This window comes from Pseudonocardia kongjuensis (assembly GCF_039526905.1).
GTDB classification, from domain to species: Bacteria; Actinomycetota; Actinomycetes; order Mycobacteriales; family Pseudonocardiaceae; genus Pseudonocardia; species Pseudonocardia kongjuensis.
Map to the genome: position 1 here is coordinate 113,926 of NZ_BAAAJK010000001.1, position 57,013 is coordinate 170,938.

The window sequence follows — 57,013 nt, forward strand, 5'->3', positions numbered from 1 at the left end:
CCCGGTGCCGGGCCTGGGGCCGCTCCCGGCGATCGGGACCGGGCTGGCCGCCGTCGCGGACCGGGTGGACGTCGCGTTCGTCGCCTCCACCGATCTGCCGCTGCTGCATCCGGCGTTCGCCGCGCGGGTGCTGGACCGGCTGGCCGGGCACGACGTCGCGCTGCCGGTCGCACACGGCCACCACCAGCCGCTCGCGGCCGGCTACCGGGCCGCGCTGGCCCCGGTGATCGCGGAGCTGACCGACGCCGGCGAGGGGCGGCCGCCGTCACTGTTCGCCCGGGTCGGCGTGTGCCGGATCGACGAGGCGTCGCTGCGGTCCGATCCGGTGCTGGCCCGGCTCGATCCGGGGCTGGACTCGCTGGTCAACGTCAACACCCCGGAGGAGTACGCCGCCGCGCTGCGCCGGCCGGCGCCTGCGGTGAAGCTGCACGGGGCCGGCGGCACGACGACGGCGCGGGCGGCGACGGCGGGTGGTCTCGGCGGGCCGGTGGTCGCGGTGGGGGAGACGGTGGCCCCGGCCGGGCCGCTGCCGGCCTGGTTCCCGCTCGTCACCGGCGACGAGCTGCGGATCGGATGACGGTGCGCCCGGGCCGGCGGCGCCGGGTGCCCCGTGATCCGGCGGCTCAGGTCGGGTCCGCGGCGCCGCCGGGGGTCCGGAGCACGGCCCGCAGGAACCCGGCCAGCGCGTGCCCGACGTGGTCGGCGACCGGTTCCCGGGGATCGAAGCCCCACCACAGCAGCGTGCCCTGCCAGTAGGTCGCGAGCATCCCGCCGATCCCCGGCGGGGCGCCGGACGTGCCGGCCAGGCAGCCGTCGAGCACCCGGGTGAGCGTGCCGCGCCAGACCGCGCCCCGGGCCCTCACCTCGGGATCGAGCAGGTCCTCGCGCAGGACCAGCAGGGCGTCGGCGTAGCTGTCGATCCCGCCGTACTGCTCCGACAGCCCGGACAGGAAGGCGATCGCGCCGTCCGGGGTCGGCTCGGCCGCGTCGCCGAGCTCGGCGGTGCGGTGCTCCAGCCGGTCCCAGGCGTGCAGCAGCGCCCGGCGCAGCAGGCCGGCCTTGGTCCCGAACCGTTGCACCAGGGTGGCCGGCGCCAGCCCGGCCGCCCCGGCCAGCGCGGCGAAGGTGAGCGCCTGCGGGCCGCGCGCGTGCAGGAGGTCCAGCGCGTGGTCGAGGACCTCGGTATCGGACATCAGCTTGTGGCGGGGCATGGCGCCATCGTATATATAAACGAGTATTCGGTTATGAAGGAGGGCACATGACACTCGCCGGGCGGGTCGCGCTGGTCGCCGGGGCGACCCGCGGAGCGGGGCGCGGGATCGCGGTCGAGCTGGGGGCGGCGGGGGCCACGGTGTACTGCACCGGCCGGACCACCCGCGCGCAGCCGTCCGAGTACGGCAGGCCGGAGACGATCGAGGACACCGCCGACCTGGTCACCGCGGCCGGGGGCACCGGGATCGCCGTCCCCACCGACCATCTCGACCCGGCTGCGGTGGCCGCGCTGGTGGATCGCGTCGAACGCGACCACGGGCGGCTCGACGTGCTGGTCAACGACATCTGGGGCGGTGAGCTGATGGTGGAGTGGGACGTCCCGGTCTGGCGGCACGACCTCGCGAACGGCCTGCGGACGCTGCGCCTGGCGATCGAGACCCACCTGGTGACCGCGCACCACGCCCTGCGGCTGCTGTCGCGCACCCCGGGCGGGCTGGTCGTCGAGGTCACCGACGGCACGGCCGACTACAACGCGCAGAACTACCGGCTCAACGTCTACTACGACCTGGCCAAGGTCGCCCCGATCCGGCTGGCCCGCTCCTGGGCGCACGAGCTGCGCGGGTACGGCGGCACGGCCGTCGCCGTCACCCCGGGGTGGCTGCGGTCGGAGCTCATGCTGGAGCACTTCGGCGTCACCGAGGACACCTGGCGGGACGCCCTGGAGCGGGAGCCGCACTTCGCGATCTCGGAGACGCCGCGGTTCGTCGGCCGGGGGATCGCGGCCCTGGCCGCGGATCCGGACCGGCACCGGTGGAACGGGCGGTCCACGTCGTCCGGTGAGCTCGGGCGCGAGTACGGCGTGGACGACCTGGACGGGTCCCGGCCGGACGCGTGGCGGTACGTGGTCCAGGTGCAGGACGCGGGCCTGCCCGCGGACACCACCGGGTACCGGTGAGCGCGGTCAGCCCCGGTCGCGGCGCCTCAGCAGCTGCAGGGCGGCGAGCGCCGCGGCCGCGAGCACCGCCACCCCCGCGCAGAACCCGATGCCCGCGGTCCGCAGGTCCCACACCTGGCTCGCCGCGCCCAGCCCGATGATCGGCGCCGAGATCGCGACGTAGAGCACCACGAAGTAGGCCGACGTCACCCCGGCCCGCTGCCGGGGGTCCACCCGGGCGTTCACCGCGGCCAGCCCGGTGGCGAACGTCATGCCCTGCCCGGCGCCGGCGACCAGCGCCCCGGCGACCAGCTCGGCCATCGAGCCCTGCGCGACCGACAGCGCGACCAGGCCGGCGCCGAGGACGAGCAGGACGCACCCGGCGTCGAGCGTCCGCTCCGTGGCGCGGGCGCGGACGACGACCTGCGCGACGACCGACGAGCCCAGCATCAACAGCGGCATCAGGCCGGCGACCGCGTGGTCCCGGTTCCCGATGATCTCGGCGACGATCCGCGGGGAGAGCGCCGTGAACAGGCCGATCGTCGCGAACCCGGCGATCCCGGCCGTCGCCGAGATCGCGAACACCGCCCGGACCGGGGCCGGGACCGTGAGTGCCCGGGGGCGCAGCACCGGGTGCGCCGGACGGTCGCGGACCGTCTCCGGTGCGGCGAGCACCAGCAGCCCGCAGAGCGCGACGGCGACGGCGTGCACCGCGAAGGCCAGGTGCAGCGGTGCCGGGAGGTACTGGACGGCGAGCCCGGCCAGTGCCGCGCCGAGCCCGAGGCCGCCGATGTTCGCGACGGTCGCGACCGCCGGGCCGCGGTCCCGCCACCCGGGCGGGGCGGCCTCGATCACGGCCGCGGTCGCGGCACCGGCGAAGACGCCGGCCGAGAACCCGGACAGCACCCGCCCGGCGAGCAGGACCGGGACCGGTCCGGCGAGCAGGAAGACCAGGCTGCTGAGCAGCGCGAGGCCGATCCCGCCGAGCAGCACGGGCCGCCGGCCGAGCTGGTCGGACCAGCTCCCGGTGACCACCAGCGCGACCAGCACCCCGAGGGCGTACACCCCGAAGATCACCGTCTGCACGACCGGTGAGAAGCCGAGCTCGCGCTGGTAGAGCGCGTACATCGGGGTCGGCATGGTGGTCCCGATCATGACCACGGCGAAGGTGGTCGCGAGCCCCGCGAACGCGGCGGACGGTCTCGGGCGGACGATGATCGGGACCTTCCGGGGGCGTGGGTTGCAGGATGCAGCGGTCATGATCCTCGTCCGGTTCCGCCGTCGCCGCCCGGCGGCCCTGCCCGGCCGCCGGTGCGCTCCGGCCGCCGTTCGCCCGTCCGGCCGAAGGGAGTGGCCGACGTCGCCCCTGTCCGCCGAGCGACACGGTCACGGCTAGACTGCCCAGCCGACGACTGCCCGTAGCATGGAGAGAATGAACGCTGTGTCACCAGCAGGCGAGCGCGCGTCCCGTGGCTCGGACAGCAAGTCCACGCTCCGCGAGATGCAGAAGGAGCTCACCCGCAAGCTGGTGATCGACTCCGCGTTGCGGGTGTTCAGCGAGCGTGGCTACTCGGCGACCACGATGGACGACATCGCGGAGGCGGCGCAGCTCAACCGCGGCACCATCTACCTGCACTTCGGCAACAAGGCCGAGATCCTGCTGACCGCGATCAAGCAGATGACCGGCCTCCGCCCGCTGCACGAGGCGCTCGACCAGGCCGCCGACCGGGCCGAGCTGGAACGCGCGTTCGGGCGGATGTACGACTTCTGGGTCGAGCAGTCCGCGCCGTTCTGGGTGCACGTCCGCGAGGCGGCGGCGATGGACGCGAGCGTCAACGAGTGGCTGCTGCACCTCGTGCAGACCTACTCGCAGCGGACCCAGGAGTTCCTGGAGCACCGCGGGGTCGAGACCGAGCTGGCCCGGGCGCGGGCCTTCCTCCTCCAGAACATGTGGGTGGAGTTCATCTACCGGATCCGCGACGGCGGCGCATCGCTCGACCGCACCGCGACGATCGTCGCCCTGGTCGACTTCTACGAGGCCGCGCTCCGGCCGGCCGGTCACTGAACCGGCCCTGCGCGGGCTACTTCAGCAGGAAACCGGCGTCGACCGGGATCGTCGCGCCCGTCACCCACCGGGCCCGGTCCGACACCAGCCAGGACACCGCGTCGGACACGTCCTCCGGCCGGATCGCCCCGGTCGGGAGGACGTTCTCGGTCATGAACCGGGTGAGCTGTTCGCGCGGCGCCAGCCAGCTGCCGAAGAAGTCGTTGAACGCCATCGGGCTCGCGACGCCGGTCGGGTGGATCGTGTTCACCCGGATCCGGTGCGGACCCAGCTCGTGGGCCAGGTTGCGCATCAGCCCGACGACGCCGTGCTTCGAGGCGGTGTAGTCGGTCAGCGCCGGGTACGACCGGAGCCCCGCGATCGACGACGTGATCACGATGGCGCCGCCGCGACCACCGGCGATCATCGGCGGGACGGCCGCGCGGCAGGTCTTGAACACCCCGGTCAGGTTGACACCGATGGTCTCGGCCCACTGCTCGTCGCTGATGTCCCAGGTGTTGTCGCAGACCGTCATCACGCCGGCGTTGGCGAGCACGATGTCGAGCCGGCCGAACTCGTCCGTCGTCCGGTCGACGACGCGCTGCATCGCGTCCGTGTCCCGGACGTCGGCGACGAGTCCGAGGCAGCGCCGGCCGGTCTTCTCCACGAGCGCGACGGTCTCGTCCAGGTCGGCCGGGCCGGCCATCGGGTAGGGGACGGTGCCGAGCTGGGCGGCGATGTCGCAGACGACGACATCGGCCCCCTCCGACGCCAGCCGCAGCGCGTGGCTGCGACCCTGCCCGCGGGCCCCTCCGGTGACCAGCGCGACCCGGCCCGCCAGCTCGGCGGTCATCGCCGCCCGCCGAGACGGTCGCGGAGCACGAACTTCTGGATCTTCCCGCTGGCGGTCCTGGGGAGCTCGTCGACGAGCTCGAGGCGTTCGGGGAGCTTCTGCCGGGCCAGCCCGTAGCCGCTCAGGTGTGCGGTCACATCGGTCAGCGAGAGCGGCGCGCCGGGCACCGGAACCACCCAGGCGCAGATCTTCTCGCCCAGCACGGGGTCCGGCATCGGGGTCACCGCCACCTCGTGCACCGACGGGTGCTCGTAGAGCAGGTCCTCGATCTCCCGGGCGCTGATCTTCTCGCCGCCCCGGTTGATGATGTCCTTGATCCGCCCCCGGACGGTCAGGAACCCCTCCGCGTCGAGGACGCCCAGGTCGCCGGTCCGGAAGTAGCCGTCGTCGGTGAAGGCCGCCGCGTTGAGACCGGCGTCCAGGTAGCCCTGGCACATCTGCGGCGCCTGCCACTGGATCTCGCCGACGGTGCCGTTCGGCACCGGGTCGTCCGTCCCCACCGCCACCACCCGCCCGACGGTCGGATGGATCCAGGTGCCCTCGGTGCCCCGCTTCTTGTCCGCCGGGTCCCAGGGGGAGCCGCAGGTCGTCGCGTTCGCCTCGGTCGCACCGTAGATCCGGACGATCTCGCCGAGCCGGCTGCGGGCCCGCCCCGCCAGCGACTCGGGCACGTCGGCACCGCCGCAGGCGATGGCCCGGACGTGGTCGAGGGTGACGTCCCGGGCCTCGGCGATGTCGGTCAGCGCGGCGAGGAACGGCGTCGCGAAGATCATGAAGGTGGACCGGTCGCGGGTGATCGCGTCGAACGCGCCCTCCGGCTCCCACACGTCCTGCAGGACCACCGAGCAGCCGGTCAGCACCGGCAGGGTCAGCGCGACGGTCAGTCCGGTCGTGTGGGTGATCGGGGAGGGATTGAACAGCCGGTCGTTCTCGTTCAGCCCGAACAGCTCGCCGATGTGCCGGACGCCGCAGGCGAAGCCGTCGTGGGTGTGCACGGCGCCCTTGGGATCGGCCGTGGTCCCCGAGGTGTAGAGCACGATCGCGGCCTCGTCGCCGCGCCCGGCCAGCGGGAGCAGGTCCGCCGCGGGCGGTGCCGGCGCACGGAGCCAGCGGTCGAGCGAGCGCGGGTCGTCCGGGTCCGCGGTCCGGGCCAGCGCGACGTGCTCCAGTGCGGGAGCCTCGTCCGCTAGCCGCCGGTACATGTCCGAGAAGTCGAAGCGCCGGAACGACTCCGGGCCCACCAGGAACCGGGCGCCGGTCTGGCGGAGGATGAACCCGACCTCGCGCTCGCGCAGGATCGGCGGGATCGGGTTCGCGACCCCGCCGGCGAGCAGCGTCCCGAAGTGGACGGGCAGTGCCTCGATCCAGTTGGGCAGCTGGAAGCCGACCACCTCGCCACGGCGGAGCCCGAGGTCGCGCAGGGCTCCGGCGACGCTGCGGGCCTCCTCCCAGAGCTGCCCGAAGGTCCGGACGCGGTCGCCGTCGACGACCGCGCGGCGGTCCGGGAACCGCTCGGCGCAGCGCGCCAGGTATCCGGGCAGCGAGGCGTCGCGCCAGTAGCCGGCCGCCCGGTAGCGCGCGACCTGGTCGGCGGGGAGCCGGAAGGTCGGGACGATCCCTCGTACCGCCTCGGAGGTGGCCATGCCCTGTCCAGTCGTCACTCGTCGTCCTCCCGTGCCGGCACCTCGGTGCACCCTCGTCATCAGAGACTCAACGTCATCAGAGACCCAACGCCAATCAGAGACTCAACAGAGTGTCGTGATAAAAGTACTATAGTTGATAGAGCGACCAGAGCGTCAGTCCACGTGCAGGGCTGGTGCCACGCTCGGCGAACGGCAGGTGACGATGAAGGGCCTGGTCTACCGCGGACCCGCCGACGTCGAGGTCCGCGAGGTGCCCGATCCGGGCCCGCCGGACGACGACGGCGCCGTCGTCCGGGTCAGCGCCGCCGGGATCTGCGGCAGCGACCTGCACATCTACCGGGGAGACGCGTTCTCGGCGGACACCGGGTTCTGTCTCGGACACGAGGCCGTCGGCCGGGTGACCGCGGTCGGGTGCCGGGTCCGGGAGGTGGCGGTGGGGGACCGGGTGCTGGTCCCGGCCTCGGTCGGCTGCACGAGCTGCCCGCCCTGCCGGACCGGCTGGGTCACCCGGTGCGAACGGCGGACCGGCACGCTGGACACCTTCTACGGGCTGCACGCGGGGCTCCCCGGCAGCCAGGCCGAGCTGCTCGCGGTCCCGTACGCCGACGCGAACCTGGTGCTGCTGCCGGACGGGATCAGCGACGCCGCCGCCGTCGTCCTGACCGACAACGCCCCCACCGCCTGGTACGGGGCCCGTCGGGCGGGCATCCGCCCGGGTGAGACCGTGGCGGTGATCGGGCTGGGCGCCGTCGGGCTGATGGCCGTCCAGTCCGCGCTGGTGATGGGGGCCGCGCGGGTGCTGGCACTCGATCCCCTCCCTGAGCGTCGCCGCCGGGCAGCCGATCTGGGTGCGGTGCCCCTCACCGGCTCGCCGGATCCGAAGTCGGAGCTGCGTGCGGCCACCGGCGGTCACGGGCCGGACGTGGTGATCGAGGCGGTGGGAGCGGACGCGACGATCGATCTGGCGATCAGGGCCGTCCGGCACGCCGGCCGGGTCAGCATCGTCGGCGTCACGCACAACCGGGCGTTCCCGATGCACCTGCAGCTGGTCCAGGTCAAGGAGCTCGATCTCGCGATCGGGCTGGCCTCGATGCAGCGCGAGATCCCGGCCCTGCTGGCGTTGTGTGCCCAGGGGCGGCTCAGCCCCGAGCAGGTCGTGACGCACCATCTCCCGCTCGCCGACGGGAGCGTGGCCTATCGCCGCTACGCCGCCCGGGCGGACGGGATCGGAAAGATCATCCTGCATCCGGGCCGGTGACCGACCGGCCCGGCCCCGACCCGAGGAGCGCCGTGCGACACCCGTCATCGCCCACGTCACCTACCCGGAGCGCCCGGTGAGGGGCGTGGTGTACCGCGGCCCGGGCGACCTGGCCGTCCTCGACGTCCCCGAGCCCGGCCCGCCGGACGGGTCCGGTGCGGTGGTCGCGGTGAGCACCGCGAGCATCTGCGGCACCGACCTGCAGCTCTACGACGGGCCGGGGTTCGGCCAGGGCACCGGCTTCTGCGTCGGGCACGAGGCGGTCGGGCACGTCCTGCGGGTCGGAGCGGAGGTCACCGGGTTCGGTCCCGGCGACCGGGTGCTCGTTCCCGGCGCGGTCGGCTGCTCCCGGTGCCGGCCCTGCCGGACCGGGCGGGTGGCGCAGTGTGCGAACAACACGAACTGGCTGAACGCCTGCTACGGCCTGCATCCGGGCCTGCCGGGCAGCCAGGCCGAGCAGGTCGCGGTACCGCACGCCGAGACCAATCTCGTGCTCCTGCCCGATGCGGTCCCCGACGACCTGGCGATCCTGCTCACCGACGCCGCGCCGACCGCGTGGTACGGCGCCCGCCGGGCGCGGATCGGTCACGGCGACACGGTCGCCGTCATCGGGCTCGGCCCGGTCGGGCTGATGGCGGTCCAGGCCGCGCTGCTCATGGGTGCCGCGCGGGTGGTGGCCGTGGACCCGATCGCGGACCGGCGGGAGCGGGCCGCGGCGCTGGGCGCGGTGCCGGTCCGGGCCGACGACCCGGCCCGCCTGCGGGCCGCGATCCGGGACGCCACCGGCCCGGGCGGACCCGACGCGGTGATCGAGGCGGTCGGCTCCGACACCACGATCGACCTGGCGATCAGATCGGCCCGGCTGGGCGGCCGGGTGAGCGTGGTCGGTGTCAGCCGCAGCAGGAGCTTCCCGCTCGACCTGGAGCGTGCGCAGGTGAAGGAGCTCGAGTTCGCGATCGGCCTGTGCTCGGTGCAGTTCGAGCTGCCGGCCCTGCTCCCGCTCGCGGCCGCCGGGCGGCTGCGGGCCGGTCCGGTGATCTCGCACCGGATGCCGCTGTCCGAGGCGGCCGAGGCGTACCGGATGTTCGCCACGCGGGTCCCTCGGGGCGGTGCCGCCTCAGAGCTTGCGGAGCTCCGGGAGCACCTCCTTGCTCATCAGCTTGAAGCTCTCCTCGGCCAGGTCGTACGGGATTCCGCCGTGGTACGGGACGAACTGGGCGCCGAACTCACCGATCAGCTCCTTGCGGGCCGCGTACTTCTCGACCATCTGCTCGGGGGTGCCGGAGATCTGGGCCGACACGAACCCGTCGCACACCGCTTCGAGACCGGCGTCCCGGATCAGCTGGGCGGCCTGACCGTAGGCCTCGTAACCCGAGGTCGAGGAGAAGTGGTCCCCGCCGAACTCGTAGTGGGTCACGCAGGTCCGGTAGTAGTTGGCGGTGTACTCGCGGGTGACCTTGTGAACCTGCTCCGGGTCGGGGTGGCAGTAGCCGAGGTCGGACAGCAGCGGCGGCGGGGCCTCCTCGCCGTGCACCTCCCGGTAGGTGTCCCGGTACACGTTGATGATCGGCAGGTGGACCGTCTCGATGTCGCCCTGGACGAAGCTCATCATCCCGACCTTCAGCCGCGCCGCCGCGGCAGCCGAGTCGGGGCTCATCGCGACCGCGTAGGTCCGGCCCTCGAACGTCGCGAGCGGGCGGGGACGGATCTCCACCGGCGGCTGTGTGTAGTACGGGCCGTCGTTCTCCGCGATGCCGGTCTCGAGGGCGCGCAGGATCATCGCGGCGGCCTCGTCGAACCGCTCGCGGGACTCGCTCATCTCCTGCCGCATCCCGGCGTACTCCACCCGGGCCAGGCCGCGGCCCATCCCGAAGATGAACCGCCCCTTGGTGAGGACGTCGATGAGCGCGACCTTCTCGGCGACCCGCAGCGGATCGTTCCACGGCAGGATCACCGCGCCGGTCGCGAGCTTGATGTTGCTCGTGCGGCCGGCGAGGTACGACAGGAGCTGCAGGTTGTCCGGGCACATCGAGTAGTCGGCGTCGAAGTGGTGTTCGACCGACCACAGGCTGTCGTAGCCGAGGCTGTCCGCCAACTCCCCGAGCTGGATGTTGTTCCAGTAGATCTCGTCGTCCGGGGCCTTGTTCTCGTAGTTCTGGAACAGCAGAAGCACGCCTGCGTGCATCGAGTCCTCCGAGGTCCATGTGATGTGCGGCACCCGACCATGCCGCTAGGTCGATGGACTGTCAATAGAGCGAACACAACGCGTTTCTTGTGCGCGTTACGATGGCTTGCTGAACAGAGCGTTGAGTGTATGGTCAGCTCGACATCCGGCGCCGGGCTGCCGGCCCCGACCGACACCGACGAGGAGTGACATGGCGAGCAACCAGTCACGGGCACTGACCGAGATGTACGTCCACTGGCTGTCGCGCATGGCGGCGGCGCCGGACATGGATCTCGACACGATGCGCGACCTGTTCGACGGGTGGGGCCGGGTGACCGGCGAGCCTGACGCGGTGCGGTACGCCGACGCCGACGCCGGTGGCATCCCGGCGCTCTGGGCGATCCCGGACGGCGCGCCGGACGACCGGGTGCTGCTCTACTCGCACGGCGGCGGGTACGTCGGCGGCTCGTCGCACAGCCACCGCAAGCTGGCCGGGCACCTGGCGCAGGCCGCCGGTGTCCGGGCGCTCGTCCACGACTACCGCCGCGCGCCGGAGAACCCGCATCCCGGCCCCGTCCAGGACGCCCGGGCGGTCTACGACTGGCTGCGGGCCGAGGGATTCGCCCCGGAGCACATCGCGACCGTCGGCGACTCGGCGGGTGGAGCGCTGTCCATCGCGCTCCCGCTGCAGCTGCGCGACTCGGGAGCGCCGCTGCCGGGCGCGATCGTGGCGCTCTCCCCGTTCCTCGACCTCCAGGCCACCGGCGCCACCGTCGAGACCAACGCCGCGCACGACGCCCTGGCGAGCAAGGGGATGATCGAGCAGATGGCGGCGATCTTCCTGGGGGCGGACGGGTCGCCGACCGACCCGCTGGCCGCACCGCTGCACGCCGACCCGTCCGGCCTGCCGCCGATCTACATCTCGACCGGGGGCGCCGAGGTGCTGCTGGACGACTCCCGCCGCTTCGCCGCCAAGGTCGAGGCCGCCGGCGGTGACGTCACCCTCGAGGTCGTCCCCGAGATGCAGCACGTGTTCCACTTCCTGGCCGGTCGCGCGCCCGAGGCCGACGCGTCGGTGCGCGGCATCGGGACCTGGCTCCGCAAGCAGCTCGACGTGAGCTGAGCGGCCGGGGGCGGCGGGCGGACCCCGTCCCCGGCGCCGGCGGGCCGGACGCCGGGTCCAGTCAACCGAGCACGGCGACGTGCGGTTCCGCGTGCAGTGCGACGGGTGGTGGTGCCCGATCGCACGGGGCGCGCGATCGAGGAGGTTTCATGCGTGGCAATGCAGTGGCGGGCGGCACGGGCGGATCCGCGGCCGACATCGCCGACGGGCCGGACCCGGGCGACGACCTGGAGCGCGCGCTGCGCGGCGCCCACCTCCCGACGCTGCTCATGGTGCTCGTCCACCTCACCGGTGACCGGCGCTGGCTGTCCGAGCGGTACCGCCCGGCCCGCCCACGGGGCGGGCGGGACCCCGACGACGGTGGCCTGCCCGAGGACGTGCAGCAGGAGATCCGGGACGGTGCGTTGGCCGCGGTGCACCGCTGGCGGAGCGGTCTCACCGAGCTGTTCGTCCCCTCGCGATCCGACCTGGCCGAGATGATGGGCTTCACCATCGGCGAGGAGATGTCGACCGAGTACGTCGACATGGTGGCCGAGGAGATCGGGCTGGCCGACCGCGACGCGACGTGGGACCGGCTCGTCGTGCCGCAGGGCCGCAGCGGCTTCCGGGTGCTCGTCATCGGTGCCGGGTTCTCCGGGCTCTGCCTCGCGATGAAGCTGGAACGGGCGCGCATCCCGTACTCGATCATCGAGAAGAACGAGGACCTCGGCGGGACGTGGCTGGAGAACCGGTACCCGGGGTGCGGGGTCGACAGCCCGAGCCACCTCTACCAGTTCAGCTTCGAGCCGAACGCGCACTGGCCCCGGTACTACTCGACCCGCGACGACATCCACGGCTACCTGCTCGACTGTGCCGACAGGTACGGGGTGCGCGACCACATCCGGTTCGGCACCGAGGTACGCGGTGCGAGCTGGGACGCCGGGACGCACACCTGGCAGGTCGAGGTCTCCGGCCCGGGCGGGACGGGCGAGCAGCTCACCGCCGACGTGGTGATCAGTGCCGTCGGCCAGCTCAACCGGCCGAGCCGGCCGTCGTTCGAGGGAGCCGACTCGTTCGCCGGTCCGGCCCTGCACACGGCCGAGTGGACCCCGTCGCTCGACGTCCGCGGGAAGCGGGTCGCGGTCATCGGGACCGGCGCGAGCGCGATGCAGCTGGTGCCGACCATCGCCGGCGTCGCCGAGCAGGTGACGGTGTTCCAGCGGTCGCCCCAGTGGGCCGTCCCGAACCCCGATTACATCCGGGCGGTCAGTGAGCAGACCCGCCTGCTGCTGGACCGGCTGCCCTTCTACTCCGGGTGGTACCGGTACCGGCAGTTCTGGCTGTGGAACGACCACATCCACCCCACGCTGCAGATCGACCCGGACTGGCCACACCCGGAACGCTCCATCAACGCGGCGAACGAGGCCCATCGCGTCTTCCTGACCCGCTACATCACCGAGCTCGTCGGGCACCGTCCCGAGCTGCTGGCGAAGTGCCTGCCGACCTACCCGCCGTACGGCAAGCGGATGCTCATGGACAACGGCTGGTTCACCACCGTGTGCCGGGACGACGTGGAGCTGGTGACCTCGCCGGTCGAGTCGATCCGCCCCGGCGGGGTGGTCACCGCCGACGGCACCGAGCACTCGGCCGACGTGCTGGTCTACGCGACCGGATTCGATGCCCACCGCATGCTGTGGCCGATGCGGATCACCGGCCGCGACAGCGACCTGCACGAGGTGTGGGGCGAGGACGACGCCCGGGCCTACCTGGGCATGGCCGTACCCGGCTTCCCGAACTTCTTCACCCTGTACGGACCGAACACCAACCTGGGCCACGGAGGCAGCGTCGTCTACCACACCGAACTGCAGGTCCGCTACGTGATGGGGATGCTGCGCGCGATGCTCGACCGCGACCTCGCGGCGGTCGAGGTCCGGCGCGACGTCCACGACGACTACAACCGCCGGGTCGACGAGGCGCACGCCCGCATGATCTGGTCGCACCGGGGGATGGACACCTGGTACCGGAACCGGGCGGGCCGGGTCGTCAACAACTCGCCGTGGCGGCTGGCCGACTACTGGCGCATGACCCGCAGCCCGGATCTGCGCGACTACGATCTCGAGCACCGGTGACGCCCACCGGCCGGGCCGGTCAGGGCCTGCGGCGCAGCACGTGCAGGTCCACCCCGTCCGGGAGCGGCCGGGTCCGCACGATCCACCGGTCCTTGTTCTCCGCCAGCCAGCGGGGCGTCTCCGGCCGCCCGGGATCGGTCAGCCACACCGCGGCCCGCCTGCTGGTCACCCGGGGCAGCAGCGCGGTGAGCGCCGCCGCGGCGGCCGCGCCGTAGAGCACGTCGGAGGCGAGCACCAGGTCCCAGCGGGTGGCGTCGAGTACCGGGTCCCGGCCGTCGAACGAGGCGGCCGCGGTCTCCACCCGCAGCCCGGACCGGCGCGCGTTCGCGGCGGTCCAGGCGACCGCCGCGGGTGACCGGTCGGTCGCGACCACCGGCACCGCGCCGGCCCGGGCGGCGACCAGCGACGGCAGCCCGAGGCCGCAGCCCAGCTCCAGCACCCGGCGCCCGGCCAGCCGGGACGGGCCGGCCCGGTCGACGGTCGTCGCGAGTGCCACGGCGGAGGGCCACAGCCGGGCCCAGTGCGGCGGGTGCAGCTCCTCGACGCCCTCGGCGACGGTGACGGCGTCGAACCCGACCGCGTCCGGGTCGGCCGGGCGGAGCAGGGTCAGCGGCCCGCGGGGGAGCGCGATCCGCTCCAGCACGCCCGGCCCGGTCGGTCCCTGCGGCCCGGGCGACGGTGGTGTCGTGCCCTCAGAGCCCGGCACGGTGCGTCCAGCGACCCCCGACCAGCGTCCCGGCGACCGGCATCGCCCGCAGCGTCGCCGGGTCGCACGAGGTCGGGTCCGCGTCGGTGAGCACGAGATCGGCGCGGGCGCCCTCGGTCACGGCCGCGACCGAACCGGGCACCACCCCGAAGGACGCGCCGAGCGCGGTGGCCCGGCCGATCTCCTGCTCGGGATGCCAGCGGTCCCGCCCGTCGGTCGACCGGTGCACCGCCGCGGCCAGCGCGACCCACGGGTCGAGCGGGGCGACCGGGGCGTCCGACCCGAGTGCCAGCCGGGCGCCCGCCCGGTGCAGCGAGGCGAACGCGAACGCCCGCCCGGTGCGGCCGGCCCACAGCCGGTCGGCGACGTCCCGGTCGTCCAGCGCGTGCTCCGGCTGCACGCTGGCGACCAGGCCGAGCGCGGCGAACCGGGGCACGTCGTCGTCGGTGAGCAGCTGGGCGTGCTCGATCCGGCCGTGCGCACCGGTGCCCGCGAACGCGTCCAGCACCAGGGTGTTCGCGTGGTCCCCGATCGCGTGCAGGGCGGCGGTGAGACCCGCCGCGTGCGCCCGGGACAGCAGCGGGAGCAGCTCCTCGGGCGGCACGACCAGCAGGCCGCACGGATGGTCGAGGACCACCCCGGGCGGCGCCGGATAGGGGTCGTAGCAGTAGGCGGTGCGGGTGTTCAGCGACCCGTCGGTGATCACCTTCAGCGGTCCGGCGGTCAGCAGCCCGCCGGTGCCGTCGACGACGTCGCCGGAGCGCAGGCCGGTCGCGATCATCGCGTCCAGCCGGTCCGGCCAGACCGACGCCTCGACCCGCAGCCCGGTCACGCCGGCGTCGATCCGCCGCTGCCAGTCCGGCAGCGACCAGGGGGCCTCGAAGTCCACGACGCCGACCACCCCGCGGGCCGACGCCGCCTGCGCGGCCTCGGCGACGAAGCCGTCGAGCACGTCGGCCGGCACGTCCTGCAGCGCGACGGTGACCTCGAAGAACTCGGACTCGCGGATCCGGCCGGTCGGATGGCCGGGATGCCCGAACCGGGCCGCCGAGGCGCCGTTGAGCCAGCCCTGGTGCAGGTCGCCGGAGACCAGCACGACCGGGACGTCACCGGCCGCGGTCCGGGACACGGCGTCGAGCAGCGAGCGGTGCGCCTCGTCGGGCCACAGCGCGTCCCGGAAGCCGAAGCCGACCAGGACCTCGCCGGGCGCCGGCGGGTCCGTGGCGATCCGGTCGGCGACCAGCGCGGCGCACCGGGCGGCCGACCGGGCCCCGGACAGGTCGAGCCGGCGCCGGGCCAGCGACCACTGCGCCATGTGCACGTGGTGGTCCCACAGCCCGGGCAGCAGCGCGCGGCCGTCGCACTCGACGGTCTCGGTCCCGGCCGGTTCCAGCCCGCGCCCGACCGCGGCCACCCGGTGCCCGGACAGCAGCACGTCCACCGGCTCGCCGAGGCCGTCGCAACCGGGCAGCAGCGGGCGGACCGACCGCAGCAGCAACGGCGTCATCCCTGGTAGGGGCGGTCGCGGCCGGTCCAGCGGTCCTCGTCGCGCCGGTAGACCGGGATGGGCCGCTCGGCGACCCGGAACGTGTAGCGGCCGGCCTCCTCGACCACCTCGCCGTCGGTCGCCAGCATGCTCGGCTCGAGCAGCTCCACGTCCAGGCGCGGCACCTCGCGCTGGTGGTAGACCCGGCTGTGGCCGAGCGCGCCCAGGATCAGCGCCAGCACCACCCGCAGCCGGGAGAACCGCACGTCGGCGCGCAGCCAGCGGATGTCCAGCAGGCCCGAGTCCAGCGTCGGCCGCCAGGCCGGCACGGCACCGCGCGGGTGGTAGGGGCCGTTGCCGACGAACAGGAACCACACCTTGTACCAGCGGTCGTCGATCTTGACGCTGATCTTCTCCGAGCGCCGCAGCACCGTGATCAGCGCCGCCGCGAAGGCAGGCCACTTGCCGTAGCGCGGCTGCCACTGCTCGCGCAGCCGCACCAGCTCCGGGTAGGAGCCGATCGAGGCGGTGTTGATGAAGTAGCGGGTCCGGGTGACCGAGGCGTCCTCCGGATCGTCCAGCCGACCCGGGTGCGCCTCGACGAGTGCCAGGTCGACGGCGACCGCCTCACCGGCCTGGGTCGCGTCCACCGCCTCCTGGGTGTCGTAGACGCCGACGTCACGGGCGAAGTGGTTCAGCGTGCCGCCCGGGACGACGACCAGTGGCAGCCCGTACCGGTCGGCGACCGCCGCGGCGGTCGCCACCGTGCCGTCCCCGCCGGCCACGCCGACCGCGCGCACCCACTGCCCGCGCTGCGCGATCGCGTCCTCCAGCATGTCCTCGACCTTCACCCCGTCACCGACGACGAGATGGTGCGCGGCGGGCAGCCGCTGCCGGACCTCGTCGGAGACGTCGTGGTCGGGCGGCCCGGAGAACGGGTTGGACACGATGACCAGGCCGTCGCCGTGCGGCAGCACCGGCACCGTGTCGATCGGCCGGGCCCGCGCCTCGTCGCTCGGCCGGACCGGCCACCAGCGGCGGGTCAGCTGCGCGACGCCGGTCCCGACGGCGGCACCGGCCAGCACGTCGGAGGTCCAGTGCACCCCGACGTGCACCCGCGACCAGCCGACCAGCGCGGCCAGCGGCACCACCACCGGCGCAGCCCGCCGGTGCTCCAGCACCACGGCGGTGGCGAACGCGGCGGCCGACGCCGCGTGCCCGGACGGGAACGACGACGACGACGGCGGGTCGCTCACCGTCCGGTACACCGGGAGCCCGGCCGCGGCCGGCCGGCGCCGGGGCAGCAGCGGCTTGAGGACCGCGTTCGCGGTGAGGCTGGTCAGCGCGATCGACGCGACGCCGCGCAGCGCCGCCTTGCGGCTCGCCCCGCGCCGCGCCGCCAGGATCCCGGCGACCGCGAACCACAGCAGGCTGTGATCGGCCGACCGGGTGAGACGGCGCAGCGTGGTGTCCACCCGGCTCGGCGGACGGCTCGCGATGAAATCGGTGATGCCCTGGTCGACCTGCGAGACCGTCGCGATACCCCCGTCCACCCGGCGGGACCGACGTGCGACGCGCTCGAACCATCCGCTCACAACACTGACAGTAGAGGGGGTCGGGCGCCTACCCTGAAGGGCATGCAGCGTCGGATCTTCGGGATCGAGACGGAGTTCGGTGTCACGTGCACCTTCCACGGGCAGCGCCGTCTGTCCCCGGACGAGGTGGCTCGCTACCTGTTCCGGCGGGTCGTGTCGTGGGGCCGTTCCTCCAACGTCTTCCTCCGCAACGGTGCCCGTCTCTACCTCGACGTCGGTTCCCATCCCGAGTACGCCACCGCCGAGTGCGACTCGCTGACCCAGCTCGTCGCGCACGACAAGGCGGGCGAACGCATCCTCGAGGACCTCCTGGTCGACGCCGAGCGCCGGCTGGTCGACGAGGGCATCGGCGGTGACATCTACCTGTTCAAGAACAACACCGACTCGGCCGGCAACTCCTACGGCTGCCACGAGAACTACCTGGTCGCCCGGCAGGGCGAGTTCTCCCGGATCGCCGACGTGCTGCTGCCGTTCCTGGTCACCCGGCAGCTGATCTGCGGCGCCGGGAAGGTGCTGCAGACCCCGCGCGGCGCGGTGTACTGCCTGTCCCAGCGGGCCGAGCACATCTGGGAGGGCGTCTCCTCGGCGACCACCCGGTCCCGCCCGATCATCAACACCCGCGACGAGCCGCACGCCGACGCCGAGCGCTACCGCAGGCTGCACGTCATCGTCGGCGACTCGAACATGTCCGAGGTCACGACCCTGCTCAAGGTGGGATCGGCGACCCTGGTGCTGGAGATGATCGAGGCGGGCGTCCAGTTCCGGGACTTCACCCTGGACAACCCGATCCGGGCGATCCGGGAGATCAGCCACGACCTGACCGGCCGCCGCCCGGTCCGGATGGCCGGCGGCCGGGAGGCCAGCGCGCTGGACATCCAGCGCGAGTACCACGCCCGCGCCGTCGAGTACCTGCAGAGCCGCGGGCACGAGGACAAGGTGATGGAGCGGGTCGTCGAGCTCTGGGGCCGCACGCTGGACGCGGTCGAGCAGCAGGACCTCTCACTGATCGACCGCGAGATCGACTGGGCGATCAAGCACCGGCTGGTCGAGCGGTACCGCAACAAGCACGACATGGAGCTGTCCAGCGCCCGGATCGCCCAGCTCGACCTGGCCTACCACGACGTGCGGCGCGGCCGCGGGCTGTTCGACATGCTCCAGCGCAAGGACCTGGTGGACCGGGTGACCGACGACGGCGAGATCGAGGCCGCCAAGGACACCCCGCCGCAGTCCACCCGGGCCAAGCTGCGCGGCGACTTCATCGCCGCCGCCCAGGCCGCCGGCCGCGACTTCACCGTCGACTGGGTGCACCTGAAGCTCAACGACCAGGCCCAGCGGACCGTGCTGTGCAAGGACCCGTTCCGGGCCGTCGACGAGCGGGTGGACCGGCTGATCGCCTCGCTGTAGCCGCGCTGCGGGTGGCCGCCGCGGCGGCCACCCGCAGCAGGGTTCAGGACTGGATGCTGTCCGGCTGGGCGACCCGCCCGAAGCGGGACTCCGACGGATCGGCGAACACGTGCAGGCCGAACCGGCGGGACAGCTCACGGCAGACGGCCACGCCGCGCACCGAGTTGCCGTGCCGGTCCAGCCCGGGGGAGTAGACGCCCAGGCCGAAGTACCGCGGCAGGGTCCCCATGATCCCGCCGGACACCCCGCTCTTCGCCGGGATGCCGACGTCGTGCGCCCACTCGCCGGCGGCGTCGTACATGCCGCACATGCTCATCACGCTGATCACCGTGCGCAGGTGCTCGCGGTGCAGCGCCGTCTCGCCGGTCAGCGGATTGACGCCGCCGTTGGCCAGGGTCGCCGCCATCACCGACAGCTCCGGCGTGGTGACCGTGATCGAGCAGGCCGACAGGTAGACGAACAGGTTGTCGTCGATGTCGCCGTGCAGCATGCCGAGGCTGCGCATCAGGTAGGACAGGCCGAGGTTGCGGTCGTTGGAGACCAGCTGCTCGTCCAGGATCTGCTGGTCGACGACGAGTTCCGGGTTGCCCGTGTAGGCCCGGTAGCGCTCCAGCAGCCGCTCGACCCGCTCCTCCTTCGACGACCCCTTGACCAGGTTCGCCGCGACCAGCGCGCCCGCGTTGATCATGGGGTTGAACGGGCGGTTGTGCACGTCGTCGAAGGTGATGGAGTTGAACGGGTCCCCGGAGGGCTCGACGCCGACCGCGTCGAGGGTGGCGTCCAGGCCGTTGTCCTCCAGGGCCAGCCCGTAGGTGAACACCTTGGAGATCGAGTGCAGCGGGAACCGGATGTCGCAGTCGCCGACCCGCCACTGGGTACCGTCGACGTTGGTCCCGGCGAGCCCGAACTCGTCGGCGCGGGCCTCCATCTCGGCCGGGTAGTAGCTGACGACCTCCTCACCGGGCAGCAGGCTCCCCCGGCCCGCGGTGCAGGTGTTGCGCAGGTCCTCGAGCTGCTCCTGGACCAGCTCGCGTTCCTTCTGGGCGACCATGTCGTCCCTCCCCGTCGACGATGTGGACCACCGCAACGTAGAGGTCCGGCGGCCGGTCCGCGCTACAGCCCCTCCGGCAGCCAGCCGTCCCCGGACGGGTACATCTCGGTGGCGTCGTCCCGCCGGCCGGGCCGCACGATCCGGCCCAGCCGGGACTCCGACGGATCGGCGAACACGTGCAGCCCGAACCGGTCCGACAGTGCCCGGCACACCGCGACCCCGCGGGCCGAGTTGCCGTGCCGGTCCAGGCCGGGGGAGTGCACGCCGACCCCGATGGCGTCCGGGATGACGGCCAGGATCGCGCCGGACACGCTGGACTTGGCCGGGATGCCGACGTCGTAGTGCCACTGCCCGGCGGCGTCGTACATGCCGCACATGCTCATCACGCTGAGCACGTCGCGGGTGTAGGTGCGGGGCAGCGCCGGGACGCCGGTGAACGGGTTCGCGCCGCCGCGGGCGATGGTGGCGGCCATCGTCGAGAGCTCGACGCTGCTGACGCACACCGAGCAGGCCGCCAGGTACACGTAGAGGTTGTCCTCGATGTTGCCGTGCAGCATGCCGAGGCTGCGCATGAGGTAGGACAGCGAGACGTTGCGGTCGTTGGAGACGAGCTGCTCGGCGAGGATGTCCTCGTCCACGGTGAGATCGGGGTTCCCGGCGTAGATCCGCAGCCGGGTGAGCAGCCGCTCGACCTTCTCCTCCTTGGTCGAGCCGTGCACGAGGTTCACCGCGACCAGCGCCCCGGCGTTGATCATGGGGTTGAACGGGCGGTTGTTGACCTCGTCGAAGCTGATCGAGTTGAACGGGTCGCCGGAGGGCTCCACGCCGACCCGGAGCATGACCTCCTCGCGGCCGTTGTCCTCCAGGGCGAGTCCGTAGGTGAAGACCTTCGAGATGGAGTGCAGCGGGAACCGGACGTCGGCGTCGCCGACCTGCCACTGGGTGCCGTCGACGTCGGTGGCGGCCAGGCCGAACACGTCGGCGCGGGCCGCCATCGACGGCGGGTAGTAGGAGACCACCCGGCCGTCCGGGATGCCGCCGGGGCGGCCGACGACCTGGTGCAGCTCCTCGAGCTGCTGCTGGACGATCTCGCGCTCGGTCTGCTCCATCCCGCCCCCTCCGCCGTCGCTCGGCGCGGGGGCCCGTCCCGCCGCGACCGGTGCGCAGCGGAACCTAGATCACGCGGACGGCTCACTCGATGCCGGGCATGATCCTCCGCCGGAGCTCGGCCAGCTCGTCCTGCACCTCCGGGTCCGCGGGGCCGGCCTTCTCCGGGGCCGGTGCGATCCCCATCGCGCGCAGCAGCCCGGTCGCCGCGGCCGCCGGGTCACCGGTCTCGCCGAGGACCGGGTGCAGCCCCTGTTCGGCGAGATGGTGGAACACCAGGTTCACCACGGTCCACGGGTTGTACGTCTCCTGGTCGGGCGTCACGGGGCCACCTCCACGTCCGGCGTCGTCGCCGCCGACGAGCCTTTCCCCAACGCGCAGGGCCGTCAACAGCCCTGTCGCAGGATGAGACACCCGGTCGCGCCCGGTCCGGTGTGTCCGGGGCGCCCGGTGCGGGCCGGTGCACGCGGATACGATGCCGGGGTGTCCTCCGCCCGCGCCGAGCGACTGGTGAACCTGGTGCTCTGCCTGATGTCGACGCGCCAGTTCCTGTCCGCGGAACGGATCCGGGCGACCGTGCCGGGCTACGCCGAGGCGGCGAGCGACGAGGCGTTCTTCCGGATGTTCGAGCGGGACAAGGCGGAGCTGCGCGAGCTGGGCGTGCCGCTGGAGACCGGGCAGAACTCGGTCTTCGACACCGTCGAGGGCTACCGGATCGCGCGCGCCGACTACGAGCTGGGCGAGATCGAGCTGACGCCGGACGAGGCGACCGTGGTGGCGCTGGCCGGGAACCTGTGGGACTCCCCGGAGCTGGCCGGTGCCGCGCACGGGGCGCTGGTGAAGCTGCGGGCGGCCGGGGTGGAGGTCGCGGAGAACCCGGCGGCGACCGTCCGGACCGGCCTGCACGCCGGCGAACCGGCGCTCGCGCCGCTGCTGGCGGCGACCCGGACCGGGCGCGCGGTGCGGTTCGCGCACCGCCGCGGCGGGCCGGCCGGCGAGCCGGTCCTGCGCGAGGTGGAGCCCTGGGGGGTGGTCTCCTTCCGCGGCCGCTGGTACCTGGTGGGGCACGACCGCGGCCGGGACGACGTGCGCTGCTTCCGGCTGTCCCGGATCCACGGCGAGATCCGGACGACCGGGCCGGAGGGCGCGGTGCGGGTGCCGGACGGGATCGACCTGCGGGAGATCGTGCGCCGCTCCGCGGGGCCGCCGCCGGTCTCGGGCACGGCGCGGGTCTGGGTGGCCGGTGGCCGGGCCGCCGGGCTGCGCCGGCTGGGCCGCGAGATCGGCCCGGCCGAGCACGTCGGGCGCGCCGGGATCGAGATCGAGCTGGACGTGCGGGACCGGGAGACGGTCGCCCGCTGGCTGGCCGGGCACGGGCCGGACGTCGCCGTGCTGGACCCGCCGGAGCTGGCCGGTGCGGTCCGCGCGCTGTGGGCGGGCGCCGCGGACCTCGCGACCGGGGCCGCCCGGTGACCCGGCACGGCGTCGCGCAGCGGCTGCCCCGGCTGCTGTCGCTGGTGCCCTACCTGCGGGCCCGGCCCGGCGTGCCGGTCGCCGAGGCGGCCGCCGACTTCGGCGTCGACGAGAAGCAGTTGCGCCGCGACCTGGAGCTGCTCTGGATGTGCGGGCTCCCCGGCTACGGCCCCGGGGACCTGGTCGACCTGTCGTTCGCCGGGGACACCGTGGACGTCGTGTTCGACGCGGGCCTGACCCGGCCGCTGCGGCTCACCACCAGCGAGGCGACGGCGCTGCTGGTCGCGCTGCGGGAGCTGCACCAGGCGCCGGGCGTGGTCGACTCGGACGCCGTCGCGCGGGCGATCGGCAAGATCGAGGCCGCGGTCGGGACGGCGGGGGAGCGGGCCGGCGTGGTGAGCGTCGAGTCCGGGACCGCGGACCGGGAGACCACCGCGGTCGTCCGGGGCGCGCTGGACCGCGGGCGCGCCCTGCGCATCGTCTACTTCACCGCGGGCCGGGACGCGGTGTCGCGGCGCGACGTGGACCCGATGCGGCTGGTCGTCGCCGAGGGCCGCGGCTACCTGGAGGCGTGGTGCCGGCGGGCGGCGGGCGTCCGGATGTTCCGGCTGGACCGGGTCGAGCAGGCCGAGGAGCTCCCGGAGCCGGCCCGCCCGCACCCGGAGGCCGAACCGACCGACGTCACGCACGGCCTGTTCAGCCCGCGCTCGGAGCACCGGCACGCGGTGCTGGAGCTGGACCCGCAGGCGCACTGGGTGGCCGAGTACTACCCGGTGGACGACGTGCGGGCCCCGGAGCCGGGCGCCGACGGCCCGGCGCCCGGGCCCGGCGGTGTGCTGCGCGTGCTGATCCGGTTCGCCGACCCGGACTGGCTGGTCCGGCTGGTGCTGGGGCTGGGCGGGCGGGCCCGGATCGTCGAGCCCGCCGAGCTGGCCACGGCGGTGCGCGAGCGCGCCCGGGAGGCCCTCGCGATGACTGACGGAGCGTGACAGTACGATCACGTTCGGCTTCGTCGCGGGAACGTGAACTCGCGATGACGATCGCTTGGTTCATGCCGGGCACACAGGGACGGCACAGGTGCCGTGCGTAGACTCGGCCAGGTCGAGATCGACGGAGGTTGACACCATGCCCGGTGGCTACGAGTGGCTCATCATCATCGCGGTGCTGCTGCTGCTGTTCGGCGCGAAGAAGCTCCCCGAGATGGCGCGTTCGGTCGGCCAGTCCGCCCGCGTGTTCAAGGGTGAGATGAAGGGTCTGAAGGACGACGACGCCCGTTCGCAGGCGGCGGGATCGGACAAGGCCGCCGAGGCGCCTGCCCCGCAGGAGCTGCCGGCCGCCTCGGCCCCGCAGCGCCAGGCCGAGCCGGCCCCGCAGCAGCCGCAGGACCGCGGCGCGGGTTCCACGAACTGAGGTATCCAGCGCCGTGAAGTCGCCGTTCCGTCGGAAGCGCACCGTCAATCCCGACGGGACCATGACGCTGATCGAGCATCTCTACGAGCTGCGCAACCGGCTCGGGATCTCGCTCGCCGCGATCGCGGTGACTACGGTGTTCGGCTACATCTGGTTCGAGGTGTCGTTCTTCGGCTGGTCCAGCCTGGGCGAGCTGCTCAAGGAGCCGTACTGCTCGCTCCCGGCGACCTCGCGGGCGTCGTTCAACGCCGACCCGAACTCGTGCACGCTGCTCGGCACGACACCGTTCGACCAGTTCATGCTGCGGCTGAAGGTCGGCGCGACGGCCGGGGTGATCCTGGCCTGCCCGATCTGGCTCTACCAGTTCTGGGGCTTCATCACGCCGGGGCTGCTGAAGAAGGAGCGCCGCTACGCGCTGAGCTTCGTCTCGGTGGCGGCGTTGCTGTTCGTCACCGGCGCCGTGCTCGCCTACCTGATCATCCCGCAGGCGCTCGGCTTCCTGCTGACCATCGGTAGCGAGATCCAGACGACGGCGCTGACCGGCTCGTCGTACTTCTCGCTGGTCGTCAACCTGATCGTCATCTTCGGCGTCAGCTTCCTGATCCCGCTGGTCGTGGTGGCGCTCAACGCCGCCGGGGTGGTCACCTACGCGGCGCTGGCGAAGGCCCGCCGCGGCCTGGTCTTCGGCCTGTTCGTGTTCGCCGCGATCGCGACGCCCGGGCAGGACCCGATCTCGATGCTCGCGCTGGCGTTCGCGCTGACGCTGCTGTTCGAGGGCGCGATCCAGATCTGCCGGTTCAACGACCGCCGCAAGGCCCGCAGGCGGGTCGAGGAGGGCTGGGACGGGCTCGACCCGGACACCCCGTCGCAGATCGACACCACGCCGTCCCGGCTCGACGGGCCGTCCCGGATCGACGAGCCGTCCGACGCCGCGGGCAGCACCCGGACCGCCGCGCCGCCGGTGGCGACCCGCCCGCCGGACCCGACGCCGCCGCAGCAGCGCCGTGACGATCCGGCCCCCGGCTACGACGACATCACCTGAGCCCTCCGCACCGTGTCCCCCCGCACCGCGGGTGGTCGCGGACACGTCCGTAGGCTCGTCCCGGACCGGGATCGGCGGGCAGGACAGGCGAGGAGTGGGTCGGGGCGCATGAAGTACAACCGGGTGGTCATCAAGCTCAGCGGGCAGGCGATGGCCGGTGACGACGGCTTCGGCTTCTCGGCCCCCGCGCTGACCCACCTGGCGTCCCAGATCCAGCAGGTCCGCGCGCTGGGCGTGCAGATCGCCGTGGTCGTCGGCGGCGGCAACGTGTTCCGCGGGAACCGCTCCGACTCCTGGGGCATCGACCGCGTCGAGGCCGACAACATCGGCATGCTCGGCACCGTCATCAACAGCCTGCTGCTGCGCGGCAAGCTCTCCGCCGGCGGCGAGGACAACGTCCGGGTGATGACCGCGATCCCGATCAACGCGGTCGCCGAGCCGTTCCTGCGGCTGCGCGCCAAGCGGCACCTGGACAAGGACGCCATCCTGATCTTCTCCGGCGGGAACGGGCAGCCCTTCATCACCACCGACTACCCGAGCGTGCAGCGGGCGCTGGAGATCGGCGCGGACGCCCTGCTCGTCGCCAAGCACGGCGTCGACGGCGTCTACGACACCGATCCGCGCAAGGACTCCGACGCCCGCCGCTACGAGCGGCTGCCCTACGACGAGGTGCTCTCCCGCCGGCTCGCGGTGATGGACCAGACCGCGTTCATCCTGGCCCGCGACCACGGCCTGCCGCTGCACGTGTTCGACATCGAGAAGGACGGCCTGATGGCCGCGATCTGCCGTGGTGAGCACCACGGGACCGAGATCAACTCCGACATCGTGGAGCCGGAGTTCGCGCAGGACGCGTGACCGCCGTCTCCGCACCGGCGGTGTCCCGGCACACCGTCGGGGGTGTGTGACAGCCTGGGGCCGTGAGTACCCGTGCAGGGAGCAGCGACCCGGCCGCCGCCTACGCGGCGGCAAAGGCGAGGGCCGCGCATCCGCGGCTCGCCGAGTTCACCGGTCTGCTGCCGTTCGAGCTGGACGGCTTCCAGCGGGAGGCGTGCGAGGCCCTGGAGGACGGGCACGGCGTGCTGCTGTGCGCGCCCACCGGCGCCGGGAAGACGGTCGCCGGCGAGTTTGCCGTGCACCTGGCGCTCACCGAGGGCCGCAAGTGCTTCTACACCACCCCGATCAAGGCGCTGTCCAACCAGAAGTACGCCGATCTCGTCGACCGCTACGGCGCCGACGCGGTCGGTCTGCTGACCGGTGACACCGCCGTCAACGGGGACGCGCAGGTGGTCGTCATGACCACCGAGGTGCTCCGGAACATGATCTACGCCGACTCCGACGCCGCGGCGAACCGCAGGCTCGACCATCTCGGCTACGTCGTCATGGACGAGGTGCACTACCTCGCCGACCGCTTCCGCGGCGCGGTCTGGGAGGAGGTCATCCTCCAGCTGCCCGAGCACGTCGCCGTGGTCGGGCTGTCCGCGACGGTGAGCAACGCCGAGGAGTTCGGCGACTGGCTGGTCGAGGTCCGCGGGGACACCACCGTCGTCGTCGACGAGCACCGGCCGGTCCCGCTGTGGCAGCACATGATGGTCGGCAACCGGCTGTTCGACCTGTTCGGCGAGCGGCGGCGGCCCGGCGACGGCGCGGCCGAGCTGGTCGTCGATCCGGATCTCGTGCGCTACACCCGCGAGATGCAGCGCCGGGACTTCGCCGGATCGCGGGCCGCCGACCGCGCCGCCGACCGCGGCCCGCGCCGCGGCGGCCGGCGCGGCCGCGGCGGCCCGCGGGACCGCAACCGCACCCGCGGCGGGCGCGACGCGCGCACCGACGCGACCGCCGTCGTCGGCCGCGGGCCGCGGCCGGGCGGCCCCGGCCGGCCCGGCGGGTTCCGGCCGCCGTCCCGGGTCCAGGTGATCGACCGGCTGGACCGGGAGGGGCTGCTCCCGGCGATCACGTTCGTGTTCTCCCGGGCCGGGTGCGACGCCGCCGTCGGGCAGTGCGTGCGGGCCGGGATCCGGCTCACCGAGCCGGACGAGGTCGACGAGATCCGCCGGATCGTCGAGAAGCACACCGGCGACCTCCCGCAGGCCGACCTGGGCGTGCTGGGGTACTGGGAGTGGCGGGAGGCGCTCGAACGCGGCGTCGCCGCGCACCACGCCGGCATGCTGCCCGCGTTCAAGGAGACCGTCGAGGAGCTGTTCGTCGCCGGCCTGGTGCGGTGCGTGTTCGCCACCGAGACGCTGGCGCTGGGCATCAACATGCCGGCCCGCACGGTGGTGCTGGAGCGGCTGGTCAAGTTCAACGGCGAGGCGCACGTCGACCTGACGCCGGGGGAGTACACCCAGCTCACCGGCCGGGCCGGGCGGCGCGGGATCGACGTCGAGGGGCACGCGGTCGTGCTGTGGACGCCCGGGATGGACCCGGAGCAGGTCGCCGGGCTCGCGTCCACCCGGACCTACCCGCTGCACAGCTCGTTCCGCCCGGTCTACAACATGTCGGTCAACCTGGTCGGCCGGCTGGGCACCGACGCCGCCCGCGAGCTGCTGGAACGCTCGTTCGGCCAGTTCCAGGCGGACCGCTCGGTGGTCGGCCTGGCCCGCCGGATCGACCGCAACACCGAGGCGCTGGCCGGCTACCGGGAGTCGATGACCTGCCATCTCGGTGACTTCGCCGAGTACGCGGAGCTGCGCAGGCGGATCTCCGAGCGGGAGAAGTCGCTGCGCAGGCAGAACACCGCGGTCGCCCGGGAGGAGACCGCCGAGTCGCTGCGCGAGCTGCGCCCCGGCGACGTGATCGCCGTCCCGTCCGGCAGGCGGGCCGGGATCGCGGTCGTGCTCGACCCGGGCGTGGGCGCGGTGTCGGCGAACGGCCGCGACGATCCCGAGCCGCGGCCGCTGGTCTGCACCGAGGACCGCTGGGCGGGTCGGCTGTCCGCGGCCGACTTCCCGGCGGCGGTCGAGGTGCTGGGCCGGATCAAGCTGCCGAAGCGGGTCGAGCACCGGTCCCCGCAGGTCCGCCGGGACCTCGCGTCGTCGCTGCGGAACTCGCGCATCCGCCCGCCGGACGGCGGCGGCCGCCGCGGCAGGCACGGCGCGCAGGACGATCCGGAGCTGGTCACGCTGCGCCGGGCGCTGCGCGTGCACCCCTGCCACGGCTGCGACGACCGGGAGGCGCACGCCCGGTGGGCCGAGCGGCACCAGCGGCTGGAGCGGGAGACGGAGTCGCTGCGGCAGAAGGTCCGGGCGACCACGAACTCGCTGGCGCGGGCGTTCGACCGGATCCGGGCGCTGCTGTCCGAGCGCGGCTACCTGGTCCCGGCCGACGAGGCCGGGCCCGGCGAGGACGAGGTGACCGCGCACGGCCGGGTGCTCGCCCGGCTGTGGGGCGAGTCGGACCTGCTCGCCGCGGAGTGCCTGCGGCACGGCGTGTGGGACGGTCTCGAACCCGACGAGCTGGCCGCGGTGGTCTCGGCGCTGGTGTACGAGTCCCGCCGGGACGACGCGCCGATGCCGCGGCTGCCCGCCGGGCCGGTGGCCGACGCGCTGGAGCGGACCGTCGCGCTGTGGGACGAGCTGGACGCCGACCAGCGCCGGCACAAGGCGGAACGCACCCGTGCCCCCGACCTGGCGTTCGCCTGGCCGATGCACCGCTGGGCGCGCGGGGAGTCCCTCGCACAGGTTCTGGAGGCCGCCGAACGGAACGGGCACGAGCTGTCCGCGGGCGACTTCGTACGCTGGGCCCGACAGGTGCTCGACCTGCTCGACCAGATCGCCGGCGTCGCCGGCCGGTCGAGCGGCGTCGGGCGGGCCGCGCACCGGGCGTCCGGTGCGGTGCGCCGCGGCGTCGTCGCGGCGGGCATGGAATGAGGCGCCCGGTGCGACATCTCCGGGCGGACGACGGACGGGCGAGAGGTCGGCGATGAGCAACCCGCAGGGACCGGAGCGGCGTGGCGCGGACGACGCGGACGCCACCGAGCAGACGGGGGAGATCCCGGCGTGGGGCACCCCGCCGCCGGGCGGGTGGGGTGCCGACCCGGAGTCGACCGGGGCCTGGGCACCCGGGTGGGACGGCGACGAGGACCGGGCCCGGCAGGCGGACACCGGCGGATGGGCGCAGCAGGACGCCGGTGGCTGGGCGGGTACCCGGCAGGACGGCGCCGGCGGCTGGGCCGGCACCCAGCAGGACGACGCCGCCGGTGGCTGGGCGGGCACACCGCAGGACGCCGGTGGCGGCTGGGGCGCCGCGCCGCAGCGGGATCCCGGCGCCGGGGACCCGGCGGGCGCGCAGCAGGACGGCGCGCCCTGGGGCGACGAGGCACCGCAGGCCCAGGACGACACCTGGGCCGTCCCGACCGGGCGCCGCCGCAGGCGCCGGGCGGCCGAGGAGCCGACCGACGCGGTGCCGGCGTCGTCCCCGTCGTCGGCCTGGGCCGGGGACACCACGACCGCGCAACCCGCCGACGGTGGCTGGGGCGCCGACCAGCCGTGGGCGCCGCCGGAGAAGGTGCAGCGTCCGTCCGGCACCCGCACCTGGATCCTGGCCGGCGGCGCCGTGCTGCTGGTCGCCGTGCTGGCGCTGTCCGCGTTCGTCTGGCCGGCCTGGGCGATCACCCGCCAGCTCGACCAGACCGCGCTGCAGGCGGGCGTCAACCAGGTCCTCACCGAGGACTACGGGCTCGAGGTCGGCGCCGTGCAGTGCCCGGACGACGTCGTCGTGTCGGCCGGGACGGCGTTCTCCTGCCAGGCGGTGGTGGACGGCGAGCAGGTCGAGGTCCCGGGCCTGGTCACCTCCGACGAGGGCGACTACCAGGTCAACCGGGTCTGACCGGAATCGGGTGGCGGCCCGCCGCGGCACCCGGAAGGCTCGGCGGACGTGAGCGCAGAGCACGACGTGGCAGTCCTGACCGATCCCGCCGACCGGCGCGCCGCCTACGAGGTGTTCCGCCGGACCCTGCACCGCGGCCCGGTCCCGGAGGCCGACTGGGAGTCGCACGGCCAGTCGCCGGACGAGCACTGGCTGGGGGTGCGCGGCGCCGACGGCGAGCTGGTCGGCAGCGCGTTCTCCTTCCCGTCCCGGCTGACCCTGCCCGGCGGCGGCCGGATCGACGCGGCCGCGGTCAGCGCGGTCGGTGTCCGCGCCGACCACACCCGGGCCGGCCGGCTCACCGCGCTGATGCGCACCCAGCTGGGCGCCGCCCGGGACCGCGGCGACGCCGCCGCCGTGCTGCGGGCCAGCGAGGCCGCGATCTACGGCCGGTTCGGCTACGGCATCGCCTCCCGCGGCAACCACGTGCAGGTCGCCGCCCGCCCGCAGTGGCGGCCGGACGCCCCGGCGCCGGGCCGGGTCCGGATGCTCGGCGCGACCGAGGCCGGCAAGCTCCTGCCCGAGCTGCAGGACCGGCTCGCCGGGTCGCGGCCCGGCGCGATCACCCGCAACGCCCGGTGGTGGCGGCGCGGGATCGACCCCGGCGGCGAGTCGGCCGCCGAGTACCGGGGCATCGCCGTGCACACCGGCCCGGACGGCGACGACGGGTTCGTCGTGTGGGGCGTGCGGGACGGGAAGCGGTTCGGCGAGGACGAGATCGTCGTGCACGACCTGTGGGCCGGCTCGCCGTCGGCGACGTCGGGGCTGTGGCGGTTCCTCACCGGGATCGACCTGTCCACCGGGGTGCTCGCCTGGGCCCGGCCGCGCGACGAGGACCTCGACCTGATGCTGGCCGATCCGCGGCTGCACCGGATCGTCGGCCGCGGCGACGATCTGTGGCTCCGGATCGTCGACGTGCCGGCCGCGCTCGGCGCCCGCAGCTGGGGCGACGGCGACCCGGTGGTGCTCCGGCTGCACGATCCGCTGTTCGACGACGCGGGCACCTGGCGGCTCGGCCCGGACGGTGCCGTCGCCGCCGGCGGTGCCCTGCCGGACCTGGAGTGCGGCCTGGAGTCGCTCGCGCAGGCGTTCCTGGGCGACCGGCCGCCGTCCGCGCTGGTCGCGGCCGGCCGCTGGACCGAGCACACGGCGGGAGCCGGGGCCACCGCGGACGCGCTGTTCGCGGTGCCCGGCCCGGCGCCCTGGTCCGGCACCTTCTTCTGACGCCGCGCCGGTCAGGCCCGCGCGGCCGGGCCCTCGGCGTAGGTGAGCGCGACCGTCAGCGCCGCGAGATCGGCCGGATCGGCCGGGTCCCGCCCGGTCACCGCCCGGATCCGGCCGATCCGCTTGCGCACCGAGTTCGGGTGCAGGTACATCCGCCTGCCGCACTCGCGGACCGAGCCCGCGCAGGCGACCAGGGTGCGGACCGTCGCCAGCAGCTCGGTGCCGTGCACCCGGTCGTGCCGGGCCAGCGGCTCCCACAGGTGCTCGTGGAACGGCTGCAGGTAGGCCGCCGGCAGGCAGCGGGCCAGCGAGTCGAGCGAGGCGAGATCCGCCGCGGTGGCCGGGCGGCCCCGGGACCGGGCGAGATCGAACGCGGCGACCGCCTGCGCGAGCAGCCGCGGCAGGTCCGACGGCCGGCCCGGCCCGCTGGTCCCCTCGGCCGGGCCCGCCGCGGCCGGCGGCGGCTCCCCGGCCCGGTGCAGCACGACGATGCGGTCGCCGAGATCGGCCACCAGCGTCCGGCCGGACGCCGACACCGCCGGGCCGGGCGCCGATCCCCGGGCGTGCACGCTGACCTGCAGCGCCCGGTGGTCGCCGTCCAGCCCCGGGGCCCGCTGCAGCAGCACCTCGGGACCGGCCCGGCCGAGCCGCACCAGCTCCACCAGGTGCCCGTTCTGGCTGCGCTCCTGGTGGGCCATCCGCTCCCGGGACAGCTGCTCGGTGAAGTGGATGAACGGCACGTCGGTCGGGATCTCGAAGACCGGGATGCCGCGCCGGTTCGCCTCGCGCACGAGCACCGGCGGCGCGCTCGCGTGCACGACGCCGATCGCGTACCCGATCGCCGCCGGCCGGGTCGGCGCCAGCGCGGCGACGAACGCCCGGCAGGCGGCGGCGTCGACCATCGACAGCCCGGTCACCAGCACCAGCTCCGAGCCGCGCAGGTAGGGGGACGGATCGGGCAGGTCGGTGGCCTGCGCCCAGCGCACCGGGCGGTCCAGACCGGTCTCCGCACCGACCAGCCGCAGCCCGGGCGCCCAGCCCAGCACGTCCCGCACCACGATGAGCGGTTCGTCCGGTCCGGCGAGCACGCCGTGACGCTAGGCGCGTGCGGTCACGCGGGTGTGAACCCGGTTGTCCGTCGTGTTGCCGGGCGGTGTGCGATCGGACACCGCCCGGCGGTGATCGGGTGCGATCGGGACAGGACCGGGCCCCGCCCCTGGTGGCCGGCCGGTCCGGGACCGTCCCATCAGGAGGCCCCCGTCGTCCCCGAACCCGTCCGAGGTGTCCCGTGGCCACTCCACCGACCTCCGCTGCGCCGGCCCGCACGGCCGTGATCGACCGGGACCGGCCGCTGGAGCGGATACCGGTCGCCGAACGCAAGGGCGTGGCGTCGGTCGCCGTCGTCATCGCCGGGTTCGGCTTCTTCACCCCCACGATGATCACCGGTGGCGCGGTGGCGTCGGAGTTCTCGTTCGCCACGTTCGCGGTGCTCGCCCTGACCGCCGCGGCCGTGCTGGCGCTCTACATCGCCGCGCTCGGGATCGCCGCCGGGCGCACCGGGCTCACCACGGTGCTGCTGTCCCGGCTGGTGCTGGGCCGGCTCGGCGGGAAGTGGGCGTCGATCCTGCTCGGCGGCACCCAGGTCGGCTGGTACGGGTTCACCATCGCGGTGCTCGGCGACCTGCTCGGCACCGCGCTGGGCGTCCCCACCTGGCCGGTCGTGCTGCTCGGCGGGATCGCGATGGCGGTCACCGCCTACTACGGCTTCCGCGGCATCGAGTTCCTGTCCTGGATCTCGGTCCCGCTGATGACGCTGCTCTGCGTGTGGATCGCGGTCGGCGCGGTCGGCAACGCCGGCGGCTGGTCCGGGCTGCTGGCCCAGGACGGCGCCGGCACGCTCAGCGTCGGCGCCGCGCTGACCCTGCTGATCGGCACCTTCGTCAGCGGCGGCACCCAGATCGGCAACTGGACCCGGTTCGCCGCGGGCGGCCGGCTCGCGTTCGGCGTGACCGCGGTGACGATCATGGTCGTGCAGTCGGCGATGCTGCTCTTCGGCGGCATCGGCGCCATCGGCTTCGGCGAGCCGGACTTCTCCGGCATCCTGATCATGACCGGCTCGATCGGGCTGGCCGTCTTCCTGATCATCTCGAACCTCTGGACGACGAACGACAACGCCGCGTACGCCTTCGGGGTGGCCGGTGCCGAGCTGACCGGCCGGCCGGACAAGCGGCCGTTCATCGTCGGCGGCGTGGCGGTCGCGATCGTGCTCGCGCTGACCGGCGTCACCGACGGCCTGACCACCTTCCTGGTCGTGCTCGGCGTGCTCATCCCGCCGCTCGGCGGGGCGATCATCGGCACCTTCCTCGGTCCGTGGCGGCGGCGGGACCCGGGCACCGCGCTGGACGCGGTCGGCGCGGTGCGCCTGCCCGGCCTGCTCGCCTACCTGGGCGGCACCGCGGCCGCCGTCGTCGGGGCCTGGTTCGACGTGGGCATCCCCGCGGTGCAGGGGATCCTCGTCGCGGCTCTGCTGGCGGCTCTGCTGCCTGCTCTGCTGCCTGTGCCGGGCACCGGCCGCCGGGCGGTGCGGCGCTGATGGCACTGGTCGTCCGCGACGCCGAGGTCCTCACGATGGACGCCGACACCGGGGCCACCCCGGTCCGGCGCAGCATCCGGATCGACGGCGACACCATCACCGAGGTCGGCGCGCGGGTGCGCACCGACGACACCGACACCGTGCTCGACGGCCGGGACCGGCTGGTCTGCCCCGGCTTCGTCAACGCCCACACGCACTCCTGGGAGTACCTGGCGAAGGGCCGCTACGACAACCTGCCGCTCGAGCTGTGGATGCTGTACAGCTACCCGATCCTCGGCGCCCGCCCGCTGCCGCCGGACCTGGTCCGGCTGCGCAGCCTGCTGTTCGCCGCCGAGTCGCTCAAGTCCGGGGTGACGACGCTGGTCGACGACGTGCTGGAGACCCCCGGCCAGGACCTCGACCAGCTCGACGCCGTCGTCGACGCCTACGACCGGATCGGGATCCGCGCCGACGTCTCCGGGCACGTGATCAACCGGCCGTTCGTCGACACCGTCCCGTACGCCGCCGACCGGCTGCCGGCCGACGTCGTCGCCGAGGTGCGGGCCCGGCCGGTGCCGACCGCGGGGGAGTACCTGGCGTTCAGCGAGGAGGCCCTGAAGCGGTACCGGGACCGGGCCGGGGGCCGGGTCCGGTACATGCTGGCGCCGTCCGGCCCGCAGCGCTGCACCGACGACCTGATCAGCGGCGCGGCCGAGCTCGCCGTCGCACACGACGTGCCGTGCCACATCCACGTGCTGGAGACCAAGGTGCAGGCCGTCACCGGCCGCGAGTTCCACGGCCGCACGCTGGTCGAGCACCTGCACCGGATCGGCGGGCTGACCCCCAACACCACCCTCGCGCACGGCATCTGGGTCACCGACGCCGACATCGACCTGCTCGCCGGGCACGACACCTGCGTCGCCCACAATCCGGTGTCGAACCTCAAGCTCGGCTCGGGCATCGCGCCCTGGCGGAGCTACCACCGGGCCGGGGTCACGCTCGGGCTGGGCACCGACGGCTGCTCCAGCAGCGACACCCCCCGGATGCACGACGTGCTCAAGGCCGCCGCCCTGCTGCACAAGGTCACCGGGCCCGACCACCACGACTGGCCGCGGGCCGACGAGGTGCTGCGGGCCGCGACGGCCGGCGGCGCACGCACCGCGCGCCGGCACCGCGAGATCGGCACCATCGCCCCCGGCATGCAGGCCGATCTGCTCGTCTACGACCTGTCCACCCTCGCCTTCACCCCCCGCAACCGGGCCGAGCTGCAGCTCGTCCACTCGGAGAACGGCTCGTCGCTGCGCCGGGTGCTGGTCGCCGGCCGCACCGTCGTGGAGGACGGCAGGCTCACCACCGTCGACGAGGACGCGCTGCGCGCCGAGCTCACCGCCCTGCTGCCGGACATCCGGGCCGGGCAGGACCGCGTCGAACGGCAGAACGACGTCTTCGCCGCGGCGTTCGAGTGGATGCACCGGACCTGCGCCGCGCAGGACGTGGGGGTGCACCGCTGGTCCGGCCCGGACCCGTCACGGAGCCGGGACGGCTGAGGGACCGGTCCGGCCGGGATCAGCGCCGCCGGCGGGCCCGGACGACGGCGTCGTGGGCGATCACCTCGTACCCGTCCGGGTGTGTCACCGGATGCGGCCGGGCGTCGGCGGCCTGCACCTCCCACTCCGCCTCGTCGAGATCGGCGGCGAGCTCGATCTCGTCGGCGAACAGGTCCCGGTCGTGCGGGCGGCGCAGCGGCCCGTCCAGGTCCTTCGGGTGGTGGGCGACCAGCAGCAGCGTCCCGCCCGGTGCGACGGCGGCGGCGAGCCGGGCGTACGCGGGCCGGCGCAGCGCCGACGGCAGGTGCAGGTACTGCGCCGTGACCAGGTCGAACGCCCGCTCCGGCGGTTGCTGGGTGCGCAGGTCGGCGACGTCGAGGGTGATCCGGTCGGCGACCCCGGCCGCCGTCGCCGCCGCCCGGGTCCGGTCCACCGCCACCGTCGAGACGTCGGTCGCGGTCACCTGCCAGCCGCGCCCGGCCAGCCAGACCGCGTCGCCGCCCTCACCGCAGCCGGCATCGAGCGCGCGGCCGGGTTCGAGCTCGGCCGCGTCGGTGACCAGCCAGCGGTTCGGGTTCCCGCTCCACAGGTGCTCCTGGGTCGAGTAGTGCGCGTCCCAGAAGGCGGCCGACCACTGGTCGGCCGCCGGATCGGGATGCCGGTGCCGGGCCGCGACGGCCGCCGCGACGTCGGCGGTCAGCAGGTCCCGGGTGATCGCCGCGGCGGCGGTCGCCCCGGCCGCCACCGCCACCGGGACGGTCGCCATCGGGTCGGTGACGTTCCCGGCCGCGTACAGCCCGGGCACACCGGTCGCCCCCATCGCGTCGACCGGCAGGTGATCGCCGAGCCCGGACGGGTGCGCGACCGGGACCAGCCCCAGCCCGTCGAGGAACCCGGCGCGGGCCCGGACCGGCGGGGACACGGCGAGCGCGTCGCAGGGCACGACGGTGCCGTCGGCGAGCCGTACCCCGGTGAGCCGTTCGCCGCCGGACTCAAGGCCGGACCCGCCGCCGGACCCGCCGTCGGACCCGCCGCCGGACTCGAGGCCGGCCACCCGCCCGTCGACGACGGTGATGCCGCGGGCGGCGAACCCGGCCCACTGCTCGTCGTCGGGCTCCGGGCCGGTGTGCAGGAACAGCGTGACGGCGTCGGTCCAGCGGGTCACCAGCTGGGCCTTCACCAGGTCGTGCGGACCGGTGCAGAGCACCCCGATCCGGCTGTCGCGGTGCTCCCAGGCGTGGCAGAACGGGCAGCCGAACACCGCGCCGCCCCAGTGCCCGGCGAGCCCGTCGAGATCGGGCAGCTCGTCGGTCAGCCCGGTGCTGACGAGCAGCGCGCGCCCGGTCCGGCGCTGCCCGTCGGCGGTGGTCACGGTGAACCCGCCGGTGGCGTCGGCGGTGGCGGACACGACGCGCGCGTCCTGCACGACGCCGCCGTAGCCGCTCACCTCGGCCCGGCCGATCCGGGCGATCTCGGCGGGCGGCAGGCCGTCCCGGGTGAGCCAGTTGTGCACGCCGGCGGCCGGTGCGTTGCGGGGCGTCCCGTCGTCGAGCACCAGCACCCGCCAGCGGGCCCGGGACAGGGTGAGCGCGGCGGACAGGCCGGCCGCGCCGCCGCCGATGACGATCACGTCGTACGAGGTCATGGCGTCCAGGCTGCCCCGCTCCGGCGCGCAATGGCAAAGGTCGTTGCCGGAGTGGCAAAGTGACGGCATGGACGACGCCATCGCGGACACCCTGGCCGGGGTCGGCCCGCGGCTCGCCGGGCTGCGCACCGAGCGCGGGATGACCCTCGCCGACCTGTCGGAGGCCACCGGCATCTCGGTGAGCACGCTGTCCCGGCTCGAGTCCGGCGGCCGGCGGCCCACCCTGGAGCTGCTGCTGCCGATCGCGTCGGCGCACCAGGTCCCGCTCGACGAGCTGGTCGCCGCCCCGCCGGTCGGGGATCCCCGGGTCCGGCTGCGGCCGCGCCGCGCGCAGGGCGCGACCGTCGTGCCGCTGACCGAGCGTCCGGGCGGTCTGCAGGCGTACAAGATGCTCATCCCGTGGCGCGGCGACCGGCCCGATCCGCGGGTGCACGAGGGCTACGAGTGGCTCTACGTGCTCGACGGGCGGCTGCGCCTGGTGCTGGGCTCGCACGACGTCGTGCTCGGGGCCGGCGAGGCCGCCGAGTTCGACACGCACGTCCCGCACTGGTTCGGCTCCGCCGCGCCGGACCGGGCGGTCGAGGTGCTGAGCCTGTTCGGTCCGCAGGGGGAGCGGATCCACACCCGCGCCGCTCCCCGCGGCCGCTGACCGGCTCTACGCTCGTCGGCGTGACCGCCGTCCCGATCCCGGCAACGACCCGGCCGCGGTGGTTCCCGGCCGGGATCGCGGTGGCCGGGACCGCCGGGATCGCGGTCGCCGTCGCGGTCCGGTGGACGACCGGGACCGACGCGTTCCCGGCCGACCCGGTCGGCGTCCTCGCGCTCGCGGCCGGCGCGCTCGCCGCGGCGCTGGTCCGGGAGCGGCTCGCCGGGGCCGGTGCGGCGACCGCGGCCGCCCACGCCGGGATGCTCGCCGGCGCGCTGCTGCTCTACCTGTTCAGCGGGCTCTGCGCCGTCGTCGCCTGGCCGGGCGGCGGTCTCGCGGGCACCGTCGCCGTCGCCGTCTGGAACGTCGCCTGGGTGCCGCCGCTGGTGCTGGTCCAGCTCTGCGTGTCGGCCGCGATCCGGACCGGTCCCGGGCGGCCGTGGACGCACCCGGCCCTCACCGCGCTGACCGGCCTCGCGGTACTGGCGGCGCTGCTGCTCAGCGAACCGGCGGCACCGTTCGCCGGGCTGCCCGCGGTCGCCCCCGAGGCGTGGCGCACCACGCTCGCCCCGGCCGGTGACGCCGCGACGCTGCTCGGGATCGGCGCCCTGCTGATCGTCCCGGTGAGCCTGTGGCGGGCGGCGCTCACCTCACGGGCGGCGGCCCGGGCCCGGGTCGGGATCGCCGCGGCCGGTGCCACGACGGCCCCGCTGACCGTCGCCTTCTGCCTGCTGCTCGCGATCGCCCGCGACCCGGGCCAGGTCGAACCGGAACTCGGGTCGGTGGCGTTCCTGGTCGCGCTCTCCGGCGCCACGGCCGTCGGTGCCTGGTGTGCGCTCCCGGCCGCACGCGGCCCGGCCGGTCCGCGCCGGGTCGCCGCGGTGGTCCGGGCGACGGTGCTGAGCGCGGCCCTGCTCGCGGTGCTCGGGGTGGGCACGCTGCTGGCCGCGCCCGGCCCCGGGCTGGGGGCGGCCGCCGTCGCGCTGGCGGTCGCGCTGACCACGCTGGTCGTCACCGGTGCGGCCTGGTCCGGGTCGTCGGCACTGATCCGGTCGCTGCTCACGCGCCCGGCGCCCGGGCCGGCCGCCGTCCCGCCGCCGGAGCAGCGGCCCGGTGAGCAGGCGCCGGGGATCCCCGCCGACCGTGGTGCACCGCCCGGGCCCCGGGACGCCGCGCCCGCGCCCGGGTCCGGGCCGGTCGTGCCCGGCCTCACCCGGCGCGAGACCGAGGTGCTCGGCCTGCTCGCCGAGGGTGCCAGCAACGCCGGCATCGCCGCCCAGCTGGTCGTCTCCGAGCGCACCGTCGACGCCCACCTGCGGTCGGTGTTCGTCAAGCTCGGGCTCGAACAGGACCGCGGCGTCAACCGCAGGGTCCAGGCCGCCCGGGTCTGGTTCGACACCCGTTGACCTGCGGCGACGCCGATCTCGGTGCTGAGGCCGATGCCCGGCGGGACCCGGCCGGCCGATCCTGACCGGCAGCTCGGACGCCCCCGCGTCCGGCCGACCGCCAGGAGGCCCCGTGATCCCGACCGCCGCACCCGTCCGCAGCACCGGGACACCGGATCCGCAGCGCCTGCGCGGGCACGCCCTCACCGGTCTGTACGCGCTGCTGCTCGCCGCCCTGGTCGGCCGCGTCGCCTTCACCGCCTGGGAACCGCCGTTCGACGGCACCGTCCGGTACGACGACATCCGGCCGATCGCCGGGGCCTACTGGCCGGTGAACCTCTACCTCGGTGGTCCGGCCTACCTGGTGTCCTTCGTGGCGATCGCGGTGCTCACCGTGTTCCTCGCGCGCGGCCGGACCGGCCCGCTGACCCTGGCCGGGGCCGCGTCGATCGGGCTCGGCGGCACGCTGTTCGCGCTCGTGATCACCGCCGAGGCGTTGCCGTTCGGCTACGCCGCCACGGTGCTCCCGGAGCCGGCCGGCCGGGCCCTGTTCGACGTGCTGAACGCCCATCTCGGCGTGCTGGTCCCGGCGATCGTCGGCGGGATGGCCGCGGTGGCGCTGGGGGTGCTGCTCGTGCTGGTGGCCGGCGCGCTGAGCGGGGCGCTGCCCCGGTGGTTCGTCGCCGTCGGGGTGGGCTACCTGGTGCTGTTCGCCGCGCTGCCGCCGGACCTGCCCCGGCCGGTGGCGATCGGCCTCTACCTGGCCGAGGTCTTGATCAGCGCGGTGCTCGGCGGGTTCGGCCTGCGCGCCGCGCGCGGGACGCCGGCCGGGGCGTCCTGAGTCACCGGTCGAAGAACGACGGCACGTCCACCGGGCCGCCCGCGGCGGCGAACTCGGCGGCGACCGCGTCGCGCAGGCCGGCGTCGTGCAGCAGATCGGCGACGACCAGCGCCAGCCCGGCCGCCCCGTCGACGACGCCCCGGTCCCCGCCCGGCCCGCCCGCCGCCTGCGCGAACCCGACGGTGTGCAGGGCGGTGCCGGGCTCGGCGATCGCCAGCATCGGATGGATCGACGGCACCCGCAGCGACACGTTCCCCAGGTCGGTCGATCCGGTCTCGGACTCCGGCACGACGCCGCGCGGCCAGACGGTGCGGCCCCGCTCCGTCTGGTGCACCGCCCACCGCGCGGCCAGCGTCCGGTTGTGCCGGATCGGCAGGTACGGCGGCCGCGGGTCCCAGGTCAGGGTGTAGCCGCAGCCGGTCATCGCGGCGGCACCGACCGCGATCGCCTGCACCCGCGTCGTGAGGTCGAGCAACGACTCCGGGTCCTGGGACCGCAGGTAGTAGCGGGCCGCCGCCCGCTCCGGCACGACGTTCGGCACCTGCCCGCCGTCGGTCACGATTCCGTGCACCCGGTCCCCGTCGGGCAGGTGCTGGCGCAGCATCGCCACGCCCTGGTACCCGAGCACGACGGCGTCCAGCGCGTTGCGCCCCATGTGCGGCTGGGCCGACGCGTGCGCGGCGACGCCGTGATAGGTGACCTCCAGCTGGCGCCGCCCCAGGAACGGGTGGTCGGCGATGTCGTGCGCGAACGGATGCACCATCACGGCCGCGTCGACCCCGTCGAACGCGCCGGCGCGGGCCATCGTCTCCTTGCCGCCGCCGCCCTCCTCGGCCGGGGTGCCGAGCAGCAGCACGGTGCCGATCGGGGCGTCGTCGCGGGCCAGCAGCCGGGCCAGCGCCAGGAACGCGCCGACGGCGGCCGAGCAGATGACGTTGTGCCCGCAGGCGTGCCCGATCCCGGGCAGCGCGTCGTACTCGGCGAGCACCGCGACCGTCGGGCCGGATCCGGTCCCCGCCGTCGCGCGCAGCGCGGTGTCCAGGCCGTACCCGCCGATCTCGGCGGCGATCCCGTGCCGGTCCAGCAGCGCCGCCACCGCGGCCGCCGCCCGGTGCTCGGTGAAGGCGGTCTCCGGATCGGCGTGCAGCCCGTGCGAGAGCTCCAGCAGCTGCTCGGCCAGCTCGTCCACCGCAGCGGTCAGCAGCCGCCGCACCGCGGGCGGCGCCCCGTCGTGCGGCGAGGTGATCGGCTCGGCCGCCGCGGCCCGGACCGCGGTCTCCCGGGTGACGGCGTCGTCGTGGGCCCGGCTCGGCTGCAGCGGGTCCTCGTGCTCGGGACAGGTCACGCCCCGATCATGGCAGGGCTCAGGAGGCGGCCGCGTCCAGTGCCGTGCGCAGCCGCCGCACCGAGGACTCCAGGCCCCAGCGGGCGGCCAGCTCGTCGAGCCGCTCCGGATCGGCCGGCGTGCGGGGGAGCGCGGGGTCCCGGTCCAGGGCCACCGGCGCGTCGGTCACCACCCGCACCACCGGCTCGACGACGCCCAGGTAGTCGCTCGCCGCCATCAGCTTCGCCCGCACCCCGGCCGCCATCCGGCCGTCGTCCGGCCGGGTCACCGCGGCGAGCAGCTCACCCCAGGAGTCGAACCGCCCGACCAGCGTGGCAGCCGTCTTGGCGCCGACACCGGGCACCCCGGGCAGGCCGTCCGAGGGGTCGCCGCGCAGCATCGCCATCTCCGCGTAGGCCGCGCCGGCCCGCTCCGCGGGCAGCCCGAACTTCGCCGCGACCTCGGCCGGGTCCAGCAGCTCGGCCCGGTTCAGGCCGCGCCCGATGTAGAGCAGCCGCACCTGCGGCTCGTCCCGGACGATCTGGATCAGGTCGCGGTCCCCGGACACCGCCAGCACCGGCCCGGTCTCCGCCCGGTGCGCGAGCGTCCCGATGACGTCGTCCGCCTCGTGCCCCTCGGCCCCGGCGGTGCAGATCCCGGCCGCCGCCAGCACCTCCATGATCACCGGGACCTGCGGGGCGAGGGTGTCCGGCACCTCCTCCGGGACGCCGGCGGGGACCTGGTCCGCCTGGCTCGCCTCGACCACCCGGTGCGCCTTGTAGGACGGCAGCGCCGCCACCCGGAACGCCGGGCGCCAGTCCAGGTCCAGGCACGCCACCAGCTCGCGCGGCCGGTGCTCGGTGACCAGCCGGGCGATCATGTCGGTGAACCCGCGCACCGCGTTCACCGGGGTGCCGTCGGGTGCGGTGATGCTCTCCGGGACACCGAAATAGGCACGGAAGTACATGCTCGCGGAGTCCAGCAGCATCAGCGGGCGGTCGCTCATGGCCGGTGAGTCTGGCATTGGTACCCCTGGGGGAGCGCCCGGCCACCACCCGTTCGGCATGATGGGGCGGTGGAGCACAGCGGGACTGCCCCGGTAGGCAGGGGTGAGCAGGAGTGGGCCGTGGACCGCGACGGGTTCGTGCTGGCGCAGGAGCGGAACGGGCACGCGGAGGACGGCCTGGCCGAGGCCGGGCCGCTGGCCAGGGAGTTCGCCGCGCTGACCGGTGAGCTGCTGGCCGCCGGCACGGTCGCCGACGTGCTGGCCAGGGTGGTCGCCGCGGTGCGCCGGGTGATCCCGGCCGCGGACCTGGTCAGCGTCACCCTGCGGGACGGTGACGGCTGCTTCCACACCCCGGTCGAGACCGGCCCGGCCGCGTCCGACATCGACGCCGAGCAGTACCGCAGCGGCCGCGGGCCGTGCGTGGAGTCCGCCAGGGCCGACGGCCCGGCGCTCGCCTACGCCGACGACCTGCGCTCCGACGACCGCTGGCCGGAGTTCGCCGAGGCCGCCGTCCGGCACGGCTACCTGTCGGTGCTGGCGAGCTCGCTGGTGCCCGACGCCGTCCCGCCGCGGCTGCCCGGCGCACTGAACGTGTACGGCCGGGAGCCCGGGGCGTTCGTCCCCGCCGACCGGGACCGGCTGCTGCTGCTGTCCACCCACGCCTCGCTCGCGCTCGCCTCCTGCACCGCGGTGTCCGCCGCCGGCCTGCAGGAGGCGCAGCTGCGGCAGGCGATCGCCTCGCGGGACGTCATCGGGCAGGCCAAGGGCATCCTGATGGCGCGCCGCGGGCTCACCGCCGACGCCGCGTTCGACGTGCTCCGCCGCACCTCGCAGGACCTGAACGTGAAGCTCGTCGAGCTCGCCGGGACCCTCGCCGCGCGGCCCTCCGCGCTCGACGGGGAGTGACCGGCCGGACGTGACGATCGTCGCTCCCCGCAGGTGGGCAGCTGTACCCGGGCGGCGGTCGCACACCCCGCGTGCCCGCATACGCTGCGAGCCATGACCGACGCCGTCGCCACCGGGCTGTTCGCCGACCGGCTCCGCCGGGCCGGCGAGCACGCCGCCGATCAGGGCACCGACGTGCTCTTCCTGACCCCCGGTACCGACCTGCGGTACCTGACCGGATTCGAGGGTTCGTCGCACGAGCGGCTGACCTGCCTGATCGTCCCGGCGGCCGGGCACCGCGCGCCGCCCGCCCTGGTCGTGCCGTCGCTGGAGGCGCCCGGCCTGGCCGGCATCCCGCTGGAGGCCCTCGGCATCGACCTCGTCACCTGGACCGACGGCGAGGACCCCTACCTGCTGGTCAGCGACCTGGCCGGGGGACCGACCCGGGTCGCGGTGGACGACGACATGCCGGCCCGGCACGTGCTCGGCCTGCGCGACGCCTTCCCGGACGTCCCGCAGACCCTCGGCGGCCCGGTGCTGCGCGAGCTCCGGATGCGCAAGGACGCGGCCGAGGTGGCCCGGCTGCGCGCCGCGGGCGAGGCGATCGACCGGGTGCACGCCCGGATCGGCGAGTGGCTCAAGCCCGGGCGGACCGAGGCCGCGGTCGCCGCCGATCTCACCGAGGCGATCCTCGCCGAGGGGCACACCGAGGCGGCGTTCGTCGTCGTCGGCTCCGGGCCGAACGGGGCCAGCCCGCACCACGACGTGTCCGACCGGGTGATCGAGCCCGGCGACGTGGTCGTCGTCGACATCGGCGGGCCGCTCCCGAGCGGCTACAACTCCGACTGCACCCGCACCTACGCGGTCGGCGCGGAGCCCGCAGCGGGCGTCCGGGAGACCTACGCGGTGCTGCAGGAGGCCCAGGAGCGCGCGGTCGCCGCGGTGCGCCCCGGCGCCACCGCCGCGTCGATCGACCGGGCCGCCCGCGAGCACATCGCCGCCGCCGGGCACGGCGCGCACTTCATCCACCGCACCGGCCACGGCATCGGCCTGGACGTGCACGAGGAGCCCTACATCGTGGACGGCAACGACCTGGTCCTCGAGGAGGGCATGGCGTTCTCCGTGGAGCCGGGCATCTACCAGGCCGGACAGTGGGGCGCCCGGATCGAGGACATCGTCGTGGTGACCGCGGACGGCGCGGAGCGGCTCAACCGCAACCCGCGGGACCTGGTCGTCCTGTAGGGGTGTTGTTCCGGGGTGCGCTCGGGGTATCCCCTGAGCGCGCTCACGCCCCGCCCTGCCAGGGTGGGTTGTGCAACCCGTCGCCCACCCCGAGGAGATCCCGGTGAACGTCCCGCAGTCCCGCAGCCTGGTCCGCCCGCGCAACGGCACGGTGATCGCCGGGGTCTGCGCCGGGCTCGCCGACCGGTTCGGCCTCGGCCGCAACACCGTGCGGCTGCTGTTCGTGCTGTCCTGCCTGCTGCCCGGCCCGCAGTTCGTGATCTACCTGGTGCTGTGGTTCATCATGCCGAAGGCCGACTTCTGACCGGCCGGACCGACGACCGCCCGGCAGGTGTCGGGGACTGGTGGCCCGGGTAGCCCCGGGTGATGCAGTACGAGATGTTCCTCAGCACCGTCCGCGACAGCGCCGAGCTGCCCGACCAGGCCGCCGCCGACCGCGCCGTCCGATCCACCCTGCGCGTGCTCGGCCACCGGCTGGCCGGTGGCCGGCCGGGGAACCTGGCGGCGCAGCTGCCCGGCGACCTCGGCGCCGCACTGGGCTCCGAGGGGGCCGGCGAGCGGTTCGACCTCGACGACTTCTACCGCCGCGTCGCCGACGACGCGGGCGTCCCGCAGCCGCAGGCCCGCCGGAACGCCCGCGCCACGATGGCCGCGATCTCGGTCGCGGTGACCGACGAGGAGTACGGCAAGCTCGCCGCGCAGCTGCCCGCCGAGTACGCCGACCTGCTCCTGACCGACGCGGTGCGGCACCGCTGAGCGGTGCCTCAGCGGCCGGACCCGGACTCGTCCTCCCGGTCGAGCCGGGCCCGCCGCTCCTGCTCGCGGCGGCTGTACGCGGCCTGCCGGACGGCGCCCTCGTCGGCGAAGCCCGATCCCAGCGCACCGGCGATGGTGCCCATCGACGCCGACAGCACGGCGATCATCAGGTAGTCGCCGATCCCGGCCTCGCGCATGATGTTCGTGCCGAGATAGTCCGGCGGGATCACCAGCACCGCCGCGGTCAGCGTGATCCCGAACAGCAGCACGTACATGGTGAGCACGCCGAACGCGACCGTCAGCACCGTCGACAGGTTCGACAGCAGCATCTCCTCGCGCAGCGACCGGCTGCGCCGGGACTCCCACAGCCCGTTGTCCAGGATCAGCCAGGTGGTCATCCCGGTCAGCGCGACCAGCATGATGGTGGCCTGCCTGCCGACGCTCAGCGCGCTCGCCAGCTCCCAGATGTTCGAGTAGAAGATGCCGAACGCCGCTCCCGCGGCCGCCGCCGCGATGGCCGGCGAGAGGCTGGGCACCAGCCGCCACGGCCGGTTCGCCCGGACCAGCCCGGCGAGCAGCCGGACCCGGCCGCGCAGGCCGGTGAGGGAGAGCCGGACGTCGACGTCGTCCTCGACGCCCGCGCTGCCGGCGCCGTCGTCGGGAGAATCGCTGTCGGCGGGATCGAGCCGGGTCAGCGAGCCCGCCCGGCCGGCATCGGAGTCCTGGCCGACCCCCGCGCGCTCACGGGACGGGAACAGATGCCGGGTGACCAGCCGGACCACGGTGTCCCGGCAGCGCCGGTACTGGTCGAACGCGCCCAGCGCGGGCAGCGACACCAGCCCGACCCGGGCGCCGGTGGCGCCGTCGGCGACGACCGGGTCGCTGCCCGCCCGCCGCGGCAGGTCGGTGATCAGGACGACCGCGTCGAGATCGTCCTGCTCCCGGGCCCGCTCGCCGATCTCGATCATCGGCAGTGCGCCGTGCCGGTCCAGCGCGATCCGGTGGTCGGTGACCCGGACCTCCCAGCTGCCGTCGGCGTCGCGATCGAGCAGCTCGGGCAGCTCGCGGGCGAGCCGGTGGGCGAGCTCGGTGGGCAGGCCGGGATCGGCGACGAGGCCGAGGACGGTGGGACGGGACGATTCGGTCACGGCGCGGCACGGTAGGCGCCGGGCACGGTCCCGCGCATCCCGGGGCCACCGGTGTCACGATCGGCGATCACGACCACCGGTCACGAAGGGGCCTTCACGGAAAGGGGTGACGCCGGTGTCCGGCGACTGTCCGAAGCGGATGCGCTTCGGGCCCTGCGGCGGGGTCCGGCCGGACCTGGGCTGCGAGCTCGGGACCGGCCCCTGCCCGTTCACCGCGGGCCCGGTGGTGCGCTGGCCGGACCCGCCGGTGCGGTCCGCCCGCCCGCGGGCGCTCGCCGGGGACGGCCCGGTCGTGCTCGCCGACCTGACCTCCCCGCCCTACGACGCCGCGGCGCTCGCCCGGCACGCCCGGATCCTGTCCGGCAGCTGTGACGCGCTGCTGATCGGGCAGTACCACGACGCCCCGGACTTCCCGCCGACGCTGCTCGCCGCGCTGGTCCAGGAGGCCGGCGGACGGCCCTGGGTGACGCTGACCTGCCGGGACCGCAACCGGGTCGTCCTGGAGCAGGACCTCGCCGGACTGGCCGCCGCGGGCACCGACGCCGTGTTCTGCGTGACCGGCGACGCCCGCGCCCCCGGCGTGCGACCGGACGTCAGCCAGGTGTTCGACCTGGACGGCACCCGGCTGGCCGGGCTGGCCGCCGGGGCCGGGCTGGCCGCCGTCGTGCCGGAGGCGCCCGCCGCGCCGCCGGTGGACCTGCGGCCGGCCCGGCTCGCCGAGAAGCAGCGGGCCGGGGCCGGCGCCGCCGTGCTCAACCACGCCGGCTCGCCGGCCCGGGTGGCCCGGTTCGTCGACCGGGCCCGCGGCGCCGGCGCGACCCTGCCGGTGCTGGCCGGGGTCGCCGTGTTCACCGACGAGGCCGGTGCGCGGACCCTGCAGGCGTTCCCCGGCCTGGAGCTCGATCCGGCCACGGTGCGGGCGGTGCTGGCCGCACCGGACCCGGTGGAGGCCGGGATCGGTGCCGCCGTCGACGAGGCCGTCGCGCTGCTCGCGGTGGACGGCGTCGCCGGGGTGAACCTGTCCGGCCGCGGCACCTCCGCCGACGACACCGCCGCCACCGGGATCAAGGCCGAGATCGCCCGCCGGATCCGGGACCGGGTCCGCGGGTAGACCGCCCGGCACCGGGTAGCCCGCACGCATGGCCGATCCCGTCCCGGAGCGCATGGAGCTCGAGTTCGACACCGTCGCCGGCTGGACCGGCCACGCGGTCGCCGAGCTCGGCGACGACCATGCCGAGCCGGCCGCCTGCCGCGGCAGCGCCAGCCCGGCCGGGCTGGACTGGCTGGCCGCGCGGTGCGGGCTGCGCCCCGGCGACCTGCTCGCCGACGTCGGCGGCGGCACCGGCGGCCCGGCCGCCTACGCCCGGCGGACCACCGGTGCCGCCCCGGTGGTGATCGACCCGATGCCGGCGGCGTGCCGGGCGGCCGCGACGATGTTCGGCCTGCCCGCCGTGGTCGGCGGCGGCGACGCGCTGCCGCTGGCGACGGCGTCGGTGCGGGCCTGCTGGAACCTCGGCGTGCTGTGCACGGTGCGCGACAAGGCCGCGGTGCTCGCGGAGGCGCACCGGGTGCTGCGCCCTGGCGGATCGCTGGGCCTGCTGGTGTTCGTCGCGGACCGGCCGCGCCCGCCCGGCGCGCCGGACGGGAACCTGTTCCCGGCCCGGACCGCGGTGCACGAGCTGCTGGCGGCGGCCGGGTTCGCCCGCACCGCCGAGGTGGCGCTGACCGAGCTGCCGCCGGCCCCCGCGGCGTGGCGGCAGCGGATCGACCGGGTCGAGAGCGTCCTGGACCGCGACCACGGCGACGACCCGCGGTTCGCCGCCGCCCAGGAGCAGTCCCGGCGGATCGGCGCGCTGATCGCCGACGGCGTCGTCGAGGGCAGGCTGCTGCACGCGACCGCCCGCTGATCGGTTGCGCACCAGCGGTTTTCACCGGCCGGACCCGGGTAGGCGGCGGGCAGCCGACAACGAGGAGAACACATGCGCGCACTGACCTGGCACGGCCACCGCGACGTCCGGGTGGACACCGTCCCGGACCCGGTGATCGAGCAGCCCGACGACGTGATCGTCCGGATCACCAGCAGCGGGCTCTGCGGCTCCGACCTGCACCTCTACGAGGTGCTCAGCCCGTTCCTCGATCCCGGTGACGTGCTCGGTCACGAACCCATGGGGATCGTCGCCGAGACCGGGTCCGCGGTGACCGCGCTGTCGGTCGGGGACCGGGTGGTGGTCCCGTTCAACGTGAGCTGCGGGAACTGCTGGACCTGCGGGCAGGGACTGCAGTCGCAGTGCGAGACCACCCAGAACCGCGAGATGGGGATGGGGGCGTCGCTGTTCGGCTACACCAAGCTCTACGGCCAGGTGCCCGGCGGGCAGGCCGAGTACCTGCGCGTCCCGTTCGGCAACTCGCTGCCGATCGCGGTGCCGGAGGGCCCGGCGGACGACCGCTTCGTCTACCTGTCCGACGTGCTGCCCACCGCCTACCAGGCCGTGCAGTACGCGGACACGCCGAAGGACGGCACGCTCGTCGTGCTCGGCCTCGGGCCGATCGGCGACATGTGCACCCGGATCGCGCGCCGGCTCGGCGTGGCCCAGGTGATCGGCGTCGACCTGGTCCCGGAGCGGCTGCGCCGGGCGCAGGCCCGCGGCACCACCGCGCTCGACCTGCGCAACGGCGACGACGAGGTGCGCGAGGCCGTCCAGGGGCTGACCCACGGCCGCGGCGCCGACGCCGTCATCGACGCCGTCGGGATGGAGGCGCACGGCTCGCCGCTGGCGAGCACCGGCCAGAAGCTGGCCGCGGTCGCGCCGTCCGGCATCGGGCAGACCCTGATGCAGAAGATGGGCGCCGACCCGACGACGGCGCTGGAGCTGGCGATCTCGCTGGTCCGCCGCGGCGGCACCGTGTCGCTGTCCGGCGTCTACGGCGGCAGCGCCACCCCGCTGCCGATGCTCACCCTGTTCGACAAGCAGATCCAGCTGCGGATGGGCCAGGCCAACGTGTGGCGCTGGGTGCCCGAGCTGCTTCCGCTGCTCGGCGACGACGACCCGCTGGGCGTCGACGACTTCGCCACCCACCGGCTCCCGCTGGAGCAGGCGCCCGACGCCTACGCGATGTTCCAGGAGAAGTCCGACGACGCGGTGAAGGTGCTGTTCACACCCGGCGCCTCCTGATCGGACCGGTCCTCCCCGTGGCTATCGTGATCGTCTGTCACACCCTCGGGGAGGAACCGGATGACCACCGTGCGGGACGGGGCCAAGCGGGCCAGGACGAACCTGAAGCGCCGTGACCAGGCGCGGCTGGTGCTGCCCGACGACCGCGACCCGGTCGGGCTGCTGGAGGGCCAGCACGCCTCCCGGCTCCCCGATCTCGTCCCGGTCCGGGTCGGGCGGATGCTCCAGTCGCCGTTCGCCTTCTACCGCGGCGGCGCCGCGCTGATGGCCCGGGACCTGCGCGACGCGCCGGTCTCCGGGATCGACGTGGTGCTGTGCGGCGACGCGCACATCTCCAACTTCGGGTTCTACGCCTCGCCGGAGCGCGAGCTCGTGTTCGACCTCAACGACTTCGACGAGGCCGGCGTCGGGCCGTGGGAGTGGGACGTCCGCCGGCTCGCGGCGAGCGTCCACATCGGCGGCCGGGACATCGGCCTGTCCGAGGACGCCTGCTCGGACGCGGTGGTCGCCGCCGCCGACTCCTACCGCCGGGTCCTGCGGCAGTTCGTCGAGCTGTCCGCGGTGGAGCGCTACTTCTACCGGGTGGACACCTCCGACGTCGCCGAGCGGCTCGGCGAGGCGGGCCGCCGGACCTGGCTCAAGGCCACCGACAAGGCCCGCGGCCGCACCTCGGAGCAGGTGCTGCGCAAGCTCACCGTGCAGTCCGAGAACGGCGTGCTGCGGATCGACGACCAGCCGCCGGTGCTGCAGCACGTGAACCACGCGTCCGCCGACGACATCCCGGAGCTGTTCGACCAGTACCGCTCCACGCTGCGCGAGGACGTCGCGTTCCTGCTGGCCCAGTTCCGGCCGGTGGACTTCGCGCTGCGGGTGGTCGGCGTCGGCAGCGTCGGGACCCGCTGCTACCTGATCGCGCTGGAGGGGCCGGCCGGGGAGGTGCTGTTCCTGCAGGCCAAGGAGGCGCAGGCGTCGGTGCTGACCAGCCACGGCGGCCGGCCGGCGGTGATCCCCGGCTACGAGGGCGCCGCCGACCACGTCGAGGGCCACCGGGTGGTCGCCGGGCAGCGCATCCTACAGGCCACCTCGGACCCGTTCCTCGGCTGGATCACCGGCTGGGCGGGGGAGTCCGACGACCGGCCGCGGGTCGACTACTACTGGCGCCAGTTCCGCGACATGAAGGGCTCGATCGACCCGGCCGCGCTGTCCCCGGTGGAGTTCCGCGCCTACGGCGCGCTCTGCGGGGCGCTGCTCGCCCGCGCGCACGGGCAGTCCCCGGGCGGCCGGGTGATCGCCGGCTACCTCGGCCGGTCCGAGCGGTTCGCAGTGGCGACGGCCGGGTGGGCCGCCGGGTACGCCGACGTCGCCGAGGCCGACTTCGAGGCGGTCACCGCCGCCGTCGCGGCCGGCCGGCTGCCGGTGGAGCGCGGCGTCTGATCCCGCCGGCCCGTAGTGCTACGCAGGTGGCGGCGCGCGCCGGGGGGCTAGGTTGCGGCGCATGAGCCGAGCCGAGTCCGTGACCTCCGCCGGGACCGTGCGCGGGGTGCGCCGCGCGATGATCGTCGCGGTGGTCGGTGCGCTGCTCGTCGCCTCCCTGCTGGGCATCGTCGCGCTGCTCGGCGGGGACTTCGGCGAGCTGCAGTTCCGGATCGTGCTGACCACGCTGGTGGTCGCCGCGTTCGGCACGACGGCGCTGTGCCATCTCGCCGTCGTCACCCGCGCCGTGCGGGTGGTCGGTTTCGCCGGGATCGTCGCCGGCGCCGGGGCCGCGATCTGCGCGCTGGCGCTGATCTGGCGGGACTGGGCGTCGGCGACCGGGCCCGAGGAGGGCCTGTTCAAGTCGTTCGTCGTGCTCAGCGTGCTCGCGGTGAGCCTGGCGCACGCCAACCTGCTCCTGCTGCTCGCCGGCAACCGGCACCGGGTGATCCGGGCCGGGCTGGCGGCGACGCTCGCCGCGATCGCGGTGGTCGCGACGATGATCCTGCTCCCGGTGCTCACCGACGGCGCGATCCCGGGCAGCGGCGACGACGGGTACTGGCGGTGGCTGGGGGTCGCCGGGATCGTCGACGCGCTCGGCACCATCGCGCTGCCGGTGCTCGCCGCGGTGCTGCGCCCGCGCCCGGCACCCGACGGCGGGGCCCCTGACCCGGCCACGGCACCGGCCCAGGTCGGTGGCGGGACCGGGGCCGGGGAGCCGGTCCGGCTGCGCCTCGACCTGCCCGCCGGCCTCGCCGACCGGCTGGCCCGGCACGCCGGCGGCGGCGCCCTGGAGAACGCCGCGCTGGACGCGATCGACCGCGGGCTCGCCGCCGCCGAGTCGTCCCGGCCGGTTGCGGTGGGCGACCCGCCGACCCGTTCGGTGCCGGATCCGGCGCGCCCGGCCCCGGATGTGCCAGGGTCGTAGCCCCTACGCACGCGCGAACGACCGAGGAGGCCGCATGACGGAGGCGACCGGGGAGGCGACCGGGACCGAGATCGCGGTGGCGGTCGACGGTTCACCGGGCGCGGTCCAGGCCGCCCACTGGGCGCGTGACCTGGCAGAGGTGTGGCGGATGCGGGTCCGCCTGCTGCACGTCACCGCCGGGCCGGACGCGCCGGCGGACCTGGAGCGGCTGGCCGGGGAGACCGGTGCCGGGCTGCAGCTGCTGCCCGCACCGCCCGGCGCGGGCACCGACGGGATCGCCGACGCGGTGCTGGCGGCGACCGGGCCGGCCCGGATGCTCGTCGCGGGCAGCCACGGTGCCGGGGCGACCGGCGCGATGCTCGCCGGCCGCTTCGCCGACCGGGTGGCGCGCAGCGCACCGGTCCCGGTGGCGATCGTGCGGGACGCCGAGCCGGGGGCCGAGGGGGTCGTCGCCGGCGTCGGCGGCGGCGAGTGCGACCACGACGAGGCCGTCGTCGCCGAGGCCGCCGCGCTGGCCGCCGCCTGGGCGGCCCCGCTGACCCTGGTGCACTCCTGGTCGGACGTCGTCGCCCGGGCGGGCACCCGGCTGCACCGGGTGCAGGCCGACCGGGAGACGGTCGCCGGTGCGGCGCACGCGGCGCTCGAGGCCGCGGCCACCACCGCCCGCGACCTGGTGCCGGACGTGCACACCCGGATCGTCGAGGGCACCGCACTGCGGGCGCTGCTCGACGTCGCCGCGACCGCCAGGGCGGTGGTGGTCGGCCCGTACGGCGCCACGCCGCCGGTCGGGATGCAGCTCGGTTCGACGAGCCGGTCGCTGGTCGCGTTCGCGCCCTGCCCGGTCGTCGTGCTGCCGGCCCGGGTCAGCGCCGCAGGTACGCCAGGGTGAGCGCGGCCAGCGGGCCGAGATCCTTGTAGTCGGCCACCTCGGGCGGCAGCGTCTGCAGCACCGACACCAGCCGGTCGCGCCACGCCGGTACCCGTTCGAGCCGCTCCAGCGCGAGCAGCCGGATCCCGATCAGGAACAGCACCGAGCCGGTCAGCGGGAGCCGGACCAGGTGCTGCACCTCGGTCCGCAGGTGGATCTCCCGGCCCGGGTCGGTGACCCGCAGCGGACGGCGGGCCGGCGCCCAGGACGGCGCCGCGTCCAGCGACAGGTCGAGCCGGTCGTCGGGCTGCAGCCCCCAGTTGAGCCGCCGGTAGACCTCGCCCGGCGCCATCCGCAGCAGGAACCCCTCGGCCCGCTCGAACACCCCGCCGGGACCGTTCCCGGGCACCGGGCCGTGCAGCTCGCGGAAGCTCATCCCGGCGTCGAACCCGACCGACCAGACCGACGCGGCGGCGACCGCGCCGGCGTCGAGCCAGAGCCGTCCCTCGCGGGCGCCGAGCACGACGACGTCCTCGGTGAGCTGCCGGGAGGCGAACCGCAGCGGATGCTCGGGCAGCGTCGACCCGTCGCCGAACACGAACTCCTGATCGACGCCGAGCCGGGTGTTGCGGAAGCGGTACCGGTCGCCGTCGCGGACCAGTGAGCAGGTGTCCGGCTGCTCGGCGGCGAGCCTTCCGGTGAGGTGGAGCAGCGCGTCCCAGCAGGCGGCCCGGCTGTGCCCGGCGGCGACGAACCGGGCCGGTTCCCGGTCCAGGATCGCGGCCCGCTGCGCCGCGACCGCCTCGTAGCCGTCGGCGGAGCCGGGGACGTGCAGGACCGTCCCGCCCCACGAGCCGGCCTCGGTCGGCCGGGCGACACCGGCCGGCTCGACGTTCGCGCTGATCCGGTAGGTGCTGTGCGGCAACGGGAACGGGTAGGACGCCAGGTCGTCCGGGTAGGCGGTCACAGGTCCAGCTCCAGGGCCGGGCCGGCGGCCCGGGACACGCAGAGCGCGATCCGGCCGTCCCGCCCGGCGTGCACGGCGTCCCGGTGGTCGACGGCGCCGTGGCGGACCGGGGTCAGGCACTCGCCGCAGACGCCGCTGCGGCACAGGCTGGGCGCGGCGACCCCGATCCGGTGCACCGCGTCGAGCAGCGACTCGGCGGCCCCGACCTCGACGGTCCGCCCGCTGCGCCGCAGCACCGCCCGGAACGGCCGCCCCGGCTCGGTCCGCCGCTCGAAGGGCTCGCTGTGCACCCGGGCGTCCACCCAGTGCGCGTCCCGGGCGGCCGCCCCGACGGCCGCCGTCAGGCCGGGCGGGCCGCAGCTGTACAGGTGGCTGCCGAACGGCGCCGTCGTCACCAGCCGGTGGATCCGCCCGGCCGCCGCCGCGCGCCCGGTGGCGGTGGTCAGCCGGTCCCCGCAGAGCTCCCGCAGCTCGTCCAGGTGCGGCGCGGCACCGGGCCGGTGCACGTACAGCACCGAGAACGGGTTGCCCCAGAACGTGTGCCAGCGGACGTGCGACAGCACCGGCGTCACCCCGATCCCGCCCGCGACGAGCAGGTGCCTGCGCGCCGTGTCGACCGGGGCGAACCCGCTGCGCGGCATCGTCGCCCGCATCCGGTCACCGGGCCGCAGCCGGTGCATCCGGCGGGACCCGCCGGAGCCGTCCGGGCGCAGCGCGACCGAGACGTGCCACCGGTCCGGGGTGATCGACGGGCCGGTCAGCGAGTAGGCGTTCCAGCGCCCGGGCGCCCACTCCAGGCCCAGGTGGCTGCCCGGCGGGTAGGACGGCGGCGGCCCGCCGTCGGCGCGGGTGAACGCGACCGAGCGGACCCCCGGGCACGCCTCGTTCACCGCGTCGACCCGCAGCTCCAGCGTCACACCGGGCTCCCGAGGAACGCGGCGTGCGTGCGCGAGTGGTGGTGCGCGACGACCAGCCGGTGGGCGCATCCCGGGCAGCGCACCGGGCCGCCGATCGCGGCGGTCGCGGCGAACCGCAGGTGGCAGTGTCCGCAGTGGATCGCGCGCGGCCGGGCCCCGTGCGGGTCGGTGTCCACGTCGGTCGGCCGCAGGTCCAGTTCGGAGTCCAGCGCGCCGCGGGCCAGCGCCGCCGCCCGGACCTGCTGGACCTCGCTCTCGGTGCCGGTGACCAGGATCCGCCAGCCGGTGACCATCGTGGGCAGCTCGGCGTCGAGCAGCCCGCCGGCGTCCGCGGCGGCCCCGAGCACCCGCAGCCGGTCACCGGCGCGCAGCGGCGGCGGCACCGCGGTGCCCACCGCGACCACCAGGTGCGGGGCGGCGGAGCGGCCGGCCGCGGGATAGCGGGGCAGCGTCGTCTGCTCCACCGCCAGGTACGGCGGGACGGGCGTGGGCATGGCGGTCCTGTCCTGGGCACGGGGTGTGCCGGTCTGTGCCGGGCTGTACCGATCCGGGGCCGGGCCGATCCTACGGCGGCCCGGGGCTCAACCGCTGCCGTGCCCGGCCGGGAAGAATCGTCCTTCGCCCGCGACCTCGACCACCACCCGGTCGCCGGGCCGCACGTCGTTCCGGCCGGGCACCCTGGCCAGCAGGCCGGTGCCGTCGAGATCGAGCACCACCGTGGCGTCCGGGCCGTGGAAGACGACGTCGGAGACCTTGGCGGTGGGTTCGCGGTCGCCGTCCGGCGCCCGCAGCCGCAGCTGCTCGGGACGCAGCAGCAACTGGCCCGGCCCGGTGCCGGCCGGGACCGGGATCCGGCCGAGCACGGTGCCCGCGGCGCCGTCGGCGACGTCCGCGGCGAGCACCACGGCGTCGCCGACGAAGCTGCCCACCCCGACGTCGGCGGGGGAGTCGTAGAGGGTGCGCGGCGGCGCGCACTGCACCACCCGCCCGCCGCGCAGGACGGCGACCAGATCGGCGGTGCCCAGCGCCTCCTGCTGGTCGTGGGTGACCAGCACCGCCGTCGCACCGGCGGCGGTGAGCGCGTCGCGCACCTGACCGCGCACCTCCGCGCGCAGCCCGGCGTCCAGCGCGACGAACGGCTCGTCGAGCAGGACCAGCGCCGGGGCGGGCGCCAGCGCCCGGGCCAGCGCCACCCGCTGCTGCTGGCCGCCGGACAGCTCGGCGGGCATCCGGTCGCCATACCCGGCGAGCCCGACGAGCTCCAGCACCTCGCCGATCCGGTCGCCGCGGCGGGCCCGGCGGTCCAGCCCGAACCCGACGTTCGCCGCGACGTCGAGATGGCCGAACAGCGCGCCCTCCTGGGAGACCAGGCCGACCCGGCGGCGCTCCGGGGCGACGGCCACGCCGTCCCCGGCGACCAGCCGGCCGCCGAGCCGGATGCTGCCCCGCTCGGCCGGATGGAACCCGGCGACCGTGCGCAGCAGCGTCGTCTTGCCGCAGCCGGAACCGCCGAGCACGGCGGTGAGCGTCCCGGCCGGCACGGCCAGGTCCACGCCGGACAGCACCGGGGTTCCCGGATGTCCGGCGTGGACGCCGTCCAGCACCAGTGCGGGCTCCTCGTCCATCAGTCCCCTCCTCTGCGCCGGAGCACCCGGTCGAGCACGAGCGTCGGAATCGCGGCCAGCAGCACCAGCAGCACCGCGTACGGCGCGGCCGCGGCGAACTGGCTCGCCCCGGTCCGCGACCAGATCGCCATCGCCAGGGTCTCGGTGCCGGTCGGCCGGAGCATCAGCGTGGCGGGCAGCTCGCGGGCGACCGACACGAACACCAGCGCCGCCGCCGCCACGATCCCCGGCGCCGCCAGGGGCACGGTCACCCTGGCCAGGGTCTGCAGCCGGCCGCGGCCCAGCGACCGGGACGCCTCCTCCAGCCGCACCGGGGCGTCGGACACTGCGGTCCGCACGATGCCGACGGCCAGCGGCAGGAACAGCACCGCGTAGCCGGCGATCAGCATCGGCAGCTGCTGGTAGAGCTGCGGGAAGACCCGGATGCCCAGGTAGACCAGCGCCAGCCCGACGGTGACGCCGGGCAGCGCGAACCCGAGATAGGTGACGTTCTCCAGGGCCCGCACCAGCCGCCCCCGGTGCCGGGCGGCGAGCACCCCGACCGGCAGCGCCAGCGCGACGGTGAGCAGCGCGCCGAGCCCGGCGACCTGGAAGGTGTCCAGCGCGGTCGCGGCCAGGTGCGGGAGGTCGATGCCGGCCGACGCGCCGGCGATCGTCCAGACGGTGAGGCTGTAGGCCGGGACGCCGAGCGAGATCCCGATGACGACGAGCACGAACAGCAGCCCGGCCGGCGTCCACCGGCCCAGCGGGGTCGGCCCGGCCCGGCGGCCCGCGCCGCGCCCGACCCGTTCGGTGGACCGGCCGCGCACCCGGGCCTCGGCGATCGTCACCACGATCGCCAGCGCGACCAGGGCCAGCCCGAGCACCGCGGCCGGCGTCGGGTCGAAGGTGGACCGGTAGCGGGTGAAGATGCCGAGGGTGAAGGTGTCGAAACGCATCAGCGACGGCACCCCGAAGTCGCTGATCACCGAGAGCGCGACCAGCAGCGCCCCGGCCAGGACGGCCGGCCACACCCGGCGCAGCGTGACGGTCAGCAGGACCCGCACCGGACCCAGGCCGAGCGACCGGGCCGCCTCCTCCATGCCGGCGTCACCCCGGGAGAGCGTGGCCGACACGGCGAGGAAGACGTAGGGGAAGCTGACCGAGCTGAGCACCAGCAGCGTCCCGCCGAAGCCGACGATCCCGGGGAAGCCGGAGATCCAGCCGAATCCGGCGACGTAGGACGGCACGGCCAGCGGCAGCGCGAACAACACCCCCCACACCCGGCGTCCGGGCAGGTCGGTGCGCACCACCAGCCAGGCCGCGACGGTCCCGACGACCATGCAGACCAGCGTCGCGCTCACGGTCAGCACGACCGTGTTCGCG

General features: G+C 75.0%; 51 protein-coding genes and 1 pseudogene (2 of these 52 running past the window's edge). 31 read left to right on the top strand and 21 right to left on the bottom strand.

The genetic code is table 11. From position 1 onward, the window contains the following. Positions 1-577, top strand: partial view of a molybdenum cofactor guanylyltransferase gene (gene mobA / locus ABD160_RS00525; RefSeq protein ID WP_344017494.1) — the 3' portion only. Its footprint begins 224 nt before the window's first position; only the last 577 of its 801 coding nucleotides appear in the window; its start codon lies off the left edge, out of view; its stop codon occupies positions 575-577. Between the two features lie 46 nt (positions 578-623). On the opposite strand, the gene ABD160_RS00530 is transcribed toward mobA, so the two are convergent. Continuing rightward, positions 624-1,211, bottom strand: a complete 588-nt coding sequence (locus ABD160_RS00530; protein ID WP_344017495.1) for a TetR family transcriptional regulator — start codon at positions 1,209-1,211, stop codon at positions 624-626. 47 nt (positions 1,212-1,258) lie between these two features. Here ABD160_RS00530 and ABD160_RS00535 point away from each other — a divergent pair, with 47 nt between their 5' ends. Next, a complete protein-coding gene (locus ABD160_RS00535; RefSeq protein WP_344017496.1) occupies positions 1,259-2,167 on the top strand; it encodes an SDR family oxidoreductase in 909 nt (302 codons plus the stop codon). Between the two features lie 6 nt (positions 2,168-2,173). Here ABD160_RS00535 and ABD160_RS00540 read toward each other — a convergent pair whose 3' ends face one another. Beyond that, positions 2,174-3,406 carry an MFS transporter gene (locus ABD160_RS00540; protein WP_344017497.1) on the bottom strand — a complete coding sequence of 411 codons (1,233 nt, stop codon included), beginning with the start codon at positions 3,404-3,406 and terminating at the stop codon, positions 2,174-2,176. Between the two features lie 172 nt (positions 3,407-3,578). Between ABD160_RS00540 and ABD160_RS00545 the strand changes: the two genes are divergently transcribed. Beyond that, complete coding sequence (locus ABD160_RS00545) at positions 3,579-4,211, top strand: TetR/AcrR family transcriptional regulator (protein ID WP_344017499.1); 633 nt, start codon at positions 3,579-3,581, stop codon at positions 4,209-4,211. Positions 4,212-4,227: 16 nt separating this feature from the next. Here the strand turns inward: ABD160_RS00545 and ABD160_RS00550 are convergent, their stop codons facing one another. After that, positions 4,228-5,043: a mycofactocin-coupled SDR family oxidoreductase gene (locus ABD160_RS00550; RefSeq protein WP_344017500.1), complete on the bottom strand. Its 816-nt coding sequence runs from the start codon at positions 5,041-5,043 to the stop codon at positions 4,228-4,230. Beyond that, on the bottom strand, positions 5,040-6,686 hold the full coding sequence (locus ABD160_RS00555) for an AMP-binding protein (RefSeq protein WP_344017501.1): 1,647 nt from the start codon (positions 6,684-6,686) through the stop codon (positions 5,040-5,042). The genes ABD160_RS00550 and ABD160_RS00555 overlap by 4 nt, the downstream gene beginning before the upstream one ends. A gap of 202 nt (positions 6,687-6,888) precedes the next feature. Here ABD160_RS00555 and ABD160_RS00560 point away from each other — a divergent pair, with 202 nt between their 5' ends. Continuing rightward, positions 6,889-7,944, top strand: a complete 1,056-nt coding sequence (locus ABD160_RS00560) for a zinc-binding dehydrogenase (RefSeq protein WP_344017995.1) — start codon at positions 6,889-6,891, stop codon at positions 7,942-7,944. 169 nt (positions 7,945-8,113) lie between these two features. Beyond that, positions 8,114-8,980, top strand: a pseudogene (locus tag ABD160_RS33260) (zinc-binding dehydrogenase); the annotation flags it as partial. Positions 8,981-9,061: 81 nt separating this feature from the next. Here ABD160_RS33260 and ABD160_RS00575 read toward each other — a convergent pair. After that, positions 9,062-10,129 carry an LLM class flavin-dependent oxidoreductase gene (locus ABD160_RS00575; RefSeq protein ID WP_344017505.1) on the bottom strand — a complete coding sequence of 356 codons (1,068 nt, stop codon included), beginning with the start codon at positions 10,127-10,129 and terminating at the stop codon, positions 9,062-9,064. Between the two features lie 190 nt (positions 10,130-10,319). Between ABD160_RS00575 and ABD160_RS00580 the strand changes: the two genes are divergently transcribed. Next, on the top strand, positions 10,320-11,231 hold the full coding sequence (locus ABD160_RS00580) for an alpha/beta hydrolase (RefSeq protein WP_344017506.1): 912 nt from the start codon (positions 10,320-10,322) through the stop codon (positions 11,229-11,231). Positions 11,232-11,380: 149 nt separating this feature from the next. Then, positions 11,381-13,339 carry a flavin-containing monooxygenase gene (locus ABD160_RS00585; RefSeq protein ID WP_344017507.1) on the top strand — a complete coding sequence of 653 codons (1,959 nt, stop codon included), beginning with the start codon at positions 11,381-11,383 and terminating at the stop codon, positions 13,337-13,339. A gap of 19 nt (positions 13,340-13,358) precedes the next feature. Here ABD160_RS00585 and ABD160_RS00590 read toward each other — a convergent pair whose 3' ends face one another. The 3 genes from ABD160_RS00590 to ABD160_RS00600 are packed head-to-tail and all read right to left on the bottom strand — an operon-like array spanning position 13,359 to position 17,126. Then, complete coding sequence (locus tag ABD160_RS00590; RefSeq protein ID WP_344017508.1) at positions 13,359-14,045, bottom strand: class I SAM-dependent methyltransferase; 687 nt, start codon at positions 14,043-14,045, stop codon at positions 13,359-13,361. Then, a complete protein-coding gene (locus ABD160_RS00595; protein ID WP_344017509.1) occupies positions 14,032-15,552 on the bottom strand; it encodes an amidohydrolase in 1,521 nt (506 codons plus the stop codon). Before ABD160_RS00595 ends, ABD160_RS00590 begins: the two co-directional genes overlap by 14 nt. Then, positions 15,549-17,126 carry a bifunctional phosphatase PAP2/diacylglycerol kinase family protein gene (locus ABD160_RS00600; protein ID WP_344017510.1) on the bottom strand — a complete coding sequence of 526 codons (1,578 nt, stop codon included), beginning with the start codon at positions 17,124-17,126 and terminating at the stop codon, positions 15,549-15,551. Before ABD160_RS00600 ends, ABD160_RS00595 begins: the two co-directional genes overlap by 4 nt. Positions 17,127-17,168: 42 nt before the next feature. Here ABD160_RS00600 and pafA point away from each other — a divergent pair, with 42 nt between their 5' ends. Further along, a complete protein-coding gene (gene pafA / locus ABD160_RS00605; protein ID WP_344017511.1) occupies positions 17,169-18,530 on the top strand; it encodes a Pup--protein ligase in 1,362 nt (453 codons plus the stop codon). Positions 18,531-18,573: 43 nt separating this feature from the next. On the opposite strand, the gene glsA (ABD160_RS00610) is transcribed toward pafA, so the two are convergent. The 3 genes from glsA (ABD160_RS00610) to ABD160_RS00620 form a co-directional block, all read right to left on the bottom strand. Next, the gene (gene glsA, locus ABD160_RS00610) at positions 18,574-19,581 is read right to left on the bottom strand and encodes a glutaminase A (RefSeq protein WP_344017512.1); all 1,008 of its coding nucleotides are present in this window, start codon (positions 19,579-19,581) and stop codon (positions 18,574-18,576) included. A 62-nt stretch (positions 19,582-19,643) separates the two neighbouring features. After that, complete coding sequence (glsA, locus tag ABD160_RS00615) at positions 19,644-20,690, bottom strand: glutaminase A (RefSeq protein WP_344017513.1); 1,047 nt, start codon at positions 20,688-20,690, stop codon at positions 19,644-19,646. Between the two features lie 82 nt (positions 20,691-20,772). Then, on the bottom strand, positions 20,773-21,012 hold the full coding sequence (locus tag ABD160_RS00620; protein ID WP_344017514.1) for a hypothetical protein: 240 nt from the start codon (positions 21,010-21,012) through the stop codon (positions 20,773-20,775). Positions 21,013-21,171: 159 nt separating this feature from the next. On the opposite strand from ABD160_RS00620, the gene ABD160_RS00625 reads away from it, so the two are divergent. From ABD160_RS00625 to ABD160_RS00660, 8 genes are all read left to right on the top strand, one after another. Further along, complete coding sequence (locus tag ABD160_RS00625) at positions 21,172-22,161, top strand: helix-turn-helix transcriptional regulator (protein WP_344017515.1); 990 nt, start codon at positions 21,172-21,174, stop codon at positions 22,159-22,161. Beyond that, complete coding sequence (locus ABD160_RS00630; protein WP_344017516.1) at positions 22,158-23,150, top strand: helix-turn-helix transcriptional regulator; 993 nt, start codon at positions 22,158-22,160, stop codon at positions 23,148-23,150. Before ABD160_RS00625 ends, ABD160_RS00630 begins: the two co-directional genes overlap by 4 nt. Positions 23,151-23,286: 136 nt before the next feature. Continuing rightward, entirely contained in the window at positions 23,287-23,571 is a 285-nt protein-coding gene (tatA, locus tag ABD160_RS00635; protein WP_344017517.1) for a Sec-independent protein translocase subunit TatA, read from the top strand. A 61-nt stretch (positions 23,572-23,632) separates the two neighbouring features. Then, a complete protein-coding gene (gene tatC / locus ABD160_RS00640; RefSeq protein WP_425563567.1) occupies positions 23,633-24,613 on the top strand; it encodes a twin-arginine translocase subunit TatC in 981 nt (326 codons plus the stop codon). Between the two features lie 108 nt (positions 24,614-24,721). Continuing rightward, on the top strand, positions 24,722-25,468 hold the full coding sequence (gene pyrH, locus ABD160_RS00645) for a UMP kinase (RefSeq protein ID WP_344017519.1): 747 nt from the start codon (positions 24,722-24,724) through the stop codon (positions 25,466-25,468). Positions 25,469-25,530: 62 nt separating this feature from the next. Beyond that, entirely contained in the window at positions 25,531-28,479 is a 2,949-nt protein-coding gene (locus tag ABD160_RS00650) for a DEAD/DEAH box helicase (RefSeq protein ID WP_344017520.1), read from the top strand. Between the two features lie 52 nt (positions 28,480-28,531). Continuing rightward, entirely contained in the window at positions 28,532-29,437 is a 906-nt protein-coding gene (locus ABD160_RS00655; RefSeq protein WP_344017522.1) for a DUF4333 domain-containing protein, read from the top strand. A gap of 48 nt (positions 29,438-29,485) precedes the next feature. After that, on the top strand, positions 29,486-30,700 hold the full coding sequence (locus ABD160_RS00660; protein WP_344017523.1) for a GNAT family N-acetyltransferase: 1,215 nt from the start codon (positions 29,486-29,488) through the stop codon (positions 30,698-30,700). 11 nt (positions 30,701-30,711) lie between these two features. On the opposite strand, the gene ABD160_RS00665 is transcribed toward ABD160_RS00660, so the two are convergent. Then, positions 30,712-31,788 (bottom strand): PucR family transcriptional regulator, encoded by a 1,077-nt coding sequence (locus tag ABD160_RS00665; protein ID WP_344017524.1) that lies wholly within the window; start codon positions 31,786-31,788, stop codon positions 30,712-30,714. A gap of 200 nt (positions 31,789-31,988) precedes the next feature. Here ABD160_RS00665 and ABD160_RS00670 point away from each other — a divergent pair, with 200 nt between their 5' ends. Further along, on the top strand, positions 31,989-33,293 hold the full coding sequence (locus tag ABD160_RS00670; protein ID WP_344017525.1) for a cytosine permease: 1,305 nt from the start codon (positions 31,989-31,991) through the stop codon (positions 33,291-33,293). Next, positions 33,293-34,819, top strand: coding sequence for an amidohydrolase family protein (locus tag ABD160_RS00675; protein ID WP_344017526.1), 1,527 nt, complete (start codon positions 33,293-33,295; stop codon positions 34,817-34,819). The genes ABD160_RS00670 and ABD160_RS00675 overlap by 1 nt, the downstream gene beginning before the upstream one ends. A 19-nt stretch (positions 34,820-34,838) precedes the next feature. On the opposite strand, the gene ABD160_RS00680 is transcribed toward ABD160_RS00675, so the two are convergent. Next, positions 34,839-36,464 (bottom strand): FAD-dependent oxidoreductase, encoded by a 1,626-nt coding sequence (locus ABD160_RS00680; RefSeq protein ID WP_344017527.1) that lies wholly within the window; start codon positions 36,462-36,464, stop codon positions 34,839-34,841. A gap of 67 nt (positions 36,465-36,531) precedes the next feature. Here ABD160_RS00680 and ABD160_RS00685 point away from each other — a divergent pair, with 67 nt between their 5' ends. The 3 genes from ABD160_RS00685 to ABD160_RS00695 all read left to right on the top strand — a co-directional run bounded on the left by ABD160_RS00685 (position 36,532) and on the right by ABD160_RS00695 (position 39,336). Beyond that, the gene (locus tag ABD160_RS00685) at positions 36,532-37,113 is read left to right on the top strand and encodes a helix-turn-helix domain-containing protein (RefSeq protein ID WP_344017528.1); all 582 of its coding nucleotides are present in this window, start codon (positions 36,532-36,534) and stop codon (positions 37,111-37,113) included. A gap of 20 nt (positions 37,114-37,133) precedes the next feature. Continuing rightward, the gene (locus ABD160_RS00690; RefSeq protein WP_344017529.1) at positions 37,134-38,516 is read left to right on the top strand and encodes a helix-turn-helix domain-containing protein; all 1,383 of its coding nucleotides are present in this window, start codon (positions 37,134-37,136) and stop codon (positions 38,514-38,516) included. 112 nt (positions 38,517-38,628) lie between these two features. Continuing rightward, positions 38,629-39,336, top strand: a complete 708-nt coding sequence (locus tag ABD160_RS00695) for a hypothetical protein (RefSeq protein WP_344017530.1) — start codon at positions 38,629-38,631, stop codon at positions 39,334-39,336. Position 39,337: 1 nt separating this feature from the next. Here ABD160_RS00695 and ABD160_RS00700 read toward each other — a convergent pair whose 3' ends face one another. Both ABD160_RS00700 and ABD160_RS00705 read right to left on the bottom strand, forming a co-directional pair. Continuing rightward, on the bottom strand, positions 39,338-40,681 hold the full coding sequence (locus ABD160_RS00700) for a M20 family metallopeptidase (protein WP_425563560.1): 1,344 nt from the start codon (positions 40,679-40,681) through the stop codon (positions 39,338-39,340). A 19-nt stretch (positions 40,682-40,700) separates the two neighbouring features. Beyond that, positions 40,701-41,666 carry a 5'-3' exonuclease gene (locus ABD160_RS00705; RefSeq protein WP_344017531.1) on the bottom strand — a complete coding sequence of 322 codons (966 nt, stop codon included), beginning with the start codon at positions 41,664-41,666 and terminating at the stop codon, positions 40,701-40,703. A gap of 120 nt (positions 41,667-41,786) precedes the next feature. On the opposite strand from ABD160_RS00705, the gene ABD160_RS00710 reads away from it, so the two are divergent. The 4 genes from ABD160_RS00710 (at position 41,787) to ABD160_RS00725 (ending at position 44,549) form a co-directional block, all read left to right on the top strand. After that, positions 41,787-42,572 carry an ANTAR domain-containing protein gene (locus ABD160_RS00710; protein ID WP_344017532.1) on the top strand — a complete coding sequence of 262 codons (786 nt, stop codon included), beginning with the start codon at positions 41,787-41,789 and terminating at the stop codon, positions 42,570-42,572. 93 nt (positions 42,573-42,665) lie between these two features. Beyond that, complete coding sequence (locus ABD160_RS00715) at positions 42,666-43,793, top strand: M24 family metallopeptidase (protein WP_344017533.1); 1,128 nt, start codon at positions 42,666-42,668, stop codon at positions 43,791-43,793. Positions 43,794-43,896: 103 nt separating this feature from the next. Further along, positions 43,897-44,097 carry a PspC domain-containing protein gene (locus ABD160_RS00720; RefSeq protein WP_344017534.1) on the top strand — a complete coding sequence of 67 codons (201 nt, stop codon included), beginning with the start codon at positions 43,897-43,899 and terminating at the stop codon, positions 44,095-44,097. 62 nt (positions 44,098-44,159) lie between these two features. Then, positions 44,160-44,549: a DUF2267 domain-containing protein gene (locus tag ABD160_RS00725; RefSeq protein ID WP_344017535.1), complete on the top strand. Its 390-nt coding sequence runs from the start codon at positions 44,160-44,162 to the stop codon at positions 44,547-44,549. A gap of 8 nt (positions 44,550-44,557) precedes the next feature. Here the strand turns inward: ABD160_RS00725 and ABD160_RS00730 are convergent, their stop codons facing one another. After that, positions 44,558-45,697, bottom strand: a complete 1,140-nt coding sequence (locus ABD160_RS00730) for a hypothetical protein (RefSeq protein WP_344017537.1) — start codon at positions 45,695-45,697, stop codon at positions 44,558-44,560. Positions 45,698-45,812: 115 nt separating this feature from the next. Between ABD160_RS00730 and ABD160_RS00735 the strand changes: the two genes are divergently transcribed. From ABD160_RS00735 to ABD160_RS00760, 6 genes are all read left to right on the top strand, one after another. After that, positions 45,813-46,808, top strand: a complete 996-nt coding sequence (locus ABD160_RS00735) for a methylenetetrahydrofolate reductase (RefSeq protein WP_344017538.1) — start codon at positions 45,813-45,815, stop codon at positions 46,806-46,808. Positions 46,809-46,836: 28 nt separating this feature from the next. Next, positions 46,837-47,604, top strand: a complete 768-nt coding sequence (locus tag ABD160_RS00740; protein ID WP_344017539.1) for a class I SAM-dependent methyltransferase — start codon at positions 46,837-46,839, stop codon at positions 47,602-47,604. A 72-nt stretch (positions 47,605-47,676) separates the two neighbouring features. Continuing rightward, on the top strand, positions 47,677-48,870 hold the full coding sequence (locus ABD160_RS00745) for an alcohol dehydrogenase catalytic domain-containing protein (RefSeq protein WP_344017540.1): 1,194 nt from the start codon (positions 47,677-47,679) through the stop codon (positions 48,868-48,870). A gap of 60 nt (positions 48,871-48,930) precedes the next feature. Further along, positions 48,931-50,304 (top strand): DUF2252 domain-containing protein, encoded by a 1,374-nt coding sequence (locus ABD160_RS00750; RefSeq protein WP_344017541.1) that lies wholly within the window; start codon positions 48,931-48,933, stop codon positions 50,302-50,304. A 61-nt stretch (positions 50,305-50,365) separates the two neighbouring features. Continuing rightward, on the top strand, positions 50,366-51,271 hold the full coding sequence (locus ABD160_RS00755; RefSeq protein WP_344017542.1) for a hypothetical protein: 906 nt from the start codon (positions 50,366-50,368) through the stop codon (positions 51,269-51,271). Between the two features lie 34 nt (positions 51,272-51,305). Continuing rightward, positions 51,306-52,160, top strand: coding sequence for a universal stress protein (locus ABD160_RS00760; RefSeq protein WP_344017543.1), 855 nt, complete (start codon positions 51,306-51,308; stop codon positions 52,158-52,160). Here ABD160_RS00760 and ABD160_RS00765 read toward each other — a convergent pair. The 5 genes from ABD160_RS00765 to ABD160_RS00785 all read right to left on the bottom strand — a co-directional run. Then, the gene (locus ABD160_RS00765) at positions 52,135-53,106 is read right to left on the bottom strand and encodes a heme-dependent oxidative N-demethylase subunit alpha family protein (RefSeq protein WP_344017544.1); all 972 of its coding nucleotides are present in this window, start codon (positions 53,104-53,106) and stop codon (positions 52,135-52,137) included. The genes ABD160_RS00760 and ABD160_RS00765 overlap by 26 nt on opposite strands. Next, positions 53,103-54,023 (bottom strand): flavin reductase family protein, encoded by a 921-nt coding sequence (locus ABD160_RS00770; RefSeq protein WP_344017545.1) that lies wholly within the window; start codon positions 54,021-54,023, stop codon positions 53,103-53,105. The genes ABD160_RS00765 and ABD160_RS00770 overlap by 4 nt, the downstream gene beginning before the upstream one ends. Continuing rightward, positions 54,020-54,517: a dimethylamine monooxygenase subunit DmmA family protein gene (locus ABD160_RS00775; RefSeq protein WP_344017547.1), complete on the bottom strand. Its 498-nt coding sequence runs from the start codon at positions 54,515-54,517 to the stop codon at positions 54,020-54,022. Before ABD160_RS00775 ends, ABD160_RS00770 begins: the two co-directional genes overlap by 4 nt. A gap of 87 nt (positions 54,518-54,604) precedes the next feature. Further along, positions 54,605-55,648, bottom strand: coding sequence for an ABC transporter ATP-binding protein (locus tag ABD160_RS00780; RefSeq protein WP_344017548.1), 1,044 nt, complete (start codon positions 55,646-55,648; stop codon positions 54,605-54,607). Then, a protein-coding gene (locus ABD160_RS00785; protein ID WP_344017549.1) for an ABC transporter permease crosses the window boundary here: on the bottom strand, positions 55,648-57,013 show its 3' portion. It continues 179 nt past the right edge of the window; the window shows 1,366 of its 1,545 coding nt (coding positions 180-1,545); the start codon falls outside the window, past its right edge — the gene reads right to left on this strand; the stop codon is at positions 55,648-55,650. Before ABD160_RS00785 ends, ABD160_RS00780 begins: the two co-directional genes overlap by 1 nt.

Coding starts and splice junctions, on each gene's coding strand:
- ABD160_RS00675 (WP_344017526.1), top strand. CDS start 33,293: ATGGCACTGGTCGTCCGCGACGCCGAGGTCCTCACGATGGACGCCGAC.
- tatC (WP_425563567.1), top strand. CDS start 23,633: ATGACGCTGATCGAGCATCTCTACGAGCTGCGCAACCGGCTCGGGATC.
- ABD160_RS00555 (WP_344017501.1), bottom strand. CDS start 6,686: ATGGCCACCTCCGAGGCGGTACGAGGGATCGTCCCGACCTTCCGGCTC.
- ABD160_RS00560 (WP_344017995.1), top strand. CDS start 6,889: ATGAAGGGCCTGGTCTACCGCGGACCCGCCGACGTCGAGGTCCGCGAG.
- ABD160_RS00705 (WP_344017531.1), bottom strand. CDS start 41,666: ATGAGCGACCGCCCGCTGATGCTGCTGGACTCCGCGAGCATGTACTTC.
- ABD160_RS00655 (WP_344017522.1), top strand. CDS start 28,532: ATGAGCAACCCGCAGGGACCGGAGCGGCGTGGCGCGGACGACGCGGAC.
- ABD160_RS00530 (WP_344017495.1), bottom strand. CDS start 1,211: ATGCCCCGCCACAAGCTGATGTCCGATACCGAGGTCCTCGACCACGCG.
- ABD160_RS00585 (WP_344017507.1), top strand. CDS start 11,381: ATGCGTGGCAATGCAGTGGCGGGCGGCACGGGCGGATCCGCGGCCGAC.
- ABD160_RS00760 (WP_344017543.1), top strand. CDS start 51,306: ATGACGGAGGCGACCGGGGAGGCGACCGGGACCGAGATCGCGGTGGCG.
- ABD160_RS00540 (WP_344017497.1), bottom strand. CDS start 3,406: ATGACCGCTGCATCCTGCAACCCACGCCCCCGGAAGGTCCCGATCATC.
- ABD160_RS00775 (WP_344017547.1), bottom strand. CDS start 54,517: ATGCCCACGCCCGTCCCGCCGTACCTGGCGGTGGAGCAGACGACGCTG.
- ABD160_RS00580 (WP_344017506.1), top strand. CDS start 10,320: ATGGCGAGCAACCAGTCACGGGCACTGACCGAGATGTACGTCCACTGG.
- ABD160_RS00550 (WP_344017500.1), bottom strand. CDS start 5,043: ATGACCGCCGAGCTGGCGGGCCGGGTCGCGCTGGTCACCGGAGGGGCC.
- ABD160_RS00725 (WP_344017535.1), top strand. CDS start 44,160: ATGCAGTACGAGATGTTCCTCAGCACCGTCCGCGACAGCGCCGAGCTG.
- glsA (WP_344017513.1), bottom strand. CDS start 20,690: ATGGAGCAGACCGAGCGCGAGATCGTCCAGCAGCAGCTCGAGGAGCTG.
- ABD160_RS00750 (WP_344017541.1), top strand. CDS start 48,931: ATGACCACCGTGCGGGACGGGGCCAAGCGGGCCAGGACGAACCTGAAG.
- ABD160_RS00535 (WP_344017496.1), top strand. CDS start 1,259: ATGACACTCGCCGGGCGGGTCGCGCTGGTCGCCGGGGCGACCCGCGGA.
- glsA (WP_344017512.1), bottom strand. CDS start 19,581: ATGGTCGCCCAGAAGGAACGCGAGCTGGTCCAGGAGCAGCTCGAGGAC.
- ABD160_RS00740 (WP_344017539.1), top strand. CDS start 46,837: ATGGCCGATCCCGTCCCGGAGCGCATGGAGCTCGAGTTCGACACCGTC.
- pyrH (WP_344017519.1), top strand. CDS start 24,722: ATGAAGTACAACCGGGTGGTCATCAAGCTCAGCGGGCAGGCGATGGCC.
- ABD160_RS00575 (WP_344017505.1), bottom strand. CDS start 10,129: ATGCACGCAGGCGTGCTTCTGCTGTTCCAGAACTACGAGAACAAGGCC.
- ABD160_RS00685 (WP_344017528.1), top strand. CDS start 36,532: ATGGACGACGCCATCGCGGACACCCTGGCCGGGGTCGGCCCGCGGCTC.
- ABD160_RS00595 (WP_344017509.1), bottom strand. CDS start 15,552: ATGACGCCGTTGCTGCTGCGGTCGGTCCGCCCGCTGCTGCCCGGTTGC.
- ABD160_RS00755 (WP_344017542.1), top strand. CDS start 50,366: ATGAGCCGAGCCGAGTCCGTGACCTCCGCCGGGACCGTGCGCGGGGTG.
- ABD160_RS00545 (WP_344017499.1), top strand. CDS start 3,579: ATGAACGCTGTGTCACCAGCAGGCGAGCGCGCGTCCCGTGGCTCGGAC.
- ABD160_RS00715 (WP_344017533.1), top strand. CDS start 42,666: ATGACCGACGCCGTCGCCACCGGGCTGTTCGCCGACCGGCTCCGCCGG.
- ABD160_RS00780 (WP_344017548.1), bottom strand. CDS start 55,648: ATGGACGAGGAGCCCGCACTGGTGCTGGACGGCGTCCACGCCGGACAT.
- pafA (WP_344017511.1), top strand. CDS start 17,169: ATGCAGCGTCGGATCTTCGGGATCGAGACGGAGTTCGGTGTCACGTGC.
- ABD160_RS00680 (WP_344017527.1), bottom strand. CDS start 36,464: ATGACCTCGTACGACGTGATCGTCATCGGCGGCGGCGCGGCCGGCCTG.
- ABD160_RS00745 (WP_344017540.1), top strand. CDS start 47,677: ATGCGCGCACTGACCTGGCACGGCCACCGCGACGTCCGGGTGGACACC.
- tatA (WP_344017517.1), top strand. CDS start 23,287: ATGCCCGGTGGCTACGAGTGGCTCATCATCATCGCGGTGCTGCTGCTG.